General features: G+C 59.9%; 51 protein-coding genes and 2 tRNA genes (2 of these 53 only partly in view). 22 read left to right on the plus strand and 31 right to left on the minus strand.

Annotated features, from left to right (window positions below):
- From fliG to I6G90_RS09985, 7 genes are all read right to left on the minus strand, one after another.
- Positions 1–774: the 5' portion of a flagellar motor switch protein FliG gene (gene fliG / locus I6G90_RS09955; protein WP_005334749.1), read on the minus strand. 288 nt of this gene lie to the left of the window's left edge; the window shows 774 of its 1,062 coding nt (coding positions 1–774); its start codon is at positions 772–774; its stop codon lies beyond the left edge, outside the window.
- On the minus strand, positions 767–2,476 hold the full coding sequence (gene fliF / locus I6G90_RS09960) for a flagellar basal-body MS-ring/collar protein FliF (RefSeq protein ID WP_162518139.1): 1,710 nt from the start codon (positions 2,474–2,476) through the stop codon (positions 767–769). The genes fliG and fliF overlap by 8 nt, the downstream gene beginning before the upstream one ends.
- A 46-nt stretch (positions 2,477–2,522) precedes the next feature.
- A complete protein-coding gene (fliE, locus tag I6G90_RS09965) occupies positions 2,523–2,840 on the minus strand; it encodes a flagellar hook-basal body complex protein FliE (protein WP_033135920.1) in 318 nt (105 codons plus the stop codon).
- 125 nt (positions 2,841–2,965) lie between these two features.
- Complete coding sequence (locus tag I6G90_RS09970; RefSeq protein ID WP_197931086.1) at positions 2,966–3,355, minus strand: hypothetical protein; 390 nt, start codon at positions 3,353–3,355, stop codon at positions 2,966–2,968.
- A gap of 149 nt (positions 3,356–3,504) precedes the next feature.
- Positions 3,505–4,281: a beta cell expansion factor BefA gene (gene befA, locus I6G90_RS09975; protein ID WP_058052834.1), complete on the minus strand. Its 777-nt coding sequence runs from the start codon at positions 4,279–4,281 to the stop codon at positions 3,505–3,507.
- 249 nt (positions 4,282–4,530) lie between these two features.
- Positions 4,531–5,970 (minus strand): pyruvate kinase, encoded by a 1,440-nt coding sequence (gene pyk, locus I6G90_RS09980; protein ID WP_042658698.1) that lies wholly within the window; start codon positions 5,968–5,970, stop codon positions 4,531–4,533.
- A gap of 163 nt (positions 5,971–6,133) precedes the next feature.
- Positions 6,134–6,988, minus strand: coding sequence for a MurR/RpiR family transcriptional regulator (locus I6G90_RS09985; RefSeq protein WP_167335576.1), 855 nt, complete (start codon positions 6,986–6,988; stop codon positions 6,134–6,136).
- A 350-nt stretch (positions 6,989–7,338) separates the two neighbouring features.
- Between I6G90_RS09985 and glk the strand changes: the two genes are divergently transcribed.
- The gene (gene glk, locus I6G90_RS09990) at positions 7,339–8,307 is read left to right on the plus strand and encodes a glucokinase (RefSeq protein WP_197931087.1); all 969 of its coding nucleotides are present in this window, start codon (positions 7,339–7,341) and stop codon (positions 8,305–8,307) included.
- A gap of 205 nt (positions 8,308–8,512) precedes the next feature.
- Here the strand turns inward: glk and I6G90_RS09995 are convergent, their stop codons facing one another.
- A complete protein-coding gene (locus I6G90_RS09995; RefSeq protein WP_042060561.1) occupies positions 8,513–9,013 on the minus strand; it encodes an SRPBCC family protein in 501 nt (166 codons plus the stop codon).
- A 161-nt stretch (positions 9,014–9,174) separates the two neighbouring features.
- Here I6G90_RS09995 and I6G90_RS10000 point away from each other — a divergent pair, with 161 nt between their 5' ends.
- Positions 9,175–9,594, plus strand: coding sequence for a GNAT family N-acetyltransferase (locus tag I6G90_RS10000; RefSeq protein ID WP_075112016.1), 420 nt, complete (start codon positions 9,175–9,177; stop codon positions 9,592–9,594).
- Positions 9,595–9,598: 4 nt separating this feature from the next.
- Here I6G90_RS10000 and I6G90_RS10005 read toward each other — a convergent pair whose 3' ends face one another.
- The 6 genes from I6G90_RS10005 to I6G90_RS10030 all read right to left on the minus strand — a co-directional run bounded on the left by I6G90_RS10005 (position 9,599) and on the right by I6G90_RS10030 (position 17,525).
- Positions 9,599–10,102, minus strand: coding sequence for a hypothetical protein (locus tag I6G90_RS10005; protein ID WP_197931088.1), 504 nt, complete (start codon positions 10,100–10,102; stop codon positions 9,599–9,601).
- 10 nt (positions 10,103–10,112) lie between these two features.
- A complete protein-coding gene (locus I6G90_RS10010; protein ID WP_232254443.1) occupies positions 10,113–10,805 on the minus strand; it encodes a winged helix-turn-helix domain-containing protein in 693 nt (230 codons plus the stop codon).
- A 467-nt stretch (positions 10,806–11,272) separates the two neighbouring features.
- A complete protein-coding gene (locus I6G90_RS10015; protein ID WP_197931090.1) occupies positions 11,273–12,799 on the minus strand; it encodes a methyl-accepting chemotaxis protein in 1,527 nt (508 codons plus the stop codon).
- A 65-nt stretch (positions 12,800–12,864) separates the two neighbouring features.
- Complete coding sequence (locus I6G90_RS10020) at positions 12,865–13,596, minus strand: substrate-binding periplasmic protein (RefSeq protein ID WP_042060596.1); 732 nt, start codon at positions 13,594–13,596, stop codon at positions 12,865–12,867.
- Positions 13,597–14,152: 556 nt separating this feature from the next.
- Positions 14,153–15,391, minus strand: coding sequence for a uracil-xanthine permease family protein (locus I6G90_RS10025; protein WP_042060573.1), 1,239 nt, complete (start codon positions 15,389–15,391; stop codon positions 14,153–14,155).
- Between the two features lie 418 nt (positions 15,392–15,809).
- Positions 15,810–17,525, minus strand: coding sequence for an NAD-dependent malic enzyme (locus I6G90_RS10030; protein ID WP_042060575.1), 1,716 nt, complete (start codon positions 17,523–17,525; stop codon positions 15,810–15,812).
- Between the two features lie 275 nt (positions 17,526–17,800).
- Here I6G90_RS10030 and I6G90_RS10035 point away from each other — a divergent pair, with 275 nt between their 5' ends.
- Positions 17,801–18,565, plus strand: coding sequence for a substrate-binding periplasmic protein (locus I6G90_RS10035; protein ID WP_197931091.1), 765 nt, complete (start codon positions 17,801–17,803; stop codon positions 18,563–18,565).
- Positions 18,566–18,652: 87 nt separating this feature from the next.
- Here the strand turns inward: I6G90_RS10035 and I6G90_RS10040 are convergent, their stop codons facing one another.
- On the minus strand, positions 18,653–19,063 hold the full coding sequence (locus I6G90_RS10040) for a hypothetical protein (protein ID WP_058052829.1): 411 nt from the start codon (positions 19,061–19,063) through the stop codon (positions 18,653–18,655).
- A 202-nt stretch (positions 19,064–19,265) separates the two neighbouring features.
- Here I6G90_RS10040 and I6G90_RS10045 point away from each other — a divergent pair, with 202 nt between their 5' ends.
- Positions 19,266–20,396 carry a hybrid sensor histidine kinase/response regulator gene (locus I6G90_RS10045; RefSeq protein ID WP_197931093.1) on the plus strand — a complete coding sequence of 377 codons (1,131 nt, stop codon included), beginning with the start codon at positions 19,266–19,268 and terminating at the stop codon, positions 20,394–20,396.
- 78 nt (positions 20,397–20,474) lie between these two features.
- Here I6G90_RS10045 and I6G90_RS10050 read toward each other — a convergent pair whose 3' ends face one another.
- From I6G90_RS10050 to I6G90_RS10085, 8 genes are all read right to left on the minus strand, one after another.
- Positions 20,475–21,446, minus strand: a complete 972-nt coding sequence (locus tag I6G90_RS10050) for a formate dehydrogenase subunit gamma (protein ID WP_197931095.1) — start codon at positions 21,444–21,446, stop codon at positions 20,475–20,477.
- Entirely contained in the window at positions 21,443–22,066 is a 624-nt protein-coding gene (gene fdh3B / locus I6G90_RS10055; protein ID WP_042020245.1) for a formate dehydrogenase FDH3 subunit beta, read from the minus strand. Before fdh3B ends, I6G90_RS10050 begins: the two co-directional genes overlap by 4 nt.
- A 4-nt stretch (positions 22,067–22,070) precedes the next feature.
- Positions 22,071–24,947 carry a formate dehydrogenase subunit alpha gene (locus I6G90_RS10060; protein ID WP_197931097.1) on the minus strand — a complete coding sequence of 959 codons (2,877 nt, stop codon included), beginning with the start codon at positions 24,945–24,947 and terminating at the stop codon, positions 22,071–22,073.
- Between the two features lie 23 nt (positions 24,948–24,970).
- Positions 24,971–25,174: a transcriptional initiation protein Tat gene (locus tag I6G90_RS10065; RefSeq protein WP_021229865.1), complete on the minus strand. Its 204-nt coding sequence runs from the start codon at positions 25,172–25,174 to the stop codon at positions 24,971–24,973.
- A 133-nt stretch (positions 25,175–25,307) separates the two neighbouring features.
- Positions 25,308–25,925 (minus strand): TorD/DmsD family molecular chaperone, encoded by a 618-nt coding sequence (locus I6G90_RS10070; RefSeq protein WP_197931099.1) that lies wholly within the window; start codon positions 25,923–25,925, stop codon positions 25,308–25,310.
- 9 nt (positions 25,926–25,934) lie between these two features.
- Complete coding sequence (locus I6G90_RS10075) at positions 25,935–27,656, minus strand: 4Fe-4S dicluster domain-containing protein (RefSeq protein ID WP_408628325.1); 1,722 nt, start codon at positions 27,654–27,656, stop codon at positions 25,935–25,937.
- A gap of 121 nt (positions 27,657–27,777) precedes the next feature.
- Positions 27,778–28,371 carry a DUF3306 domain-containing protein gene (locus I6G90_RS10080; protein ID WP_197931103.1) on the minus strand — a complete coding sequence of 198 codons (594 nt, stop codon included), beginning with the start codon at positions 28,369–28,371 and terminating at the stop codon, positions 27,778–27,780.
- Positions 28,364–28,918, minus strand: coding sequence for a DUF3305 domain-containing protein (locus I6G90_RS10085; RefSeq protein WP_197931105.1), 555 nt, complete (start codon positions 28,916–28,918; stop codon positions 28,364–28,366). Before I6G90_RS10085 ends, I6G90_RS10080 begins: the two co-directional genes overlap by 8 nt.
- 248 nt (positions 28,919–29,166) lie before the next feature.
- Between I6G90_RS10085 and I6G90_RS10090 the strand changes: the two genes are divergently transcribed.
- From I6G90_RS10090 to I6G90_RS10100, 3 genes are all read left to right on the plus strand, one after another.
- Positions 29,167–30,219, plus strand: a complete 1,053-nt coding sequence (locus tag I6G90_RS10090; protein WP_197931107.1) for a RelA/SpoT domain-containing protein — start codon at positions 29,167–29,169, stop codon at positions 30,217–30,219.
- Between the two features lie 385 nt (positions 30,220–30,604).
- Positions 30,605–31,462 (plus strand): formate dehydrogenase accessory sulfurtransferase FdhD, encoded by an 858-nt coding sequence (locus I6G90_RS10095; protein ID WP_197931109.1) that lies wholly within the window; start codon positions 30,605–30,607, stop codon positions 31,460–31,462.
- 89 nt (positions 31,463–31,551) lie between these two features.
- Positions 31,552–32,418, plus strand: a complete 867-nt coding sequence (locus tag I6G90_RS10100) for a helix-turn-helix transcriptional regulator (RefSeq protein WP_013723539.1) — start codon at positions 31,552–31,554, stop codon at positions 32,416–32,418.
- 79 nt (positions 32,419–32,497) lie between these two features.
- On the opposite strand, the gene I6G90_RS10105 is transcribed toward I6G90_RS10100, so the two are convergent.
- Positions 32,498–34,576, minus strand: coding sequence for a sensor histidine kinase (locus I6G90_RS10105; RefSeq protein WP_197931111.1), 2,079 nt, complete (start codon positions 34,574–34,576; stop codon positions 32,498–32,500).
- 25 nt (positions 34,577–34,601) lie between these two features.
- Positions 34,602–35,957, minus strand: coding sequence for a sigma-54-dependent transcriptional regulator (locus I6G90_RS10110; RefSeq protein WP_058052819.1), 1,356 nt, complete (start codon positions 35,955–35,957; stop codon positions 34,602–34,604).
- A gap of 252 nt (positions 35,958–36,209) precedes the next feature.
- On the opposite strand from I6G90_RS10110, the gene I6G90_RS10115 reads away from it, so the two are divergent.
- From I6G90_RS10115 to I6G90_RS10140, 6 genes are all read left to right on the plus strand, one after another.
- The gene (locus I6G90_RS10115; RefSeq protein ID WP_197931113.1) at positions 36,210–37,052 is read left to right on the plus strand and encodes a substrate-binding domain-containing protein; all 843 of its coding nucleotides are present in this window, start codon (positions 36,210–36,212) and stop codon (positions 37,050–37,052) included.
- 64 nt (positions 37,053–37,116) lie between these two features.
- The gene (locus I6G90_RS10120) at positions 37,117–37,818 is read left to right on the plus strand and encodes an ABC transporter permease (protein ID WP_005347674.1); all 702 of its coding nucleotides are present in this window, start codon (positions 37,117–37,119) and stop codon (positions 37,816–37,818) included.
- Between the two features lie 34 nt (positions 37,819–37,852).
- Positions 37,853–38,548 carry an energy-coupling factor ABC transporter ATP-binding protein gene (locus I6G90_RS10125; RefSeq protein WP_042658678.1) on the plus strand — a complete coding sequence of 232 codons (696 nt, stop codon included), beginning with the start codon at positions 37,853–37,855 and terminating at the stop codon, positions 38,546–38,548.
- Positions 38,520–39,164 (plus strand): molybdenum cofactor guanylyltransferase MobA, encoded by a 645-nt coding sequence (mobA, locus tag I6G90_RS10130; RefSeq protein WP_139408418.1) that lies wholly within the window; start codon positions 38,520–38,522, stop codon positions 39,162–39,164. Before I6G90_RS10125 ends, mobA begins: the two co-directional genes overlap by 29 nt.
- Entirely contained in the window at positions 39,161–40,906 is a 1,746-nt protein-coding gene (locus tag I6G90_RS10135; RefSeq protein ID WP_139408416.1) for a bifunctional molybdopterin-guanine dinucleotide biosynthesis adaptor protein MobB/molybdopterin molybdotransferase MoeA, read from the plus strand. The genes mobA and I6G90_RS10135 overlap by 4 nt, the downstream gene beginning before the upstream one ends.
- Before the next feature lie 61 nt (positions 40,907–40,967).
- Positions 40,968–42,026, plus strand: a complete 1,059-nt coding sequence (locus I6G90_RS10140) for an FUSC family protein (protein WP_058052814.1) — start codon at positions 40,968–40,970, stop codon at positions 42,024–42,026.
- Positions 42,027–42,085: 59 nt separating this feature from the next.
- On the opposite strand, the gene I6G90_RS10145 is transcribed toward I6G90_RS10140, so the two are convergent.
- From I6G90_RS10145 to I6G90_RS10160, 4 genes are all read right to left on the minus strand, one after another.
- Complete coding sequence (locus tag I6G90_RS10145; RefSeq protein WP_042061387.1) at positions 42,086–42,640, minus strand: DUF3332 domain-containing protein; 555 nt, start codon at positions 42,638–42,640, stop codon at positions 42,086–42,088.
- 161 nt (positions 42,641–42,801) lie between these two features.
- Complete coding sequence (locus tag I6G90_RS21400; protein ID WP_197931115.1) at positions 42,802–44,097, minus strand: methyl-accepting chemotaxis protein; 1,296 nt, start codon at positions 44,095–44,097, stop codon at positions 42,802–42,804.
- 178 nt (positions 44,098–44,275) lie between these two features.
- A complete protein-coding gene (locus I6G90_RS10155; RefSeq protein ID WP_058052812.1) occupies positions 44,276–44,758 on the minus strand; it encodes a GNAT family N-acetyltransferase in 483 nt (160 codons plus the stop codon).
- A gap of 207 nt (positions 44,759–44,965) precedes the next feature.
- Positions 44,966–45,166, minus strand: a complete 201-nt coding sequence (locus I6G90_RS10160; protein WP_005334863.1) for a YbfA family protein — start codon at positions 45,164–45,166, stop codon at positions 44,966–44,968.
- A gap of 212 nt (positions 45,167–45,378) precedes the next feature.
- Between I6G90_RS10160 and I6G90_RS10165 the strand changes: the two genes are divergently transcribed.
- The gene (locus I6G90_RS10165; RefSeq protein ID WP_042658673.1) at positions 45,379–45,672 is read left to right on the plus strand and encodes a hypothetical protein; all 294 of its coding nucleotides are present in this window, start codon (positions 45,379–45,381) and stop codon (positions 45,670–45,672) included.
- A gap of 50 nt (positions 45,673–45,722) precedes the next feature.
- On the opposite strand, the gene I6G90_RS10170 is transcribed toward I6G90_RS10165, so the two are convergent.
- Together I6G90_RS10170 and I6G90_RS10175 are read right to left on the minus strand one after the other, a co-directional pair.
- Positions 45,723–45,796, minus strand: a tRNA-Cys gene (locus I6G90_RS10170).
- 57 nt (positions 45,797–45,853) lie between these two features.
- A tRNA-Gly gene (locus I6G90_RS10175) sits at positions 45,854–45,929 on the minus strand.
- A 249-nt stretch (positions 45,930–46,178) separates the two neighbouring features.
- Between I6G90_RS10175 and I6G90_RS10180 the strand changes: the two genes are divergently transcribed.
- From I6G90_RS10180 to I6G90_RS10215, 8 genes are all read left to right on the plus strand, one after another.
- The gene (locus tag I6G90_RS10180; RefSeq protein ID WP_197931117.1) at positions 46,179–49,616 is read left to right on the plus strand and encodes an ATP-binding protein; all 3,438 of its coding nucleotides are present in this window, start codon (positions 46,179–46,181) and stop codon (positions 49,614–49,616) included.
- Between the two features lie 416 nt (positions 49,617–50,032).
- Positions 50,033–51,718, plus strand: coding sequence for an ABC transporter substrate-binding protein (locus tag I6G90_RS10185; protein WP_042061376.1), 1,686 nt, complete (start codon positions 50,033–50,035; stop codon positions 51,716–51,718).
- A 118-nt stretch (positions 51,719–51,836) separates the two neighbouring features.
- The gene (locus I6G90_RS10190; protein ID WP_033135896.1) at positions 51,837–52,820 is read left to right on the plus strand and encodes an ABC transporter permease; all 984 of its coding nucleotides are present in this window, start codon (positions 51,837–51,839) and stop codon (positions 52,818–52,820) included.
- Position 52,821: 1 nt separating this feature from the next.
- Entirely contained in the window at positions 52,822–53,742 is a 921-nt protein-coding gene (locus I6G90_RS10195; RefSeq protein WP_058052810.1) for an ABC transporter permease, read from the plus strand.
- On the plus strand, positions 53,739–54,758 hold the full coding sequence (locus I6G90_RS10200) for an ABC transporter ATP-binding protein (RefSeq protein ID WP_042658671.1): 1,020 nt from the start codon (positions 53,739–53,741) through the stop codon (positions 54,756–54,758). Before I6G90_RS10195 ends, I6G90_RS10200 begins: the two co-directional genes overlap by 4 nt.
- Positions 54,759–54,769: 11 nt before the next feature.
- Positions 54,770–55,762, plus strand: a complete 993-nt coding sequence (locus I6G90_RS10205) for an ABC transporter ATP-binding protein (protein WP_042061369.1) — start codon at positions 54,770–54,772, stop codon at positions 55,760–55,762.
- A gap of 114 nt (positions 55,763–55,876) precedes the next feature.
- Positions 55,877–57,634, plus strand: a complete 1,758-nt coding sequence (locus I6G90_RS10210; RefSeq protein ID WP_197931119.1) for a glycoside hydrolase family 9 protein — start codon at positions 55,877–55,879, stop codon at positions 57,632–57,634.
- Positions 57,627–57,671: the 5' end (the start) of a BadF/BadG/BcrA/BcrD ATPase family protein gene (locus tag I6G90_RS10215; RefSeq protein ID WP_058052941.1), read on the plus strand. 828 nt of this gene lie beyond the right edge of the window; 45 of the gene's 873 nt are visible here — the first part of the coding sequence; the start codon lies at positions 57,627–57,629; the stop codon falls past the right edge of the window. The genes I6G90_RS10210 and I6G90_RS10215 overlap by 8 nt, the downstream gene beginning before the upstream one ends.

A 57,671-nucleotide genomic window follows, 5' to 3' on the forward strand; every position in this document is an offset into this window, starting at 1 on the left:
TTCGAACACGAACATCAAATCCTGGATTTGCTGGCTCATCTCTTCGTCCGACTCGCGGATAGAGTCCATCAGCTGGCCTTCGATGTTGGTATCCAGGTAGTTCATGATGTTGGCGGCTGCCTTCAGGCCGCCCATCTTGGCTGCCTGGGCACCGGCCGCACCGGCGAACTGTTTCTCCATGATGTCGTTCAACTCTTGCAGTGCCGCCGGTTGTACCTCTTCGAGGTTGGCGATACGCATCACCAGATCGAGGCGCACCTGCTCCGGGAACTGGCTCAGGATCTCGGCGGACTGCTCCGGCTCCAGATAGGAGAGCACTATGGTCTGGATCTGCGGGTGTTCGTTCTGGATGATGCTGGCCACCTGACGGGCATCCATCCACTTGAGGGAGTCGAGGCCGCGGGCACCGGAACCGAGAATGATCTGGTCCACCAGGTTGCTCGCCTTGTCCTCGCCAAGGGCCGCCACCAGCGCCTTGCGCACGAAGTCTTCGCTGCCGATACCGATGTTGGTGTATTTCTGGATATCGTCGATGAATTGACGGTGCACCGCCGCCACCCGATCGTGACTGAAGTCGGACATGGAGGCCATCGACATACCGAGCCGCTGCACCTGCTTGGGCTCGAGATGACGGAAGATCTGGGCGGCATCCTCTTCATTGAGGCTCAGCATCAGCACCGCAGCCATCTCCATCCCCGACATCTGGTCGAGGATCTGGCGCTGACTGTCGGTGATGTCATTGCCGGTAACCTGGCTCTTCTTTTCTTCAGGCATCTTTGTTCGTTACCCATTCTTTAATGACCTGAGCGGCCAGATCCGGCTCGTTCGCTACCAGCGCACGGACCGCCTTGAGCAAGTCTTCGTCACGGTGCAGATCAGGCAGCTTGAGCTGACCATCGCGTACACCGAATACCTGATCGTTCTCCACCTGGGCCGACAGCAGGCTCAACTCGTCGTCACCACCCAGTACGGTGTGGTTGTCAAAATCCAGTTCCCCTTCCGGTTTGGCATCCGGATAGAGCAGTCGCTTGAGCATGGGACGAACCACCGTCACGATCAAGACGATGATCACCAGTACCGAGGCGGCGATGCGCACCGCACGCCAGAACCAGGGCTGATCATAAATCGGCAAGTCGGCAACGGTTTCCAGCTCGGGACGATTGAACGGAATGGCGACCACCTCAAGGGTATCACCACGGGTCACATCAAAGCCAAGACCACCGCTCAGCAGACGACGCAGGGTATCGATCTCGGCCTGACTGCGCGCTTCGCGGGTCACGGCCCCGTCTGCACCGGGCACTGATTTATAGTCTACCGCGACCGAGACGGTCATGCGGCGAATCCCCCCCATCTGGCGACGGGTATGGCTGACGGTAGTATCCAGTTCAAAGTTGCGGGTCGCCTCTTTGCGGGAACGACCGGAAGAAGCCGCCCCAGCACCATCGCCACCGGTGGCCTGCTCGGGAATGTTGGACGCTGCTGGCGGCTGGTTGGAGAGGGCGCCGGGTACGCCACCGCTGCTGCCATTGGCACTGTTCTCTTCCATGGTCATTTCGGAGCGCACCGCCGGCAGGTCGGGGTTGTAAGTCTTGCGAGTCTGCTCCTGCTGGGAGAAGTCGAGGGAGAGATCCACTTCCGCCGTATAGTTGTCGGCACCCAGCACCGGGATCAGGATGGCGTCAATTTTTTGTTTGTACTCCAGCTCCTGCTTCTGCTGCATGGCAAACTCTTTGCGAGTCTGGGCAGAGACCGGGTCTTGCGAGCCGGAGTTGAGCAGGCGACCGTTCTGGTCGGTCACGGTCACCCGGGTCGGTTCGAGGCCATGAACGGCAGAGGCCACCATATCGACGATGGAGTCCACCTCCCCCTGCCCCAGCGCCGCCCCTTTCAGGTTGAGCACCACGGTGGCACTGGGTTTGCGTTCGTTGCGGGCGAAGACGTTGTCTTTGGGGATGGCCAGCAGCACCTGAGCCTTGGCCACATTCTGGAACTGCTCGATGGCGCTCGCCAGCTGGCGCTCGCGGCTCAACTTGAGGCGCTCGCCCTCCATCCGCTGGCTGACCCCGAAACTGGAATCTTTCAGCAGGATATCTTCACCATCGATGCTGGTATCGGCCGCATTGGCAAGACCGGCACGGGTCAGGGCCAGCTGGATAGTGGGGTAGCTTTCGGCATTGACCAGCACGCTCTTGCCATCCACCTCATAGGGGATCTTCTGCTGATCGAGGAAGTCGAGGGTCTTGACCAGCTCCTGGGTGGTGTAGGTGCCGAGGGGACGCATGTCCGGCTCCTTGCCCCACAGCAGGATAAACACCGCGATGGCCAGACAGATGGCAAGCCCCAGGATCAGGGTGATTTGTCGCAGTACATCGGTATTGGACAGGAATCCCAGCGCCGAACTCTTCTGCTCATTTTCATCGAGGGCGGCGGTGCCCTCATCGTTTATCAGCAGATCGCCGTTTTGGTCAGTAGCCACGATTTATGTCCTTATTGCTGACATGTTCATGATGTTCAGTAAGCACTTATACCGGCATGTTCATGATGGTCTTGTAGGCATCGACCATCTTGTTGCGCACCTGTACCGTGGCTTCAAAGGCGATGGAAGATTTTTGGCCGGCGATCATGACCTCGGCCAGATCAACCGACTTGTCGCCCATGTCGAAACGGGTGCGCAGATCATTAGCGGCGCCTTGCAGCTCGTTGACGTTGCCCAGCGCCTGTTGCAGCAGCTGACCAAAGTCGGATGTCACCGGGCGACCGGGCTGTGCCAGCGGCGTTGCGCCTGCTTCAATCTTGAGCGCCTGCATCTCTTGCATCAGGCTGCTTGCACTTATTTCCATTTTCCATCCCCAGACAATTCATTGACGCTGACTGGCTTAAAGCAATAAAAGTGCCAATCAGGAAAAATACTCTCAAGCCAGGGGAATGGGGTATTCGCAGAGCACTGATGAGGGGCCCGCATCACTCACGGACGCGGTACGCCATCCTCACCAAATAACAGCCTCAGATAGCTAAGATGCAGATCGTAATGTTCTCCGGCGGGTAGTTTGACCAGCACTTCATCGTGAAGATAACCCGCACGGCTCACTGCCCGTTCGGGCGAGATCAATCCCTCCGCCACCAGCCTGGCGACAATCGCCTGCGCCAGGGCCATCGTCGCCTCATCGGCCTGCCCCCAGCCAAAATGCCCCCGGTATTCCGATCCTGCCGGGCCGGGTTCGAGGGGAAAGACCTGCGCCCCCTTGACCCAAAAAACCATGGGGATGCCATCCTGCAGACGCAGATAGATACTCTGCTTGTCCCACTCTCGACTCGGGCTCATCTCCATCCCACCCGGTTCCGTTGCTTGTACCATGCCACTCTCCTTGTTCTGTTGATAAATCTTGCTGGCGCCCACGTAAAAGAGGGCCAGTGGCCCTCTTTTTACTGCAAGTTGCCGCGTTTAAACAGACAGCAACTCACTGTGAATAAAGAAAAACGTGCGATCGCTCAAAGCACGATCAATTACTGGGTCAGATCCTTGTCGATCCAGTATTTGGAGCCGGAGATATTGGCATCAAACAACAGGCCCTTTTCGCCAATCTGGTAGATCGCCATGCCGCCGTTGTATTTGGCGGTCAGCTCGGCACTCTCCTTGCCAGCCACCACCCCCACTTCGGAAGTAGCCTCCCACCCCTGAGCCACGAAGGCATCGAATCTGGCCTTGTCTTCGAACAGGATCACCTGCTGATAGAACTTGCCGCCGATCCCGGCAGCAAGTCCCGCGCCAAACATCTTCATATAGGTGTGCTTGCCGTTTTTGCGATTAACCGCCACCCCGGCGCCCTGATTGGTATGCAGCATCAGGGAAAACTTGCGCGAATCGAACACCGCATAGCCATAAGCCTTGTCAAACAGCAACTTGGCAGAGGGTTGCTCGTTGAACAGCCGCACCAGTGCGGTATCTGCCATGGTGTTGAGGGCCAGCCGGGCCTCTTGCGCCGTCTTGGGATTCAACATCTCGTCGAGCTTCTTGTCGGCGACCTTCAACCACTCCTTGCCGGTCGCGATGCTCTTGTCGGTCCAGACTCCGGCGGTGTTGAAAGCATCCTCACCCCAGGCGGAGATGGAGGCCCAACTCTTCTTGGAAAAATCGCTGACATCCTGCCACACCTCCTTGCCGGTCTCGCTCACCGCCGTCCCGAGATCGGAGGCGGCGGCCTTGAGCTTGGCCCAGTCGGCATAACAGGGTGAGAAGGCCAGACTCAGTGACAAGGCCAGCAACCAGTTGCGATTGTTCATCTTCTTGCTCCCATTCCGTGTAACCCGTTTAGCCGCCCTCTCACCCGGAGCTCGGGTGATGGCCAACATAAACAGGTTTGTCATTCATTTCGTGCGCGGATCATCTGCACATTATCGGGACGACGCGCCATTGAGGCAATCATTGAGTCCATCCTCACCTCACACTTGGCACACAAACCCGTGCGGCAACCATAAAAAAAGCTGCTCGCCAATGGCGAACAGCTTTGATGAGCGCACAGGCCGGAGCGCTTATTCGACCATCATCACCTTGCAGGTGTTGGTACTGCCCACGGTTTCCATCTTGTCACCGTGAGTCAGCAGCACCATGTCGCCGCTCTGCAGCAGGCCTTTGGCCTTGAGCACGTCCAGCGCGTCGCGACACACTTCGTAGACCGGCTTGGTCTCGTCACCGTCAAACATCACCGGGGTAACGCCACGGTAGAGGTTGGTCCAGGCCAGGGTCTTGTTGTGGGGAGACATGGCGAAGATCGGCAGACCGGAGCTGATACGGGACATCAGCAGCGGGGTGGTGCCGGATTCGGTCAGTGCCACGATCGCCTTGACCCCTTCCAGGTGGTTGGCAGCATACATGGTGGACATGGCCACCGCCTCTTCCACCGAGGTGAAGGTGTAGTTCATGCGATGGTTGGAGACGTTCAGGCTCGGGTGCTTCTCGGCACCGACACAGACGCTCGCCATGGAGGTCACGGTCTCGATGGGGAACTGACCGGCAGCGGTTTCGGCAGAGAGCATCACCGCATCGGTACCATCCAGCACCGCGTTGGCCACGTCCATCACTTCGGCACGGGTCGGCAGCGGGGCGTTGATCATCGACTCCATCATCTGGGTCGCGGTGATCACCACCCGGTTCAGACGACGGGAGTGACGGATCAGCTTCTTCTGTACGCCAACCAGCTCGGGGTCACCGATCTCGACACCGAGATCGCCACGGGCGACCATCACGGCATCGGAACCGAGGATGATGTCTTCCATCGCCTCATCGGTCGCGACGGTTTCGGCACGCTCGACCTTGGCCACGATCTTGGCGTTGGAGCCGGCTTCACGAGCCAGTTCACGGGCATAGCGCAGATCATCGCCACAGCGCGGGAAGGAGACCGCCAGGTAGTCGACGTTCATCAGGGCCGCGGTCTTGATGTCTTCCTTGTCTTTCTCGGTCAGGGCCGGTGCGGAGAGACCGCCCCCTTTCTTGTTGATGCCCTTGTTGTTGGAGAGCGGCCCGGCTACGGTCACCGTGGTGTGAATGCGGGTGCCTTCAACCTGCTCGACTTTCAGTTGCACACGGCCATCGTCCAGCAGCAGGATGTCGCCCGGTACCACATCGTTTGGCAGGCTCTTGTAGTCGATGCCGACCTGCTCCTGACAGCCTTCACCCTTGCCGAGTGCCGCGTCGAGAATGAACTTGTCACCGATGGCCAGATAGACTTTGCCATCCTTGAAAGTGGAAACACGGATTTTTGGGCCTTGCAGATCACCCATGATGGCGACGTGACGACCGAGCTTGGCAGCAATGTCACGCACCTGATTGGCGCGCAGGATATGGTCTTCAGCAGTGCCGTGAGAGAAGTTCATCCGCACCATGTCAGCCCCGGCGCGGATGATCCCTTCGAGGATCCCTTCGCGGTCGGTAGCCGGACCGAGTGTGGTTACAATCTTTGTACGTCTAGGCATGAAAGACTCCAATATGAAGTTGATATGACTTGAGATTCTGCCCCATCAAGCCCATGGCTCGATGCACCCGTTTGCAAACCATCTGGGTGGTTTTTGTTATTAAATTACAATACTACACCAAGGCGGGTGGCATAGACAGTCGGGGGCCGGAGCCCCCGACGGTTCAGGAAGAGTGCGGGGTTTCGAAGCGGGATTCGCGCAATCCCTCTTTCACTTTCTTCAGATTTTCGCGAAATTTCATCCCCCGGCGCAGGGTAAAACCGGTCGCCAGTACATCCACCAGCGCCAGCTGGGCGATGCGGGATGCCATCGGCATATAGACATCGGTATCTTCCGGCACATCCATGGAGAGCACCAGATTGCACTCGCGGGCCAGCGGGGAATCCTTGGCCGTCATGCCGATCACGGTGGCATCGTTCTCGCGGGCCAGCGCGGCGATTTCGACCAGCGCCTTGGTACGGCCGGTGTGGGAGATCAGCACTACCACATCCCCTTCACTGCTGTTGATGCAGCTCATGCGCATCATGACGATGTCCTCAAAACTCACCACCGGAATATTGAAGCGGAAGAATTTGTTCTGGGCATCGCGCGCCACGGCGGAGGAGGCACCAAGGCCGAAGAAGCTGATCTTCTTGGACTGGGTCAGGATATCGACGCAACGATTGATGGCGGAGATATCCAGACTGTTTTTGGCGGCATCCAGACAGGCCATGGTGGATTCGAAGATCTTGGCGGTGTATGTATCCGGCCCGTCTTCCGCTTCCACATGGCGATTTACGTAAGGGGTGCCGTTGGCCAGGCTCTGGGCCAGATGAAGTTTGAAATCGGGAAAGCCCTTGGTATCGAGACGGCGGCAAAAGCGGTTGACGGTCGGTTCACTGACGTCGGCCATCTTGGCCAGGGCGGCGATGCTGGAGTGGATAGCGGTCTGGGGAGACGCCAGGATCACCTCGGCAACCTTGCGTTCTGATTTACTGAAACTTTCCAAGTTGTTCGTAATTTTATCAAGGGTATTCATCATCACCACCAGGCGTTTTTGTAATTTAGCTTCAGTGTCTTTGCACTCAATCTACGGCTAAGCAGGTTTCCAATCAAGCTAAGGACTATACAAGACAAGCGGTTATGGCAACTAACGCCTGCCATACAAAGTATGACTCATCTCTAATTATTTCGTACTTTTCGTTACAAAACGTCACCTTGCCGTGAAAGCGCTTACAAATGTTGCAAAGCAACAACACTGTGAGCAGGCGCACGTTTGTATCGATCCGGCGAGTGAGCGGGGCCCGGCTCGGATAGAATGGGCCGTCATAATCCAACAATAATCTCGGGACACCACGGTCGTCCCCATCCTGTAACGAAGGAGTTGTTATGCAGCATACCCATGCGCTGGTCGGCGATGTCGGCGGTACCAATGCGCGTCTGGCCCTGTGTGAGCTGGCCACCGGTACTATCTCTCAGGCAAAGACCTACTCAGGTCTGGCCCATCCCAGCCTTGAAGCCGTGGTACGCCTCTATCTGGACGAACACAAGGTAGCGGTGGGTGAAGCCTGCATCGCCATCGCCTGCCCCATCAACGGTGACTGGGTCGCCATGACCAACCACAGCTGGGAGTTCTCCATCAGCGAGATGCAGAGCAATCTCGGGCTGGCTAGCTTGCAGGTGATCAACGACTTCACCGCCGTCTCGATGGCGGTGCCGGTACTGGCTGAATCGGATCGCATCCAGCTGGGCGGCGCGGCGCCGGTGGCTGGCAAACCCATCGCCATCTATGGCGCGGGCACCGGCCTTGGGGTCGCGCATCTGGTCAAGGCGGGCGAGCAGTGGCTGAGTCTGCCGGGTGAAGGGGGTCATGTGGATTTTGCCGCCAACAGCGAAGAAGAAGATGCGGTGCTGCAGGTGATGCGTGGCGAACTGGGTCATGTCTCGGCCGAGCGTTTCCTCTCCGGCCCGGGTCTGGTCAATCTCTATCGCGGGCTGGTGAAATCCGATGGTCGTGAGCCCGAGCCATTCGCCCCCAAAGACATCACCGAGCGCGCACTGGCCGGGGAGTGTCTCGATTGCCGTCGCACCTTGAGCCTGTTCTGCGTGCTGATGGGTCGCTTTGCTGGCAATCTGGCCCTCAATATGGGTACCTACGGTGGCATCTATATCGCTGGCGGCATAGTGCCACGCTTTCAGGAGTTCTTTACCGGTTCCGGTTTCCGGGTCGCCTTTGAAGACAAGGGGCGCTTCAAGTCCTACCTCAAGGAGATCCCGGTGTTCCTGATCACCCACGAAGGGCCGGGGCTGCTCGGCGCGGGCGCTTACTTGCGCCAGTCGATGGGGATCAGCATCTGATTGAAGAGGGGCATGAGGCGGGATCATCCATGGTTCAGCCTCGATTCAGTGTGAATGGCATAAAGTAGCTGCACGTAACCAAGAGGGTTGTGCTTCACAAGGAGTGGAAAGCGACTCTCATCCGCTGGATACGTTTGTCACCTGACAAGCCTGAACTGTTTCAACCGGCCTTTTGGCCGGTTTTTTTTATGTCTGATATCCGGGATTACTGAGCCAGCGCCTTCAACTGCGCCTTGTCGGGCGGATTGTTCCAGTCGATAGGGCCGTGGGTAAAACGGTACTGCAGCCGTGGCAGGCTGGTCTCCAGCCACTCTTCCCGAAAATAGGCATAACCCTGATCCCAATCCGGATCATTGGCCCAACCGCTCTGTAGGAAGTAGAGCCGAGTACCCTGCCCTTCCGGCACAAAACGCAGGCACACCTGGGTTTTCTGCTGGCGGATATGGGGTAGACTAGGTGGGAAATTCCAGCTGAAACTGAGCAGGTCATAGGGCATGACGGCCATGACCCGGCATCCTTCGCTGCCACGCTCACCCAAGGGAGCATCAGGCCTGAAGTAGATCTCGAAAGGGCCATTCGGTTCGGCCACCATCAAACACTCGGGAGCCAGAAAACTGCGCAGACCGCTCTCGGTGGTCCAGGCGTGCCAGACATCGTCTATGTGCGCCGGAACAAAAATGTTGCCTTCAATCTGTTTATTGTCCATAAATCAGCGATCCTCAAGCCATCCATACATGGGACTCCGGCAGTATAGCCCCATGGCAAATACAATGGACAGAGCTTAATCACACCCTTGTCATTTGCATCAGATTAAGCTGCCGCCATGCGGTTGCCTCAACGAACAGTGACTTGACCCGGGAGGTCATCATGATCCGGCTCATGGAAGAACAAGACATTCCCCAACTGGCCCGGCTGTTTTTAAAGAGCCGCCGCCACACCTTTCACTGGGTCGATCCTGCCCGCTTCCGGCTCGAGGATTTCGAGGAACAGACCCAAGGTGAACAGGTGTGGGTAGCCGAACAGGGGGGCAATATCTGCGGCTTTATCGCCATCTGGCAGCCCGACCACTTCGTCCATCACCTCTATGTATCAAGCGACTGGCACGGTCAGGGGATCGGGCGCGCCCTGCTTGAGCGGGGCCTCGCTGATTCGCCGCGCGGCTCGCTCAAGGTGGCGACACGCAACACGGCGGCATTAGCCTTCTACCATCGACTGGGCTGGCAAAACAGCGACGAGACCGGCCACTGCGAGGTCACCGGCCCCTGGTGCAAACTGCTCAGAAACTAGCGAGTCACTCCGCGCCTGCGCTTTGCGGCTGAACAGGCACCAGCGGTGCCGGGGGGAAGAACCAGCGGTAGAGATCGAACCAGCCATCTCGCTGGGCAATCACGACCTCGTGCACCGGGTCGCGCTGGAAGATCGCCACCTTGTTTTCGGTCAGCGGCACCCAGGCGTAATTGACCAGCGCATATTGCGACTGGATCAGGTTGTACTCGTTGAGATAGGAGTCATCGTTACCCGACTCATGCAACTGGGTGCGACTGTCGATGAGGTAAACAAGCTGGTTGAAGAAGGTCAGTTGAAAACCGGTCACCCGCCACTTCTCCCGGGTTGCCTCCTCCTCTTCGATCACGGTGATTTTTCCCCAGCGACACACCCCGTGATAGTTGACCCCGTTGGCCGACATCTTCAGCTCGTAATGACAGCCCAGACTGTTGATAAACATCCCGACCACAAACAGCAGCACAACAAGCAGTGGCAACAGCAGCAAGGTATTTTTCAGCGTTCGTTTCATCAGAGATCCCTTACAGCGTTTTTTCGAGCTCTTTATAGGAAAGCACGCGGACCTTGTGGCCGGAGACCAGCACCAGCGATGCCGGTTTGACTGGTGGCACGTCACTCCTGGCCTCCATCTGGCAAACAACACCGGTAGGCGAGTCGGCACACTGCACATGGAGCCACTCGAAATGGAGATAACTGGCGACAAACAGCACCAGCACAGCCAGTACCAGATTGACGTAAACCAGACTCCTGGCCAGCATCGGCCGCCCGATACTGCCGAGGCAGGCGAGTTTGACACGCTCAGCGAAAGAACGGGGCGCGGCAGAAACAGGCTCTCTGATAGCCTCATTCTCAAGCCGTGGTGATGTCGACGATGACGGCTCAGCCACAGCGGGCGTGGGTTCGCTCACCGGCTCGGGCAAGGGCTCACTCTCTGTGGGCAGCGGCTTGCCGTAATCGCACTTCATCTTGCAGTTCAGATGAAGGGAGTAGCCTTTTTTCGGGGTGCTTCTGATATCCAGCGTCTGAGGCGATGACGCAAAGTGGCGGCGAATATTGGCGATGGCCACGTTCAGGGAGTTGGGGCTGATGGGGCGACCCAGCCAGCCGATATCGAGCAGCAGATCCTTGTCGCACACCTCGTCCTGATGATCGAGCAGATAGCTGAAAATAAGGCTCTCGGCCGATGACAAGCGCATCACTCTGGCGCTTTGCACGTTGTCCTTGTCGGCACAAAAGATCAGCTCTCGCCTTTTGACATCAAAGACATAATCACCGAAGTGATAGGCCGATATGTTATTGCCTGGCGCAGCCCCCGTCATACCAACCACCTGTTATTTGCATTCATCATGAAGAAGATGGGATTCCACGCCCAATGAGGCCAGATGGCGACTCAGGATGTAGTGTAATGGCGCGAAATTTTAATGGGTCGGGATCAGCGGCACAATAGATGCAGTCAGGCATAAGCGGGAAAAATGAAAATATGCGTCCAGCACTGTCGGAGTGCGTATCGACCAGAGCATGGTGCTGAGCGTTTCACGTATCGTGGCCATGCCAATCGCAACAACCGCGGTGTGAGCATGGTTAACAGCACCACGACCGGACAGGGGGCCCTGTCCCTCACAATATCTCGCCGCACCGCACTGTAAAGCACCGGCATCATCGGCGGGGCGGAGTTGACTGACTAGACCCGAAACTGCTTGAGCAGGGTGTCGAGCTGGGCTGACAACTGGCGCAGATCGCTGCTGGCTTCGGCAACCTGTGCCACTCTGGCCGCGCTCTCGCTGTTGAGCGTCGCAATGCGGTTGACGCTGTGACTGACAGCCTCCGCCACCGAGTGCTGCTCCTCCGATGCCTGGGCGATATACATATTCATCTCGCGGATCAGGCTGACCTGATTTTTTATCTTCTCCACCGAAGCCTGCACATCTGCCGCCTCGGCACCGGCCCGGGAGGCCTTCTCCTGGCTCTGTTGCATCCCGGCCCCGACATTCTGGGTCGCTTGCTGCAACCGCTTGATACTGGCGCTGATCTCTTCCGTTGACTGGCGGGTACGGCCCGACAGGGTGCGCACTTCATCCGCCACCACCGCAAATCCGCGCCCCTGATCGCCCGCGCGGGCCGCCTCGATGGCGGCATTGAGGGCAAGTAAATTGGTCTGTTCGGCAATGCCGTTGATCACTTCTATGATGGTGCCGATGCTGCTGCTCTCGGTCGATAGGGTACGCATCAGCGTAGCGACCCGCTCCACCTCCCCCACCAGCTGATGAATCGCCTCATTGGCATGGCCCGCCAGATGGTAACCCTGCTCCACATAGTGATTGGCCTCATCGGTGGCGCCGGAGGTTTTCACCGCGTTGCCAGCCACCTCCTGCACCGCCTGACTCATTTCGGTAATGGCGGTGGCGACCTGATCCAGCTCGGACTGCTGGGCGTCACTGCCAATACGGGTATCTGCCGAGAGCGTGTCGCAGCGTTCGGCATTTTGCAGCACTCCGGCGGACAGCTCATTAATCTCCGCCACCATATCCTGCAGCTTGGCAATAAAGTGGTTGATGTTGGTGGCCAGCGTCCCCATCTCATCCTGACGGTTGATCTTGAGTCGCCGGGTCAGATCCCCCTCTCCTCTGGCCAAGTCAAACACCGCCTGATTCATCTGATGAAGTGGTCTCAGCACATTGCGGTGAATCAGCACCATCAGCAGTGCGATGATGCAGAGATCGAGCACCAGGATCTGCCAGACGGTGGTAAGCAACTGCTGGCGCAAGTGGGCCTGAATGGCGGCATCACTGGTTTGCACCAGCAATCGGGCCACGGTGTTTTTCTGGCCGCTGTCGTCATAGACCAGATCATATCCCCCATAGGCAGCGGTATCGGCAGGCATGGCCGTCACGGGGATAATGGCGCCTGCCGTGTCACGGGCAAACCCGGCCACCAGCTTCTCCTTGTTGACCACCAGTAAAGCGCTGAGGATGTCGGCCGCCAGCTCGGACTTGAGTGACGCCTCGATGAAGGTCGATTCATAATTCCACAGCGGGCCGGGCAGGGAGAGCTGCAGCCGGCCGATGGCCTGTTCGACCAGCGCACTCTGTTTGCTATAGCTCTCCGCTCTGGCGGCGTTGTAGTTGTAGGCACCAAACAACACCAGCAGCAGACTCACCGACAGGGAGGTCAACACGGCAATCCTGAACGTCAGACTTTTCCAATCCATGGCTTCCTCCCGGTTTTTACGGCAGCCGGCGCAGTGCCCTTGCATGGCACTTGCTATTGGTACTGTTACTGATACTTGGCGTTGATCTTGTCGATGGTGCCATCCGCCTTCATGGCGGCCAGGATCTCGTTGAGCCTGGTGATGAGCTCATCGGGCGTATCCTTGTTAAACGCCAAGCTCATCTGGGTTTCCTTGAACACGAAGACCTGCTTGGGACTGGCGACTTTCTCCTTGTTGGCCAGATAGGGGGCCAGATACTGGCCGGTAGCCCAGAGATCGATGCGGCCTGCCTCCAGTTTCTTCACGTTGGCGGTGTCATTGGCCGCCAGCTGCAACTTGGTGAATCCCTGCGCCTTGAGATACTCGGCCGCCGCATCGCCGTTATACCCCCCCACCGAATACTGCTTGGCATCGTCCAGCGAAGAGACGGTGATATTGGCGGTCGAACTGGAGAAGAAGACCCAGTTGTTATTGACCAGTGGCCCGACCCACTTGAACAGCGCCTCCCGCTCCGGGGTGCGGGTCGTGGAGTAGAGGGCGGTATTGGGGGTGCCGAGGGTATCTTCGTACGCCCGCTTCCACGGCATCAGGGTCAGCTTGTATTCAACCCCGGCACGCTTGAACAGCTCTTCGACCACCTCGGTCGACAGCCCGACAATCTTGCCCCCCTCCCCCTGCATGTTGAAAGGCGGGTAATCCTCGGTCATCACGTTCAATGGCGCCGCCTGAACCGCGCTCATCGCCATCATGGAAGAGACTGAAAAAATTGCACTTTTCCACAGCAGTTGATAGTTCATTGCAACCTCGCTTTGCTTGCCATTCATCCCTGAACATCCGCCGTTACCGATGGCGGTGCACGTCTGACCCGCCAGGGTCATGCCGGCTTTCACGGCTCGCCGCCCACCCATGTGCAGCAGCAAACAGATCCGGATTTGGCCAGCGCGCGATAAAACACCACTGGCGAGATAGGCTCACAACACATCGAGGTGGAAAACATGCCAGAGCAGCATGAGAGAAGCGTGTGGACAGGGGCGGAGAAAAACCGGTGCCGTGCAACAGCGCCGTGGCAGAGAAGGGGCGCATCGTTCCATGACAGGGGTTTGGGAGAGAAATGATTGAAAACGCCAACATCCATTTTCCCATACAGCTCAAGGAGACCTCAGAGCCAAACCTGTCCTTTAGCTAAGGTCACGAAAAGAGATACGTCAAATGAGAGAGCTAACCTCCTCATCTGCTTCCAGATTACCTTCCTGATGGGCTCAGCCGAGCCGAAAACAGGTGCAAGAGACCCGAAAAACAGAAGGCCACCGCGAGGTGGCCTTCTCCAAATCAACGATGAATGTCTGGCGATACTCAATCCTTGGCAGCGTCCATCACACCCTCTTCGGAGTGTGCCGGCAGGATCAGATTGAGCAGGATGGCGGCAACGGAGGCCAGACCAACACCGGCCAGCGCGAAGTCACCAATCTTCATCTCCAGCGCTCCGACACCGACGGTCAGGGTCACGGCGACGATGGCGATATTGCGTGACAGCCCCAGATCCACCTTGGATTCCACCAGCGTCTTGAGACCGATGGCAGCGATGGATCCGAACAGCAGCAGCATGATACCGCCCATCACCGGCATCGGGATGGAGGTGAGCAGCGCATTGAACTTGCCGAAGAAGGCCAGAATGATGGCAAATACGGCTGCCCAGGTCATGGTGACCGGATTGAAGTTGCGGGTGATCATCACGGCACCGGTCACTTCGGCATAGGTGGTCACGGGTGGGCCACCGATGAAACCGGCGAAGCAGACACCGATGCCGTCACCGGCCAGCGTACGATGCAAACCCGGATTCTTGGTGTAATCCTGCCCGGTTACCCCACCGATGGCCAGCACACCACCGATATGCTCGATACAGGGGGCAATCGCTACCGGCAGCATAAACAGGGCAGCGGCCCAGTTGATCTCCGGCGTTTCGAAGTGAGGCAGCGCCAGCCAGGGGGTATTGATCAGGCCGTCGAAGTTCACCTGGCCCATCAGCACGGCAGAGACATAACCGGCAATCACACCGCACAGGATGGGGATCAGCTTGATCCAGCCCTTGCAGAACACCGCGGCAATCAGGGTCACCGCCAGCGAGATACCGGCCAGCGTCAGCGCAGTTCCCGCAGGCACCACCTGCTCACCACCGGCACGGCCCATCGCCATGTTGCAGGCAACCTGTGCCACGGATAGGCCGATCACCATGATCACCGGGCCAATCACCACGGGCGGCAGCAATTTGTGCACAAAGCCCATGCCCCGCACGCGAATCAGTGCGGCCAGGATGAAGTACATGAAACCGGCGGCAAACAGGCCAAACATGGTGGACGGCAATCCCCAGGTCTGGGTGGCGTAGATGATAGGGGCGATGAAGGCAAAACTGGAACCGAGGAAAATCGGGACCTGGCGGCGGGTGCAGAGCTGGAACAACAGGGTGCCCACACCGGCGCCAAGCAGGGCCATGGAGGGGTTCAATCCGGTGAGCAGGGGCACCAGAACCATGGCACCGAAGGCGACAAACAGGATTTGCAGCCCGGCGACACTTTGCTTGACTAAGGAAAACATGGATGTCCTTAATTTTTTGATAACTGATGGGGATATTTATCACTTTTCAGTTATCACAAGACTTTTTCAAGGCACAAAATGAACACAAACGCGTCACTTGTTACCTTTTACTGCTTGGGGAGGGCATGAAACTGGCTTTTTAGGCGGGATTCGTTGCTACAAGCATCGAGTATGCGATTTTACGCATTATTGTGGCGAACGCCAATCGTTTTTCTGCCCGGTTTATTGAGATTGAATTCAACAGGGTGATGTTTTGTACGCCAAGTGGAGAAAACCACGGGAACTTGACCCCGATGCTGACAAGCTCACTATCTGGCTACCCGCTCTGGCAACCAAAACCGGAACACAGCGGTAAAAAAGGGGGATGGCCATGCCATCCCCCTTTACTATCAATATGTTAGTAAAAACCGTACGTGACCTATACCCGACGATAGGGCAGGTAAACCGGCTCCCACATGTGGTGGAGGATATGCTGCTGCAGATCCTGCCCGATCAGCGAATGGGAGGGATCCCGGCGCACGATATCTTTCAGCACCGCGGTCGCCACATGCACCGAAATGCTGCGCAGTTCGCGAATACGCGGATAGACAGAGCCCTGTGCCAAATCCTCCTCGCTCACGCACTCGGCCAGCGCAAAGGCGGCGGTGGTGAAGATATCCGGGGTGATCTCGCGGATCTGGCTAACAATCGCCGCCAGCCCCACACCGGGGAAGATAAAGACGTTGTTGCCCTGACCGATACGGTAATCCTTGCCCTCAAAAGCGACATCCTTGAACGGGCTGCCGGTGGCGACGATAGCCTTGCCGTTGCTCCAGCGGTAGATATCCTCCGGCAGCGCTTCACAGTTGGCGGTCGGGTTGGAGAGCGGGAACACCATGGGCCGCTCGCAGTGCTTTTGCAGCAACTGGATATGCTCTTCCTTGAAGGCACCACCCGAGCCGCTGGTCCCCAGCAGCACAGTGATGGGCACGTGGCGCAGCACATCGGCCAGATTGGCCTTGCCCGCCACCTCGGTATCCCAGCCCGCCAGCAGCAGACCCGGCTTGGCATAGCGGCGTTTGTATTCATCGAGCCCTTCGCGGTTGTCACACACCAGCCCCTGGGTATCCAGGATATAGATGCGATCGCGGGCCGCCTGCGGATCCATCCCCTCGCGGATCATCCCCGCGCAGATCTGATCCGCCACGCCAACCCCGCCAGCACCGGCGCCATAGACCAGATAGTTCTGCTGACCGAGGGTTTCCCCCTTGACCTTGACCGCGCCGATGATACCGGCCAGCACCACGGCCCCTGTGCCCTGAATGTCATCGTTGAACGACGGCAGCGCCTGCTGGTAGCGGGCCAGATTGTTGAAGGCGTTGGATTTGCTGAAGTCTTCCCACTGCAGCACGGCATTGGGGAAGTGACGCTTGACCCCCTGCACGAACTTGTCGATGAAATCTTCATATTCCTTGCCACGAATGCGCTTGTGCGGGCGGCCCAGATACATGGGGTCATCGAGCAGTTTCTGGTTGTCGGTGCCCACATCCAGCGCGATGGGCATGCAGCAGGCGGGATGGATCCCGGCTCCCAGGGTATAGAGCGCCAGCTTGCCGATGGGGATCCCCATGCCGCCGACCCCCTGGTCGCCGATCCCCAGAATGCCCTGGCTGTCGGTGACAACGATAATGCGGATCGATTTGGCATCGAAGTGGCGGGCCTGGATCCCCATGTCATCCACGTTGTCGGGAGTGATGTAGAGACCACGCGGCTTCTGGAAGCGGTGGCTGAACTCCTGACACGCCTTGCCGACGGTCGGGGTATAGATGTAGGGAGTCATCTCCTCCACATGGCGCGACAACAGAGCGTAGAAGAGGGTTTCGTTGCGATCCTGCAGCGCCCGCAGGTTCTGGTACTTCTCGATGTCGCTGCAGGCGCTCTTGAACCCTTCATAAACCCGTTCGAGCTGGGCTTCAAAGGTTTGCACCTGAGGGGGCAACAGGCCGTCGAGATCGAAATCGGCCCGCTCCTGTTCGGTGAAGGCAGTGCCCTTGTTGAGGTATCGATTGTTGAGCAGATCGGTGCCGGTCAGTGCAACGGGGCGAAAAGCCTGTCCCTGAGCATCTTTCCACAGCAGATATTGTCCGGTAGCCATAGTCATTCTCTTTGATTTACGTGAAATTGCCGTTCGGCAGGAGAGTAAGACTCATAATGAAATCAATCATATGACGTTTAATCGATCGGTTTTGTGAGCTTGGGCATACCCTGCGGCCAAAATAGGTGCCCGGCGCTCTCGGCGAGACAAATATCCACGGCAAGGAATGAGACTCATGTTAGCATTGCGGACAACCCAACCCCCTTAACCGCATTCCAGCCGGGAGTGACCCTGATGCCCTCGACTCAGCCAGCCTGCGCCCCCTTCTTGTTGCCATGCGCCTGATCCCGCTGCTTGCTCTGTGGTTGTGTCTGACCTGCCAGTCGGCTCTCGCCGCACCGGTGCGGGTGCTCAACATCATCGTCGGCGAGTGGCCCCCCTTTGTCGCGGAGCAGTCGAAACAGCACGGGCCGGTGGCCCACCTCATCCGCGATCTGTTCAAGGAGGCGGGCTATGAGGTGAAGTTCCACTTCGCCCCCTGGGGTCGGGTCTATTCGCTGGCGGCCAACAGCCAGCTCTACGACGCCACCGCGGTCTGGATGTACAAGCCGGAGCGGGAACAGGATTTTCTGTTCAGCGAGGCGGTGTTGCAGGAGCAGTTTGTCTTCTTCTCCCTCAAAGCACGGAAATTGCAGGCCGAGCGCCTTGAGCAGATCATCGGCATGCGGTTGGGGGGCGATATCGCCTACAGCTACGGGCCCGAGCTGGACAAGATGGTGGCCGACGGCAAGGTAACCCAACAGAAAGTCACCGACGTGAAACAGAATTTCGGCAAGCTGCTGCGCGATCGGATCGACCTCTATCCGCAAGAGCTGCGGGTCGGTCTGGCTGAGCTACAAAGCCAGCTCGATCCCGCCAGCGCGGCACTCATCACCCACAGTCAGACCCCTTTTCTGCGCAACGACAGCTTCGTGATGTTCCCGCGCAAGATGCCGGATTCGGCCAAACTGCGGGATCAGTTCAATCAGCAGTTGCAGCAGGCCATCGCCAGCGGGCGTTATCAGCGCTACTTCGAGCGACTGGCCCGGGGTGAATATTGACCTTGGCGAGGCAAAAACAGAGGGGATAAAACAACGGTGGCGGCCCTTTGTGGCCGCCACCGTCGTGATGCTTGTCAGCTGCTGGCATTAGCCGCTGATGCCCACCTCCAGCTTGAACGGCGTCTTGGCCTTGCTGCTCTCGGCCGCCCCCATCTGGTAGACCCGAATGGTATAAGTGCCCTTGGCAGGCAGGGTTGCCTCAAAGTTGTTCCCTTCGGTGGAGCCGATAAAGATCGCCTCCCCCGTGCTGCCTGGCGGCAGAATATTGAAGTAGGGCTTGCCGGTCAGGATCACCACCATGCTCTGGCCCTTGTTGGCCGTCAGCTTGTAATCGAGGGTCTGGCTGCCCTGAATGGTGCCGTTGATGGTCGCCCCTGACTCCCCCTTCTTGAACTGCACCTGCTGGGTCTTGATCCCGTCAGCCGCCTGCACTGACCAGGCCGAGAGCCCACCCAGCAACCCGATCGACCACACCGCTGCCAATAACGCTTTGTTCATCGTCAAACGCCCCTCAGTTGAAACCATGCCCGTTTACCGTTGCACGCTTACTATTGCACATGTTTCGTACACCGCTGGCGCACAAAACCCGTTTGAATCACTTATCTCCCGTATTTGTAACCCGATAAGGGGACGACCCACTATGCTGAAGATTAGGCCCATAGCAACGGAACTGCACTGCGGTATGCCAAACAGCAACACCATGAGCAACATACTGATCGTCGATGACATGGCCTCCAACCGCTACATCCTGCGCAGCCTGCTCGAAGAGGCCGGTTATCAGGTACGCGAAGCGACAGATGGCCAGCAGGCCGTGGATGCCGCAGCGCAGGCCACACCCGATCTGATCCTGATGGACATCAATATGCCGGTGATGGATGGCTACGAAGCGTGTCGGCGGATCCAGCAACAACAGGGACAATGGACACTGCCCATCATCTTTATCAGTTCAAACAGCGAGGTCAGCGCACTTGAACAAGCCTTTCAGGCTGGTGGCTGCGACTATGTCTCCAAACCGTTTCATCAGCTCGAAGTGCTGGCCCGGGTGCAAAACCAGCTGCGCCTCAAGGAGCTGGGGCGCCAGCAAGCCAGAGTGCAGCTCTACCAAAGCCTGTTTCAGCTCACCGCCGGGATTGCCCATGAGATCAATACCCCGCTGGGGGTCGGCATTACCGCCTCAAGCCTGATCCAGGGGGCTGGCGACCTGCTGGCCAACGCGGTGAAAAGCGGCGTGCTGGGTCAACGCCTGCTCCATCAGCAGCTTACCGATATCAAGGAGGGCACCGAGCTGGTTGAATCCAGCCTGCGCCGGGTTGCACTGCTGATTACCCGTTTCAAGGAGCTTACCCGGGATCAGACCGAACTGGATGCCAATACCTTTTCGGTGCAGGAGAGTGTGCAGAAGCTGCTGCTGGCCTTCTCCCCCGAACTGCAGATTGCCAAGGTCAGTTACCATCTGGACGGCAACAAGGTCATCCTGACCGCCCCCGAATCGCTGTTTCTGGATCTGATCCAGGAGTTGATCAAAAACAGTCTGGATCACGCCTTTCAGGGCATCGGGGAACACAGTTTCACCATCCATATCGGGCAGCATGAGGGCTCACTGCTGCTCACCTACAAAGATTCCGGCCCCGGCATGCCCGCCGACAAGCTGCCACGGCTGTTTGAACCCTTCTTTACTACGATGCGTGGCAATGCCAACCACTGCGGGCTCAGCGCCTGCCGCATCCACAATCTGGTAGAGAACAACTTGCGCGGTTCGGTCAACGTCACCAGCCCGCCGGGCGAGGGATTGCACTACGAGATCCACCTGCCACTCAAGCCGGTGACCTGAGCCGGCATGCAGAGAGGATTGAACAATAAACAGGGGCGCATCAGCGCCCCTTCTCTTTACGTTTTCCGTGCCCGACGGTCAGCTTGATTTGCCAGTTTTGGGCTCATCGAGGGTGTGTTTTACCTCTTCATACCAGAGGTCGTGGTGCTCCTTGGCCCAGGTCTCGTCCACCTCGCCGGTCACCATCCCCTCCAGCGCCCCTTCCAGCTGGAACAGGCCCATGTAGATATGGAAGATAAAGCCGCAGATGAGGATCAGCGCCCCGACAATATGGATAAAGCTGGCCCACTCCATCTGGCGGCGCAGCTGGCCGAAGATGGGGAAGTCCAGAAACAACCCGGTCGCCACCACGATGCCGCCAAACCAGATCAGCAGCCAGAAGATCGCCTTCTCGCCGCCGTTGGAGAAGCCCGCCGAGGGGTGACTGCCCTTGTGGGGGCCCAGCATGCCGCCCGCCTTCATAAACCACTGCACATCCACCATGTTGACGATGTTATGGCGGAACCACTTGATGAGTACCCCCATCAGGCAAAGGAAGAAGAGCGGCCCCACGTAGTTGTGGAACACCTTGGCAAACCAGATCCAGTTCTCCCACACCCCGAGGCTCACCACCGGCTTGATGAAATGCTTGCCATAGATGATGGCCAGCCCCGACCCGGAGAGGGTCAGGAACATGGCCGCCGTGGTCCAGTGCAGTGCCCGGTCCAGCCTGCTCCAGCGTTTGAGCTTGCGCCCGGTGCGCGGCTTGGAGAGCTTGGTCTGCCCCACGACCAGGTACATCAGGCCACACATAGCCAAGGAGCCGAAAATAGCGATGGCACCGAGCGGCGACACCCACTTGGTCTTCACCTCGAACCAGAGCTGACCCGGCACCGAGATCAGCACCCCATGCTCAGGCGAGCGGGAGGTGGTCACCCCCTCCTGCCCATCCTTCACCACCCGCCAGTAGTCAGCGCCAGCAAAGCCGACCGCCTCTTTCTCGGCATCGGCGAAACTTGCGGTACTCACCAGCAGCAGGGCAGCAAACAGGGCCATTAGCCAGGTTTTCATGCCGCCCCTCCCTTGCCCGCCTTGCTGGCATCATGGAACAGCTCATCGCCATTGCCCCAGGCCGCATCCTTGGCGCCGCGATAGGCAACCCGCTCGCGGAAGATGTCGGAGATCACCTGCGCATCCCCTGCCAGCAGTGCCTTGGTGGAGCAGAGCTCGGCACACATCGGCAGCTTGCCCTCGGCGATGCGGTTGGCACCGTACTTCTGGCGCTCCGCCTCGCTGTGATCCTCTTCCGGGCCACCGGCGCAAAAGGTGCACTTGTCCATCTTGCCCCGATCGCCAAAGGCAGCGGTTTTCGGGAACTGGGGGGCACCGAACGGGCAGGCAAACAGGCAGTAGCCACAACCGATGCAGAGATCCTTGTTGTGCAGCACTATGCCGTCGTCGGTGTGATAGAAGCAGTCGGCCGGGCAGACCGCCATGCAGGGGGCGTCGGTGCAGTGCATGCAGGCGACCGAGATGGAGGTCTCCCCCGGCAGGCCGTCGTTGAGGGTCACCACCCGGCGACGCTGGATGCCCCACTCGAGGGCATCGTCGTTCTCGTTCTTGCACGCCGTCACACAGCCGTTGCACTCGATGCAGCGCTTGGTGTCACACATGAATTTCATTCTGGCCATGGGATCAGGCTCCTACTTTGCGAAAACGGCACAGGGTGACCTTGGTCTCCTGCATCTGGGTGACCGGGTCATAACCATAGGTGGTGACTATGTTGACCGACTCCCCCAGCACATAGGGGTCAGACCCTTCCGGATATTTGGATCGCAGATCCTTGCCCTCGAAGTGGCCGCCGAAGTGGAACGGCATAAAGGCGAGCCCCGGCTTGACCCGCGGGGTCACCAACGCCTTCACCTTGACGCGGCCCCCTTCCGGCCCCTCGACCCACACATCCTGACCGTCGCGCACGCCGACGTCGTTAGCATCCACCGGGTTCATCTCGACGAACATCTCCTGCTGCAATTCAGCCAGCCAGGGGTTGGAGCGGGTCTCGTCGCCGCCCCCCTCGTACTCCACCAGACGGCCGGAGGTGAGGATGATGGGGAACTCCTTGCTGACGTCCTTCTCCTGCACCGAGGCGTACTGGGTCGGCAGGCGCCACAGGCTCTTCGAATCAGGCCAGGTGGCGTAGTCGGCCAGCAGATCCCGGCGCGGGGTGTAGAGCGGCTCGCGGTGCTTGGGCACCTGATCCGGGAAGGTCCACACCACGCAGCGCGCCTTGGCGTTGCCGTAGGGGACGAAGCCGTGCTTGATGGCGACCCGCTGGATGCCGCCGGAGAGGTCGGTCTTCCAGTTCTTGCCCTCGGCCTCCTTCTTCTCGGCCTCGGTCAGCTCATCCCACCAGCCAAGCTGTTTCATCAGGTCGGCAGTGATCTCGGGATAGCCATCCTCCACTTCGCTCCCTTTCGGCCAGGAGTCTTCGGCGAGCAGCGAGACGCCCTGATACTCGATGCCGAAACGGGCACGGAAACCACCGCCCCCTTCCGAGACCGGAATGCTGGTGTCGTAGAGGATGTGGCTGCCGGGGTGTTTCATCTCCGGAGTGCCCCAGCAGGGCCACGGCAGACCGTACACTTCGCCGCTGACCGGGCCGCCCTCGGCCTTGAGGTTGGTCTTGTGGAAGGTGTGCCAGTTCTGCTGGTGCGCCTTGAGCCGCTCCGGGCTCTGGCCGGTGTAGCCCACGCTCCACATGCCGCGGTTGTATTCGCGGGTGATGTCTTCCAAAAGCGGCTGGTTGTTCTCCACCTTGATGTGCTTGAACAGCTGATCGGCAAAGCCGAGCTTCTTGCTCAGCAGATACATGATCTCGTGGTCAACCTTGGATTCGAACAGGGGTTCTATCACCTTGTCGCGCCACTGCATGGAGCGGTTGGTGGCGGTGACGGAACCATAGGTCTCGAACTGGGTGGTGGCCGGCAGCAGGTAAACGCCGTCGGTGCGATCGTTCATCACCGAGGCGACGGTGGGATACGGGTCGACAATCACCATCATGTCGAGCTTTTGCATCGCCTTCTTCATCTCCGGGCCGCGGGTCTGGGAGTTGACCGCATGGCCCCAGTAGAACATGGCGCGGATGTTGGAGCCCTGCTCGATGAGATCGGCGTTCTCCAGCACCCCGTCCACCCAACGGGAGACCGGAATGCCGTTGTTGTTCATCGGCAGCTTGCCGTTGTAAGCCTTGTTGTCAAAACGGGCCTTGATCCACTCGTAATCCACATCCCACACCCGGGCCCAGTGCTTCCAGGAGCCCTCTTCCAGCCCGTAGTAGCCGGGCAGAGAGTCTGAGGTGACGCCAAAGTCGGTGGCGCCCTGTACGTTGTCGTGACCACGGAAGATGTTGGTGCCCGCCCCGCTCTTGCCCACGTTGCCGAGGGCCAGTTCGAGGATGCAGTAAGCTCGGGTGTTGTTGTTGCCGGTGGTGTGCTGGGTACCGCCCATGCACCAGACCACGCAGCCGGGGCGGTTGTCGGCCAGCAGCTTGGCGGCATCGTGCACTTGTTGTTCGTTAAGGCCGGTCACCCGCTCCACTTCGGACGGAGTCCAGCGCGCCACCTCTTTTTGCACCTCGTCCATGCCGTAGACGCGGGTGCGGATGAACTCCTTGTCTTCCCAGCCGTTCTTGAAGATGTGCCAGAGCATGCCCCAGATAAAGGCGACGTCGGTACCCGGGCGCAGGGAGAGGTACATGTCCGCCTTGGCGGCGGTGCGGGTACGACGCGGGTCAACCACCAGGATCTTGCAGCCGTTGCGCTCTTTCGCCAGCAGGATGTGCTGCATGGCGACCGGGTGGGCCTCCGCCGGGTTGGAGCCGATAAACATGATCGACTTGCTGTTGTGCATGTCGTTCAGGCTGTTGGTCATGGCGCCGTAGCCCCAGGTGTTGGCTACACCCGCGACCGTGGTGGAGTGGCAGATCCGCGCCTGGTGATCCACGTTGTTGGTGCCCCACAGGGACGCCATCTTGCGAAACAGGTAGGCCTGCTCGTTGGAGTGCTTGGCGGAGCCGAGCCAGTAGACGCTGTCGGGGCCGGACTCCTTGCGCAGGCGCAGCACCTCGTTGCCCACCTCTTCGATGGCCTGATCCCAGCTGATGCGCTGCCACTTGCCGCCCACCAGCTTCATCGGGTACTTGAGGCGACGCTCGCCGTGGCCGTGCTCGCGCAGGGCAGCGCCCTTGGCGCAGTGACCGCCAAGGTTGAAGGGGTGATCAAACGCTGGCTCCTGACCGGTCCAGACGCCGTTCTGCACCTCGGCATAGACGCCGCAACCCACCGAACAGTGGGAGCAGATGGTGCGCTTCACCTCGACCGGCACCTCGGCCGCCACGGTTTTGGCCTCGGCCCGCTGCATCATGGCTGGCGCCAGCCAACCGGCGGCCACGGCGCCACCGGCTACCAGACCCGAGTTGACCATAAAGGCGCGGCGGGTCAGCCCCTGACCGCGAATGGCCTCATTGCCCTGCTCGCCCGCCTGGGGCTGCTCGGCACGTTTTGTCAGTTTCATGAGTTCTCCTTCACTGATCCGGCTCAGTCAGTGCCGCGCAGGGTGCGATAAAAGTCGTGAACATGGGGGGTCTCCCGATAGCCCTTGTCAGGCTCGGTGTCGTGGGTCAGCACCTCTTTGCCCACCACCCGACCGGTGGCACCAGCCAATACGCCTATGGTGGCGACCACGCCAACTCCCTTGATCAGATTGCGGCGGGACGGGTCTTTCAGCTTTTCATCGCTCATTCTTGTGACCTCTGTTTTTGTCATTTCCGGCGCCTGCGCGCCAGCTTCGCGTCCAATGGGATATCTCGTCTGTTCGTTTTGTTATGCGCAGCTCTTGTTATGCACAGATCTTGTTGTGCACAGACAGGGGCGTTCAGCCCTTCACCACGCAGGCGCCAAACGGCAGGCGCAATTCGTTTTCCAGCTTGAAGAAATCTTCGGCAAGGGCCCCGACCGCCCGGTAGAAGCTGCCCCCTTTCGCCTGTTGCTGATCGCGGCAGCAGGCCAGTACCCAGGGGGCAAGATGGCGCTCATAGAAGCGGTTGCGCTCCGGGTGTTGCTCGGCAATCAGTACCGCCATCACCTCACAGAGGGCGGCGAGATGATCTTCCGGCTCGCACACTCCGCTCTGGCGCTCGAAACCGAGGGACTGCAGATCGGCACGCAACACCGCCAGCGGCAGCTCCATCAATGAGCCGGTGAGATACCAGGAGGCAAACGGCACTATCTCCCCGCGCCCCAGCCCGATAAAGAGATCCTGATACTCCTCGGCAAGCTCGTTTTCGTGGTGGCTGCTGGCCGCCAGCTGCACCAGCCCCAGCCCTCTGGCAAAGGGGCCCGGCATAGCCTGCAACCCTTGCAGCCAGGCGAGCTGTTCACCACGGGGGGCGGCGCGCCAGAGGCTCGCCAGCAGGGCGTAGAGATCGGCGCTGCTCTGTTCCAGTTCGGTCATGGTCAGTTCGCCAGCCTTTTCGTTATGTTGTTCACTCATCACTGGCCCTCATACCTTGAGCTGGGAGACGGGATCCGCCGCCAGCGCCGCAAACACATCCTTGACCCGACAGTCCTCGCACATCAGCAGCCGCTGGGCGGCCTCGTTCTGGAAGTGGGAGTGACCGGCCAGTTTTTGCTGGATGCGGCGGATCATCGAGGCGGGCGCGAACGGCTTGCTGCAGCGAATACAGCAGGCGGCCTCTTCGGCCTTGAGGCTCTGCACGGCGCGGCGCGCCTCGGGCACCGGTTGCAGGCGGGGCGTGAGCACGATGGCCTGCTCGGGGCACGCCTTTTCGCACATGCCGCACTGGATGCAATCCTGCTCGATAAAGTTGAGTCCCGGCGCATGACCCACCGCATGCAGGGCACGGCTCGGGCAGACCGCCACGCAACCCATGCAGAGGGTGCAGTCCGCTTCTTTCAGTTCCACGCTGCCGTATGGAGCGCCGTGGGGCACCGCCAGCGGCTCGCGGCTCCCCTCGTTGGCCTGCCAGAGCGCATCGAAGGCGGCAAACAGGTTCTCCCGTTTGTCCCCTTTGAGCGGCTTCTCCAGCAGGGCAAGGGCTGGCTGGCCGGAAACAGGCTCACCAGCATCCGGGTTAAACAGGGCGATGCGATCGACAGCAAGACCGGCGCCCGCCAGCAGCACGGCGGCGCTCGCCAGCTCCCGCTCAACCAGCGCACGCACGCTTGCGGGAGCATCATCGCCCAGCGCAATGCGTACCGCGCTGGCGCCATAGGCGAGGGCAGTAAACCAGCTCTCGATGCCTAAACTCGCACTCTCCTCCACCCAGACTGGCAGCCAGTTAGCAGGCAGGCGGGTGAGTTCGGCTTCCACCCATTCGCGCTCGCTTTCACCGGCGATCAGCAGCTGCGGCGCGTCGCCGCCCGCCTCGCGGTAGTGCTTGAGCAAGCGCAGCAGGTAGTCGCCGCTGGTGTTGGCATCGGGCTGGTGATAGGCAATCGCCCCGGTCGGACAGGCAGAGGCGCAGCTGCCGAAGCCCTGACAGAGATGGGGATCGATCTGGATGCGGCCATTGATGGGCTTGAGGGCATCGGTCGGGCAGACATCGAGACAGCGGCTGCAACCGGGCACGCCGCGGGCGGTAAAGGCGCAGGCCTCGGGGTCGAGGCGAAAATAGCGCGGCTTGTCGAAGATACCGGTCAGCGCACCGAGTTCGGCAAGCCGTTCGGCCAGCCCTTGGTCATCAAAGAGATGCAGATAACCGACCGGCGGGCGCTCCAGCGCAAAGAGCGGGGCGCGGCCCAGATCGGCCACCAGATCGAAGCGCGGTTCGCCATTTGCAGCGGCCTGCTGAGTAAAACAGAGCGCCGCCAGATTTACCCGCTCCCCCTGCCCATTGAGGCCGGTAAGCTGGAACTGCCCCAGATACCCTGTCAGGCTCGACTCGCGCAAGGTCAGGGCCGCGAGGGATGCGGTGGCATCGAAAATGGCTTCGAGATCGGCCGCCTCGGCATCAAAAACGGATTCGGTCACCAGCAGGGTAGGCTTTACCCCGGCAGGCAACAGGCTGGCAGCGCGGCGAATGCGATCTTCCGGGCCGACCAGCAGCAGGCGCCCCTGACTCCGGTAAGAGACAGTGGCCGGGATCAGGTTGTCGGTCTTGACCGTATGCTGCAGCGCATAGGCGCGAGCGCGCGCGTTATGCTCGGCCGCCCCCGCCTCGCGGGCTAGATTTGGGGCCAGATTTGGGCTCAGATTTGGCAATGTTTGTTCAGTGCTCACATACGCTCCTGTGCGCACCACCTCATGGGATGGGCGCTTGTTGGTAAGCCGAGAGAGCAAGAGGCGAGCCAACTCCCCCGGAAAAAAAGTGACTGACAGGGAGTCAGGATCCTGAGGGTTCCATTCCCCCACCTTTGGTTAGGACATTTTGTCCACCAGAGGAAACCAAAATGTCCCGATCGTCGATGTGGGTTTGAGAATGGTTATCAGCCAGCTCGTCGGCGGCAGGTTCGCTGGCAACCGCCACCGGTTCAGCGGATCCGCTGGCCGGATTGGCCGATTCGCTCTCCGGGGCGATCACCTGATCCACCAGCCAGTTGCGCAGCCCGGCGGTCAGGGCCGCAGGCAGCAATTCGGGCTGGCTGAAATCCTGGGTGTAGTCGTCGAGCCCATCCGGTTTATGGCTGCGAAACATGGCCCGCAGCGCCTCCCTGTCGGGGAGTTTGGCCTTGCCCGGCTGGGCTGTTGTTAGCGGCGGTTCGCCACTCTCGGCCCCCTCAACGGCAAGGGGTTCACAGCTCCCCTTGTCAGTGCTGACTACGTGGCTATCCAGCGCAATATCTGGATTTTCAGCTTCACCACTGCCTTCGATGGGGGCGGCAACTGCCTCGGGGATAACCTCTTCCCTAGGCAGCAATGCCTGATGCTTGCGCGCCTCACTCTTGCGAGACGACCAGCGCTTCAGGAACTCACTCATGGGCGCGATTTCCGCTGTCACTGCCACGCTCGCGGCCATCGGCGCCAGTGGCCTTGACGGCGCCACAGCTGGCTTGATCTACCGTATCGACACCGAGCTGATCCTGCGCCCGCCCCTTGCCCTTTTTGCCCTTGCGACGGGCCTCCAGCAGCTCGCCGTGACGGCCGATAAAGGCCTCCACCCAGGCTTGCAGCGCCTCGGGTAGCGGGCAGGAGAGCACCGGCCGCTCGCCATCCATATAGGCGGCGGCCACGGTCTGGCTCAGGGTGAGGCCATCGGCCACAAAGCCACTGTCCACGCGGCTTCCGGTGACAAAGAGGCGGGGCGAGCCGGAGCTCAGGTTGAAGCGATAATCCCCCCGCTCGTCGCGAAACAGGGTCAGGGGCAAGGCGCCGGCAGCCTCGGGCTCGGCGGGATGGAGCGCCGCGATCTCGAAACGGCGGCTCTGCCAGCGGCCAACCTGGCTGTCGATGGCCTTTAACTCCAGTTGCAGCCAGCGCTGCGGGGGCAAGGTATTGGTTGTCTCTTGCACTGTCACGGCTCCCATCAGAAGGTCTCTGCCGGGCCGCCCTCCCCCGTGATCCACCCCGTTCGGGGCAGATCAGAGCAGAACATTCAGGGCGGCCACGGCCATCAATGGGATAAGACATAGCAAGAGTGGGGCCAAAGCAACTCAAGAGGGGGGATTAGAAATTGAGCGACTGTCCACATTCTAACGAAATATTCACTCGACCCCAATTAATCAATTACTGTAAACTTAATAATGATAACTTAATCACTTTTAAATGGATGAAAATGGAAAACATACAAAATATAAATGACTTAACTCAAGATTCCTTTTGTCAAAGGAATAAAATATCAAGCAGTGACTTCGAAAAAGCAAATATTTGTTGGGATGACTTAATGGCAATAGGATTAGACCATCAGCGTCTGTTTGATGCCAGAAAAGAATCAGCAGAGTTTTTTGCTAAGGTCATTCAAGGCTGCAATAAAGTTCATTCTGTCAGATGGAGAGTTAAAGACCCTCAGCACTTGATGGAGAAAATAGTTAGAAAAAGAAATCCAGATTCTAATAGCTACAATGAAAGGTATACATCAATAAGTGTAAGCAACTATCATGAAATAATAACTGATTTAGTCGGAGTTAGAGCACTCCATTTATTTAAAGATGACTATTTGGATATTGACTCTTACTTAAGAGATAACTGGAGCCACATCGAGAAACCTATTTATTATCATAGAGAAGGAGATGTTCAAGATTCAGTTTCAGATATTTTCGACAAAAAACCACACCCTGCTGGATATCGCTCTATTCATTATATATTCACATCTCAGCCACTTAATAAAATATTACTTACTGAGGTGCAGGTGAGGACTATCTTTGAAGAGGGATGGAGTGAAATAGATCATGTCGTTAGATATCCAAACTTTTCCAACAATCAGCATATTTCTAATTTTCTTCAAATTTTCAATCGACTTTCTGGTAGTGCTGATGAAATGGGGTCTTTCGCTAAGCAACTGGCAAAAGAACTACAAGATAGGACAGAAATGCTTGAGAAATTACAAAGGGAATATGATGAAACAAAAGCTGAAAACAGTGTAAATGAAGATAAAATAAAAAGTTTATTCAGTCAATTAAAAGACTTAAGCGATGACAACGCAGATAAATCAGCGTTGATTTCAGAGCTCGAGCATGCTGTTGAAAAGAAAAATAGAATGGCGACCTTGATGGATAATGATGCATTTCTGTCAACTCTGAGTAGGAATATTCCTTTACACCTTAATGCAAATATTGCTTCTGCAGCTATGCTTGGTACTCTAAGTGAGAAGCAAAAAAAGGTTATTTAGGATGCTGCTTTATTCAGCAGCAAAATTGTTAACGATATAAAACCAGCCACATCCTCTATAGACAACTTGAGTCTGTCTTCGTCAAGAAATAACAATGACGAAGGCATAGCGGAAAATATAACTTCAAAGAAATCACCAGTAAAACAACGTAAAGACAACTAATAAAAAACAGCTCACATCATAAAGCCATGGTTATAATATATTATTTATACCATGGCATTATTCCTTAACTATCATCAAAAATAGTTTTTTAAAGGAAGCATAATTCCTTTATATTGTTTTTATAAAAACGGAATTCCTCATCTTTATATCAACAACATAATACTTGGAACAAAACTTGCTATATCCCTCCCCTTAGATCCCGGCAACCGGTCGCGAGGGGCCCATGACACCGACCTTTATCAAAAGCAATGCTGCAGCCCAGCTCACCATGGCCGTCGAGGTGATGGATGAACAGGGCACAATGAACACCCGCCAAATCGCCTGTGAGCGGCCACTGACGGTCTACCTCAACTGGAAGGAGATCGTCACCCTGATGACGCTGGGGGCCCGCCCCGAGGCGCTGGTGCTGGGTTATCTGAAAAATCAGGGCTTTATCGAGGATATTGCAGCCATAGAGTCGGTGATTGTCGACTGGGAGAGCGAGGCCGCCGCCGTGGTAAGCAGCCAGCAGGCCGCCGATCTCGACAAATCCTTGGAGAAGAAGACGGTCACCTCCGGCTGCGGTCAGGGCACCATGTATGGCAGCGTGATGAAGAAGCTCGAAGGGGTGGTCTTGGCAGCGCCCGAGCTTAAACAGAGCACCCTCTATGCCCTGCTCAAGGCGTTGTCGGCCCATAACGAAACCTACAAGATGGCGGGGGCTGTGCATGGCTGCGCCATCTGTCGCGGCAGCGAAATCCTCTCCTTTGTCGAGGACGTGGGGCGCCACAATGCGGTGGATACTCTGGCGGGCGAGCTCTGGATGCGCGGCGAGGCTGGCCACGACAAGATCTTCTACACCACCGGGCGGCTCACCTCGGAGATGGTGATCAAGGTGGCGCAGATGGGTATTCCGGTGCTGCTGTCACGCTCCGGCGTCACCCAGATGGGGCTGGATCTCGCCCGCCAGCTCGGCATCACCATGATTGCCCGCGCCAAGGGCCGCCACTTTGAGGTATTCAGCGGCCACGACCATATCGTGCTGGACGAGAAGCCGCCGGTGCTGGCGCCCGGTTCGGCTGGTCGCGGGATGCGGGATTAAGTCATGAACGAGTTTATGAGTGCCGAACAGATCGCGCTGTATCTCGACCACGCCAGCCAGAGGGTCAAACGCAAGCCATGAACGAATTTATGAATGTGAAGCAGGTGGCCGAGTACCTCGATCTCAACGAGAAGAAGGTCTACCAGCTTGCCAACGAGGCGCGCATCCCCGCCACCAAGGCAACCGGCAAGTGGCTGTTTCCCCGCTCCCTGCTCGATCGCTGGCTGCTTGGCAGCTGCCACGAGGGGGTGATGAACGACCGGCTGCTGCTGGCGGGCTCGGACGACGTATTGCTCCACTACGCCAGCAGCCGGCTGGCCCAGCAGCTCGGCACCCAGGCGCTGGTGGGCTACACCCCGTGCGGCACTAGGCAGGGGCTGGCGATGCTGGCGCGCGGCCATGTGGATCTCTGCGCCATCCACTGGGGGCAGGCCGAAGAGGCGCACCTGCGCCACCCGGCGCTGGTGCAGCAGTATCAGGGCCACCGACAATGGGTGATCGTTCATGGATTTAGGCGGGTACAGGGGCTGGTGCTGCGCCAAGGGCTGCAACCCAAGGAGGCGAAAGAGGCGCTCGACTGGCGCTGGGCTATGCGTCAGGAGGGTGCCGGCAGCCAGCGCGCCCTGCAGGAGTGGCTGCAAACCCAGGGGGAGTCGCTGACCCGGCTGGAGCGCACCCTCGAGGTCAACAGCGAGCGGGAACTGGCCGCCGCCATCAGCCGTGGCGATGCCGACGTCGGGCCCGGCGCCCAGAGTACAGCCACTGAGTTTGGCCTCGGCTTTATGCCACTGTCGCAGGAGTGTTTCGATCTGGTGATGCCGCAAGGGGTCTTCTTTCGCACCCTGCTGCAGCAGCTGATCGGCTGGTTGCAATCCCCCGAGGGGCGCGAGCTGGCGGCCCGCCTCGGCGGCTATGACCTGACCCAAAGCGGCAAGCTGGTGTGGAGCCCGCAGTAAATTAGCACCACCCGCCGACAAAACAGCCCGCCAACCATGTTGACGGGCTGTTTTTATAACGGGCCTTTTTATAACAAGATTAATCGCCTGTCTCACGCCCCTCGGCATTGAGCGCAATGCGCCACCCTTCCAGTTGCGCAGGCTCGCTGCCGCTGGGCAGCAGGGCGTGGCTGCGCAGCCGCACGGTAAAGCAGCTCCCCTGCCCCGGGGTGGAGTCCACCAAGAGCTCCCCACCCCAGCGGCTGATGATGCGGTGGCTCAGGGCCAGCCCCAGACCGGTGCCGGTGGCGCGGGTGGTGAAGAAGGGGTCGAAGATCTTGTCGATAATCGCCGCCTCGATGCCGCTGCCGTTGTCGATCACCCGCACCTCGGCCCCGCGCAGCTGACCCAGTTCATCGAACCAGTCGCGGCTCTCGACCCGGATCTCCCCCTGCTCCCCCAGCGCGTGGCTGGCATTGACCAAGAGGTTTATCAACACCTGCAACAGCTGCTGGCGATCCGCCTCGATGGGCTGCTGGGCCTTGAGATCGGCCACCAGCTCCACCTGCTGCTGGCGCAGGGCGGAGCGCACCAGGGTCAGGCTCTCCTCGATGATGGGATTGAGGTGCTGCCACACAGGCGCCGTCTCGTAGTCGCCGGGGCGGGAGTATTGCAGCAGGCTGCGGGTGATGGCGCGGATGCGCTCGATCTGGGCCAGCACCAGCGCCAGCTCCTCGCTGACCGGCTCGGCAGCATTCCCCAGTTCCAGCTTCATCAGCTCCACATTGCCGAGGATCACCGCCAGAGGATTGTTGATCTCGTGGGCCACCCCGGCAGAGAGCTCGCCAAGGGCCGCCAACTTCTCGCTGATCAGCAGCTGCTGGCGCGCCTCGGTCAGCATATGGATATGATCTTCCAGTTCGGCGGTCTTGAGCTTGAGGCTTTGGGTACGCTCGGCCACCTTCTGCTCCAGCTCGTCGGCGCTGCGGGCCATCTGCTGCTGGTGCGCTTCCTGCCGGTCCAGCATGGCATCGAACTGGCGACCGAGCTGGGCCAACTCGTGATCGGGGTCGAGGGCCAGCGGGCCGATGCGAGCCGATTGGCCCGCTTGCACCTGCCGCACCACCTTGTGCATCCGCTCGATGGGGGTGAAGAGATCCCGCGCGCCGCGATAGACCAGCAGGCCGGAGAGCAGCAACAGCAGCACTACGCCGGAGCCCAGCTCCACCAGATTGGTGAGGTAGGTGCGGATGATGGGCCACTCGAGAAAGCCCACATAGAGCATGCCGATCCGCTCGCCGTTGGCCCCCAGCAGTGGCTCGTAGCCCGACACATACCAGGCATCCTGCACGAAGGCACGATCGATCCACATCTCCCCCCGCCCCAGCACCTGCTCGCGTACCGGCGGCGAGACCCGGGTACCCACCGCTCGGCCAATCTGGCGACTGCTGCTGACCGGCACGTTGGTGCTCACCCGCAGATCGTCGAGAAACAGGGTGACGGTGCCAACGCTGCCATCCGGCAGGGTGTTTTTGGCAAACACCTGCCCCTTGAGCTCATCCACCAGCCGGGTGCTGCCGTTGACAAGCTCGCCCCCCTCCAGCACCGCCCAAAGCGACCCGTCGCGGCCCATCACAGGAGCCAGAGAGAGGCTGATCAGCCCCCGGTTTTCCACCGCTCTGGTGCCATCCCGCTGCCACAACACAGCCCGCTTCGCCAACTGCGGGGAGAGGGCGCGCATCTCCTGCTGCGACCAGACCACGAAGTGGCTGACGCTGCGTCCGGCCGTGAGGGCGGCGCGCTCCTGCGCCGTCAGCTGATCCAGCGCGGGGCCTTGGCGCAAGCGCAAAAAATCGAGGCCATAGTTGGCCGCCAGCGGCATCACCCAATCCTGCAACTGATCCGGCGATTCCCGCAGCCGCAGCTGAAAGGCCCAGGCATCGCGCAGATGCTCCAGATGCTCGGTCTGGCGCTGCTGCTGCACCGTGATGGCGTGGTGGGCCACCCCGAGATCGCTGCGCACCGTGGTGAGCAGGTTCTGCCAGCTGTAGGTGAGGGTCCAGTAGAGGGTGAGTGCGATCATGCCCGCCAGAGTGAGCATGATGGGCACCGAGGTGAGCAGCAGCAGGCGCCAGCGTACCTTGGTTCGCACGCAGCGGGGCAGCAGGGTCAGTTTCATCGGCATGCCATCCTGTTACAGCACTTCATTCGATGGCCCACTCCTTGAACTTGCGCTCCAGCGTCTTGCGCGCCACCCCCAGCACCCGGGAGGCAGCCGACTTGTTGCCATCATGGCTCGCCACCACTTGCAGGATGTGGGCTTTTTCCACCTCCGCCAGCGGCCACGCCAGCGGATACCCCTCCTCGCTCGTCCCCTGTTCGGCAGGCTTGCTGCTCTGCCAGTAATCCGCTGGCGGCTTGCCCAGCAGCAGGCAACGCTCGATCAGGTTGCGCAACTCCCGCACGTTGCCGGGCCAGGGGTAAGCCTGCATGGCCACCACATCCTCGTGGGTCCAGCTTAACGAGCCCATCCCCATCTCGGCGGTGAGCTGGCGGGTGAAGTGGTGTACCAGCGCGGGGATGTCGTCGATCCGTTCGCGCAGCGGCGCCACCGGCAGCGCCACCACGTTGAGGCGATAGAAGAGATCTTCACGAAAGCGGCCCGCGTCTACCTCGGCCTTGAGGTTGCGGTTGGTGGCGGCGACGATGCGCACATCCACCGCCAGTTCGCGCTCGGCACCGACCGGGCGGATGGCCTTCTGCTCCAGCGCCCGCAGCAGGGACGATTGCATGGCCAGCGGCATCTCGCCGATCTCGTCGAGAAACAGGGTGCCCTGATGGGCGACCCGGAACAGGCCGTCACGTCCCTTGCGGGCGCCGGTAAAGGCTCCCTGCACATGGCCAAACAGCTCGCTTTCCAGCAGCTCGGGGGCGATGGCGGCGCAGTTGAGCGGCACAAAGGCCCCCATCCGGCCGGAGAGTTGATGCAGGGCACGAGCCACCAGCTCCTTGCCGGTGCCGGACTCCCCCTCCACCAACACGGCGGCGTTGGAGGGGGCAACCCGGGCAATGAGGGTCTTGAGCTCGCGGGTTTTGGCGCTGTCGCCAATCAGGGTGGGCGGGAACAGCTTGCTCACCTCCCGGCGCAGCAGCAGGTTCTCCCGCTCCATCTGGCGGCGCTCGATGACTCTGTCCACCGCCTGTACCATCTGATCGAGATTGAAGGGCTTGAGGATAAAGTCGCTGGCGCCGAGGCGCAGCGCCTTGAGGGCGGTCTCCATATCGCCAAAACCGGTCATGAAGATGATATCGCTGCGCCGGGTGGCGGGGTCGATGGCCTCGTGCCACTCGATGCCGGATCGCCCCGGCAACCGGATGTCGGCGATGATCAGGTCGAAGTGAAGGCGGCAGCGCAGGGCTTCCGCCTCCTCCACGCTGGCGGCAGTCTCAATCTGGGCGAAGCGCTTGGCCAGCGCCTTGGCCAGAAAACTGCGCATGCCGGGCTCATCGTCAACGATGAGCAGGGAGAGGGCAGACCAGCGGCTGGCAGGTGCAGTCATGAAAAAAGTACCTCGGATGCACGTAAGGTCGGAGAATGTCCCGATAACCGGAACCTTAGTGGGACATTTTGTCCTTACCGTATCAAAAGCACCAACACCAATTATTAAAAGCGATAACAAGCTCACCTAATTGATTTTAATAAGCTTCTGTTTTTAAACGGCAAACCGTGAATGCAGCGACAAAGGAACAGTTTGGCACCTTGCTTGCTTACTCTTGCCCTCCTCTCATCGTTCATGAAAAGTTGCATCAAGATGACGATTAAAACCAACCTCAAACGTTTCGCCCTCTCCCTTGCGGCCAGCCTGCTGATCGCCGGGGCCGCCCACGCCGAAGCGGATACTAATGCCACAAAAGCGCCGATCCGCCTCGCCACCACCACCAGCACCGAGCAGTCCGGTCTGCTGGGCTGGCTGCTGCCCCAGTTCACCAAGGAGACCGGTTATCCGGTGCAGGTGATGGCGGCCGGTACCGGCCAGAGCCTGAAGATGGGCGAGAATGGCGACGCGGATCTGGTGATGACCCACGCCCCCTCTGCCGAGAAGAAGTTTGTCGAGGCGGGCTTTGGCATCGAGCCGGTACATCTGATGTACAACGACTTTGTTATCGTCGGCCCGGCCAAAGATCCGGCGGGTCTGGCCAAGTTGCACGACGCGGCCAAAGCGCTGCAAACCATCAAGGATAAAGGCCAGACCTTTATCTCCCGAGGTGACGAATCCGGTACCCACATCAAGGAGAAGACCCTGTGGCAAGCTGCTGACGTCAAACCCGAGTTTGCCGGTTACAAATCCATCGGCCAGGGGATGGGCCCGACCCTGACCATGGCCTCGGAGCTCGGTGCCTACACCCTGACCGACCGCGGCACCTGGCTCGCCTACCAGAGCAAGCTGGATCTCGCCGTGCTGCTGGAGGGTGACAAGCGCCTGTTCAACCCCTATCAGGTGATCTTGGTCAACCCCAAGCGCTACCCGGATCTCAACACCGAAGGGGCACGCACCCTGAAAAACTGGCTGGTCTCCGACCATGGCCAGAAGCTGATCGGCGACTTCAAGGTAGCCGGTCAGGCGCTGTTTGTGGCGGATGCCAACGGGAAATAATGGCAACGCTGACTCCTGCAATGACCTTGATGGCCCTCCCCCGCTTCGCTGAGGGAGGCGCCTGATGCCGACGCTGCTCGACACGACGTTAGCGGCCCTCGCCCTGCTGTTCAGTGGTGACACCGAACTGTGGCAGGTGGTGGGGGTCTCCTTCTCCGTCTCCTGCATCGCCCTGCTGCTGGTGCTGCTACCCGCCTTGCTGCTGGGCTTTGCGCTGGCCTATCTGCCGCTGCCCGGCCGCTGGCTCTGGCTCTCCTGCATCAATACCCTGCAATCGGTGCCGACCGTGGTGATTGGCCTGCTGCTCTATATGCTGCTGTCGCGGGCCGGCCCCTTTGGCGACTGGAAGCTGCTCTTTACCCAGCAGGCGATGGTGGTGGGGCAGATGCTGATCGCCTTTCCGGTGATCGCCACCATGGCCCACGCGGCGTTTGTCCAGAGTGACCGCCGTGCCTGGGAGACCGCCCTGACGCTGGGGGTCTCCTGGCCCAAGGCGCTGATCGGCCTGATGCACGAGTGCCGCTTTGGCCTGCTGGCCGCCATCATCGGCGCCTTCAGCCGCATCGTCACCGAGGTGGGCTGCTCCATGATGGTAGGGGGCAATATCCTGCACTTCACCCGCAATATCCCCACCGCCATCGCGCTGGAGACCCAGAAAGGGGCCTTCACCCAGGGGGTGGCGCTCGGCATAGTGCTGCTCACCCTCGCCCTGTTGCTCAACCTGCTGCTGACGGCCTGTCGTGGCCACAGCTATCTGAAGAACTGACCATGCCCCCACTGTGTATCAACAGGAGTACCCCATGGCCCTGACCGCCCAGCAACTCACCATGCGCTTTGGCGAGCGCCAGCTGTTCGAGATTGACCGGCTCGCCATCGCACCGGGGGATGCCATCTGGCTGCACGGCGCCAACGGGGTGGGCAAGACCACCCTGCTCAAGATCCTGGCCGGGCTGCTCGCCCCCACCCGTGGCCACACCAATCTGCCGGGGCGCTGGCAACAGCGGCTCAACCGGCTGCTCAAGCGGGATCTGGGGCCGGGCCGGGTCACCTATCTGCACCAGACCCCCTATCTGTTCGATCGCACGGTGCACGACAACGTAGCCTGGGCGCTGGATAAACAGCTCGGCAGCGAGATCCGGGTGTTCGAGGCGCTGCGCCGGGTCGAGCTGGAGGGGCTGGCACGGGAGCACATCAGCATTTTGTCCGGTGGCGAACGGCAACGACTGGCGATGGCCCGTGCCTGGGCGCTGCAACCGGCCTTTCTGCTGATGGATGAACCCACCGCCAATCTGGACACACATTCGGTTGCCCTGATGGCCGCATTGGCGCAAGATCTGCGGGAACATGGCAGCGGCCTGGTTGTCATCAGCCACCAGAGCAACGCATTGACCGACCTGTGCGAGCGGCAATGGACCCTCGCCCGTGGCCAGCTGCAAGAGACGACCCCTTTAAAAATCATCGAGCGACATGACTTCAAGAAGCGAATCTCCCTCTAGGCTTTTTCCCGTATCGGCCGTGATCCTGGCAGGAGGCCGCGCCACCCGTATGGGAGGTGAAGACAAGGGATGGGTAGCACTGGCGGGACGCCCTCTTATCGACCACGTTTTGGCGCGCCTGCGCCCCCAGGTGGATGAGGTGCTGATCAACGCCAACCGCAGTCAGGCCCGCTATCAGGCGCTGGCCCCGGTCATCAGCGATGACAACAACGACTACCTCGGCCCGCTGGCTGGCATGCAGGCCGGCCTTGCCGCCGCCCGTCACGACTGGGTTCTGTTCGTTCCCTGCGATGGCCCCGCCCTGCCGCTGGATCTGATGAGCCGCTTTCGCGCCGCCCTGACCCCGGATACCGAGCTGGTAGTGGCCCACGACGGCGACTGGCTGCAACCCGTGGTGGCCCTGCTGCACAAATCCCTGCTCCCCTCTCTCACCGCCGCGCTGGCAGAGGGTGAGCGCAAAATCGATATCTGGTTTGCCCGCCACAATATGGCGGTGGTGAGCTTTGCCGATCAGCCGGATGCCTTTATCAATCTCAACAGCCCTGCCGAGCTGGCCGCCTACGAGGCCCGTCTGCTTGCCCCGGCTATCGACCCCCAACAAGGAGTCACTTCATGACCCCGGCCCCCACTCTTCCCCTGCTCGGCTTCGCCGCCTGGAGCGGCACCGGCAAGACCACCTTGCTGGAGCAGTTGATCCCCCTGCTGGTGGATCGCGGCCTGCGTATCGGGGTGCTCAAGCACGCCCACCACGACTTTGATATCGACCAGCCGGGCAAGGACAGCTATCGCCTGCGCAAGGCGGGTGCCCAGCAGATGATGGTGGCCTCCCGCCGCCGCCACGCTCGCATTATTGAAACAGAGTTGGCCGAAGCTGACTTTCGCCAGCTGCTGGCAAGCTTCGATCAGACAGAGCTCGATCTGCTGCTGGTAGAGGGGTTCAAACACGAACACTTCCCGAAAATCGAGCTGCACCGCGCCGAGATTGGCAAGCCGCTGCTCTTTCCGGACGATGGCGACATCATCGCGCTGGCCTGCGATGAGCCGGTAGAGACAAGCCTGCCCCGCCTCGATATCAACGATCTGGCGGCCATTGCCGACTTCGTCTGCCGCTGGCTTGACGGCTGCCAGCGCAAGGAGCCGGAGGCGGGCAAGGGCTTTCTCTCGGTCGAGGCGGCCCGCAACGCCATTCTGGCGGCCCTCACCCCGAGCAACGCCTGCATCGATAAACCGCTGGCCCAGTGCCACGGCGCCGTGCTGGCCACCGATCTGATCAGCCCCATCAATGTGCCGCCCCACGCCAACTCGGCGATGGATGGCATTGGCCTTCGCAGCGACGATCTCGCCGCCGGTCGCTGGCAACTGGTGGGTGAAGTGCTGGCGGGCCAGCAGCGCCATGAACCGGTGCTGGCCGGTCAGGCGGTGCAGATCATGACCGGCGCCCCGCTGCCGCCCGGGATCGATACCGTGGTGATGAGGGAAGAGACGCTGATTGAAGGTGAGTGGGTCACCGTCACCGCCCCAGTCCGGGCGGGACAGAATGTGCGCCTCGCCGGCGAAGATCTCGCCAAGGGGGCGGTCGCCATTCCGGCAGGTACGTATCTTGGTGCCCCCCAGCTCGGGCTGGCTGCATCACTCGGTCAAGCCAGTCTCACTGTGCGCCCCCCGCTGAAAGTGGCGCTGTTCAGTACCGGTGACGAGGTGCAGGCACCGGGCGAGCAGCTCGCCCCCGGCCATATCTTCGACAGCAACCGCTTCACCCTGATGGCCCTGATCCGCGCCGCCGGTTGCGAGGTGATGGATCTTGGCATCATTCCCGATGACAAAACCATTCTGCGTCAGCAGCTGGAGCAGGCTGCCGCCAGCGCCGATCTGGTGCTGAGCTCGGGCGGGGTCTCGGTGGGCAATGCCGACTTTATCAAGCTGGTGCTGGCGGAGCTGGGCCAGATCGATTTCTGGCGCATCCAGATGCGGCCGGGCCGCCCGCTCGCCTTTGGCAAGCTGGGGCAGACCCCCTTCTTCGGCCTGCCGGGCAATCCGGTGGCGGCGATGATCTGCGTGCTGCAATTTGTCGAGCCCGCCATCGCCCGCTTGCAAGGCAAGCTGTGGCAACCGCTGCGCCTCTCGGCACTGGCAGAGGAGAAGATGAAGAGCCGCCCGGGGCGCACCGAGTTTCTGCGCGGCATTTTCCATCAGGACCGTAACGGCCAGTTGCGGGTGCGCACCACAGGGCCGCAGGGCTCGGGTATTCTGAGCTCCATGGCCGATGCCAACTGCCTGATCGAAATCGTGCCGGACCAACCCGGGATCGCCGTTGGCGAGCGGGTCTGGATCCACCCCCTGCAGGGACGACTGGCCTGAATCCCGACGGGGCGTCGGCCGGATGTAGGCGCCCCGTCAGCAACCTGATACGAGGCTCACTGTGCGTCTTGATGCCCCCCTCTCCCGACTCGATCTGCTGGTCTATGGCCGCTACCGGATCGTCCATGGCCTGCGCATTGCGCTCGCCTTTATGCTCACCTTTCTGCTGACCCGCGAGCTAAAACTGCCGGAGAGCACCTGGCCGCTGATCACCCTGGTGGTGGTGATGGGCCCCATCTCGTTTTGGGGCAATGTGCTCTCCCGCGCCCTGCAGCGGGTGGTGGGCACCATCTTCGGCGCCAGTTGCGGGGTGGTGGCGCTCTATCTCGAGATCTACTCCCTGCCGCTGACCCTGATCTGGTGCGGGTGCATCATGTTCCTGTGCGGCTATCTGGCCCTCGGCAAGCGCCCCTATGTGGGGCTGCTGATCGGCATCACCTTGGGGGTCACCATGGGGGCCATGCCGGGGGACATAGAGACGGCGCTGTGGCGCAGTGCCGACGTGATATTGGGCTCCCTGCTGGCGCTGCTCTTTTGCAGCATCTATCCACAGCGCGCCTACAGCCACTGGCGGCTGCAACTGCACCAGATCCTGCAGCAGTCGGGGCGGCTCTATCACACTCATCTCTCCCCCAATGTGCTGGAGCGCCCGCGCCTCAAGCACAATCTCTCCCAGCTGCTGGCCCAGACCGGCAAACTGCGGGCCCTGCTGGCACCGGCGGCCAAAGAGACGCGCCACAGTATCTCGCTGTTTGATGCGGTGCAGGTCACCATGCGCAACACCCTCTGCACTCTGGAGATGCTGGCCAACACCTACTGGAACGATCGGGAGAGCCACTTTCTGATGCAGAGCACCCGCGAACTGCACGCCTGCCATCAGGCCACCGAGGAGGCGATCAACCAGCTTGCCCTGATGATGCTAACCGGTGACGGGCGCGGCGCGGATGCCGCTATCGCCCGCCTGCACGAGGTAGCGACGCAGGTATCGCTGCCCCCCAACACCGAGGCGGCCATCAATGGCTACCTCTGGCTCAACGTCCAGCTGACCGAGCAGCTCACCCACCTGCGCCGCCTGCTGGGGCTGATCCTCACCCCGCCCCATCGCAAGCAGCCCGACTAGGCCCAATGCAAAACGCCCCGCAGTTGCGGGGCGTTGTTTGTCGGTATCAGCCGTGATGATCAGGCTGCGGCGCTGGCGTTCGCGCTCATCTGCTCCAGCTCTGACCGGGTCAGGGTAGAGACAAACTTGCCGTCGAAGTAGATATCCATCAGCTCGCCGCGCTTCTCGCCGCGCATCATGCTGCTGCGGCCATCCAGATAGTGCACTTCCATCTGGGCGGTACGCTCGTTCGGGTAGCTAATTTCCACCTCGCGCACCCCTTGTGGCAGCATGGCCAGCGGCACCTTCTTGAGGGCAGGATCCAGATGCTGGTTCACCTTGATCACCGGGTTGGCCTTCATGTCCACCACGGCCGGGGATTTGCCGGTAATGGGGTTTTTGCCAGACCAGAACTCGATGGTATTGAAGACGAACAGGTCAGCGGTCGCTGCCAGACCGTAGACTGGTGCAAGCAGCATAAAGACCCCGGCACGACCGTAGCGGTTATCCACCACGCTCAGGTTGCCCTTGGTGACCATGCCGGAAAGCCCCATCTGCCCCATACAGCCGCCCAGACCCATGCTCGCGACCATAACCAGCAGGGCCATTGCCCGCCCCTTCTGTTGTAATGCCATCTTGTTCTGTTCCTGCTCTGAAATGAATGAGGCGGCAAGCCTAATCAAGAGGTCAAACCAGAACAATTCACAATGGCGGGACGATACAGGAGGGGTTCAGATTGGGGCACTGACTGCTCAAAGATGAGTCAATGCCCCGGCATGGCAGAAAGTCCGGGGGCTCAGATCGCCAGATCCGAGACGGTGCTGGAGACGTTGTTGGCCTCCCGCCGGATCTCGCTCATCACCTCGTTCACCTCGCCCACCTGCTGTTTGCCCAGCTCGGCGCTGCTGGCGACGTCGGACATCTCGGAGGTGACCCTGGCGGTCAGCTCGCGGTTGTTCTGCACCACCTTGGCAATCTCGTCGGTAGAGAGGGAGGTGCGGGCCGCCAGCTGGCGAACCTCATCGGCCACCACCGCAAAGCCGCGCCCCTGATCCCCCGCCCGCGCCGCCTCGATGGCCGCGTTGAGGGCCAGCAGGTTGGTCTGATCGGCGATGCTGCTGATGGTGGAGACGATCGCCTCGATGTTGCGCGACTGCTCGTTCAGCAGGTTGATCAGGCCAATGCTGTGGGTGAGCTGGCTGGCAATCAGGCTGGAGGTGTCGACCACCGAGGCCAGCAGACCCGCGCCACGCTCGGCGCAGTTCAGGGTCTCCCGCGCCGCGCTGTGAGCCAGCATGGCCGCTTCGCGCACCGCATCGCTCTTGTTGATCCGCTCGGTGATGTCACTGGCGAACTTGATCACCTTAACCACCTTGCGATTCTCGTCGAGGATCGGGTTGTAGGTCGCCTCCAGCCACACCTTGCCGCCATGACTGTTCTGACGACAGAAGAGGCCGGACTTGTACTGGCCACGGCCCAGCTCCTCCCAGAAGTGGGGCTGTTCACGATAAAACTGATCATCGCAGAAGATACGGTGATGCTTGCCCTGCACCTGCGCCAGGGTATAGCCCATGGTATGGAGGAAGTTGCCATTGGCGGTGACAACCTCTCCGCCGGGGGTAAATTCAATCATCGCCATCGAGCGATCCAGCGCTGTCACCACAGCCTGCTGGCTGAGCAGTTGCAGATGGTGCTCGGTAATGTCGGCGGCAATCTTGATCACCTTGGTCACCACACCCCGCAACTTGACGGGAAAGTAGGTCGCCTCCAGCCAGATCGCCTCGCCCCGTTTGTTGAAGCGCTGGAACACCCCTGTACGGGAGCGCCCCTGTTTCAAATCGGCCCAAAACTGCTGATAGGCGCTGCTCTGGGCATACTGCGGGTCACAAAACATCCGGTGATGATGACCCACGACCTCGGGCGCACTGAAACCCACCACGTTGAGAAAGAGATCATTGGCGGCCAGCACAGTGCCATCCGGAGTAAAGGTAATGGTCGCCACGCTGCCGTGCACGGCGTCGAAAAATCCCTGCTGTGCCAGAAGTTGCTCCTGGCACTGCTGCAACTCGGCTTTCAGTTTGCTATTGAACATCGAAACGTATCCTCCAGACTGGCCCCCACCATGGCCAAACCACACAGTGGATCAATAAGATAATGGTGGCGAGCTCCATCAGCATAGTTGGCCGCGTCATCACGCTCCCATCTGACGCCATATTTATTGCGGTAAATCAAACGGACCGGCCGGGACTCACCAGAACGGGGTTGCCCCCTTATCCAGCCCCCGGTTGCCACTCCAGCGAGGCAGGATTGGTAACAAACCCGATCCGCTCATAGAGGGGGCGCCCCTCATCGCTGGCATGGAGCCACACCTTGCCGAGCTGACGCGCTCTGGCACAGGCGGTAATGGTGTCGAGCAGCGCCGTGGCGATCCCCTGCCGGCGCCATTGCGGCAGCGTATACATGTTGAGCAGATACCCCTCCATCCCCGCCAGATTGCCGGGATAGGGTGGCCGCACAAACAGCGCCAGCGTTCCCGCCGCCACGATCTGCTTGCCGCCCTGCTGCTTATCGGCCTCGGCCAGCCAGGATAAAGCCCCCTCTTCACTCATCGCACGGGTAAAGTAGTCAACCGTGGCCTGCCACAGGGCAGGATCTGCCTGCGGGCTCGCCAGCTCACCCACCTCGCAGAACAGCTGCATGCGCAGCGCCACCAGCGCGGGAATATCTACGGCTCGGGCCTGACGAATGATCATCGCATCTCCTTGCATCACAGAGCACATCGAGAGAGGGGGCCAAACGGAAGTGGGCCTGCTCGGCAAATCTGCACGACACAGGGACCACCGACGCCGACCATGTAACCGGAATGCGGATAATAGCAGAGCATATAGTTAACTATATGTTTTTAAACATATAAAAAAAGACAGCCGAAGCTGTCTTTTTCATCGAAATCAAATTGCGGATTAGTAGAAGATCCGCTCGCCACGCTCGCTCATTTTGAGCCAAACCGGTTTGGTGCTGGTTTTGTTCCAGATCCGGTGCAGATAGCTGTAGAAGCGGGCACGATCGCTGCGAAACAGCATCACGGGGAACGCCAGAATGCCCACCAGCAATACATAAATGCGACGAAGAATAATCTGAGTCAGGGAAAAGGGATGAAACATGATGTAACTCCTTACTGGTAAGACCACTGAGCAAAGATTACTCCACTCCATGTAGGATTACTACATCACTAACCCATTTTTTTATAAAAAAATGGCAAAAAACGGGAAATACTGAAAACGGGTTACGTCATTAACCAACAGTTAACAAACTTGCGAAAATCGTGCGCTTTGCCACAGTTATCAGGGGAAAAACATGCTGTAGGGAGATGCGCATGAAACTGTCTGAAGTGGCACTGCTGGTGCTGATGATTGCCCTGACACGGGCACAACTGGAGGAGTGGCAGTTGAACAGGGACGATGCCATCGTGCTGGCCGAACGGGGTGTACCCACCGTCAGCCTGTGGCAATGCGGCACCCTGAAACAACGGATGGCGGATCTCGGACACCAGAGCGCCGAGCTGCAATTTCAATATCGGGGGCAAAACATGGCGGATGTGAGCCACTATCTCGAGCGCGAGTGGAAACAGGCTGGCTGCGAACAGTTACTGGTGCAGCAAGGATACTGACCAAGCTTCACGGCTCGAAGAGTGATGATTCAGGGAAAACAGAGAGAATATGGAGGCACGTTCCGGAGTCGAACCGGACTAAACGGATTTGCAATCCGCTGCATAACCGCTTTGCTAACGCGCCATGCTGACAAGACTGATTGTCTTGAAAGTGAGTTCCATCGTTGGTGCGATGGAAAATTGGAGCGGGAAACGAGACTCGAACTCGCGACCCCGACCTTGGCAAGGTCGTGCTCTACCAACTGAGCTATTCCCGCGTTACTGCTTTCGTGCCAGTTGCCTGACAACGAGGCGCATTATACGTACCACGAGCGCCAGCACAACCCCTTTTTCGCAATTTAGACCCTGACGCAGACTGTTTGCTCAGGGTTTAGACGGCTTGCTGCAATTTTCTCCATCCCGCTGTGACCCACCAAGCGAATTTGGGATAAAGTCGTTGAAATGATTACGCTTTCGTTCGAGACTTGAGCGGCTTAATAACCGGATTCTCAATTGAAAATCACAAGATGAAATGGATCTTCAAGCTTCGTGGACTCAGGCCGCAGCTAATGCTGGCTTTTTTCATGTTGGGGATGGTGCCATTTTTGGTCATCACCCTCTTCTTCCTCTACAGCCACGGCAAGGATCTCACCACCCAGACCTCCAACCATCTGGTCTCCGTCCGTAATATCAAGAAGAGTCAGCTCGAGGATTACTTCAACAACCTCAAAGAGCAGATCATCAACTTCTCCCAGCAGGATTTCGCCGGCAACAGTATCGGCCGTTTCTATGGTTTTACCGGTGCCTTCGAGAAACTGGGCACCACGCCGCAGGAGGCCCGCAGCCGCGCCCAGGCCCGCTATCTGCCCGGCTCCTGGGATCAACTGCGTAAACCGGACAGTCAGGTGGAGATCGAACCCTCCATCACGGCGCTTATCCTCGCCGACGAGATGTATGGCCGGGTGCACCAGCGCTTTCATCGCGGCTATGCCGACATGGTGCGCAAGTCCAACTACAGCGACATCTTTCTGGTGGACCTCAACGGTGATGTGGTCTATTCGGTCACCAAGCACCCTAACTTTGCCACCAATCTGCTCTCCGGCCCCTACCAGGGCAGTGGCTTGGGCCAGACCTTCGCCAAGATCAAACGCCGCCTTGATGGCGGCCAGAAGCCGCAGCAGATCTTCGAATTCACCGATTTTGGCCGCAACGAGCTGACCGGGCAGGTGGTCGCCTACATGGCGGCCCCCGTGATGCAGTACGACTATGTGCGCGGGGTGGTGATTTTCGAGCTGCTGCCGGACAAGCTCAACCAGATCATGGCGGAGCGGGAGGGGCTGGGCGAGACCGGCGAAACCATCCTGATCGGCCCCGACAAGCGGATGCGCGCCGATGCCTGGCTGGCACCGGAGTTTAGCGTCGAGAACAGCTTCAGCCCCAATTTCCGGCCGCTGCAAACGCCCCTCATCACCAAGACGCTCTCCGGCGAGCAGGGGGTCGGGCTGTTCCACTCCTATCAGGATGACGAGGTGCTGGCCGCCTACACCCAGGTGAAGGTGTTCGACACCGAGTGGGCCTTTATCGCCGAGATCTCCACCCGGGAAGCCTATGCCCCGATCCGCCAGCTGGAGACCCTGGTGATTGTGCTGGGGGCGGGCTCGGTACTGCTGCTGATCCTCTTCTCCCGCTGGCTCTCCCACTCCATCACGGCACCGCTGCGATCGCTTACCGAAGCGGCCGAGCAGGTGGCCGACGGCGCGCTGGATCACCCCATCGCCATCGAGCGCACCGGCGATGATATCGACCGGCTGGCCGAGGCGTTTCGCCATATGCAACGCTCGGTGAAGGACAAAATCGAACTGATCGAGCAGCAGACCCAGGAGCTGCAACAGCAGGTCAAACTGACCCACAAGCAGAACCTCAGCCTGCAACAGGCGGACAAGCTCAAGGATGAACTGCTGGCCAACACCTCCCACGAGCTGCGCACCCCCATTCACGGCATCAAGGGGATGGCCGAATCCATGCTTGCCAGCCAGCAGGATTTGACCGAAGGGCAGCAAAAGCAGCTCGGCCTCATCATCAAGAGTGCCGACGGTCTGGCCCGTCTGGTGGACGATCTGCTCGACTACCACCAGATGCGCTACGGCCAGCTGGAGATCCACCCCCAGCCCGTCTCATCCAAAGGGGTTATCCGGCTGGTGCTGGATCTCTGCCAGCATCTGGTGCAGGCCAAACCCCTCACCCTGGTGGATATCAGCCCGGCCGAACTGCCGCCGGTGCTGGCCGACGAACAGCGGCTCGAACAGGTGCTCTACAACCTAGTGGGCAACGCCATCAAATACACGCCGCAGGGCAAGGTGGTGCTCAGTGCCATCGTCGAGCACAACTTCCTGCGCATCAAGGTCACGGATACCGGCATCGGCATCGCCCCCGACCATCTGGAACATATCTTCGAGCCGCTAGTGCAGATGAGCCCGGAGGTGAGCAAGCAAGGGGCGGGCCTTGGCCTCTCCATTACCCGCCAGCTGGTACACCTGATGGGGGGCGAGCTGTTTGTCGAGAGCGAGCCAAGCGTTGGCTCCACCTTCGCCTTTACCCTGCCCCTTGCCACCGGCAAAGCGGCCAATCTGACCCTCGACAGCCGCCAGATCGAGCATCAGCTGGTGCGCCAGCAACCGCTGATCCTGCCGGACTGGGAGAGCGACGATCTGCCCCCTCCCCCCGAGGATGCGCCGCTCATTCTGGTGGTCGATGACGAGCCCATCAATCTGCACATCCTGCGCCATCTGCTGCAGCCCTGCGGCTACCGCATCCTGCCCAGCAGCGACGGTCACGATGCGCTGGCCAAGCTGGCCGAGGAGCCGGTAGACCTCATCCTGCTGGACGTGATGATGCCGACCCTCTCCGGTTTTGACGTCTGCCGCCGCCTGCGCCAGCAGCACCCGAAAGAGATGTTGCCGGTGCTGCTGCTCACCGCCCTCAATCAGCCCAAGGATATCGAGGAGGGCTTCGGGGCCGGTGCCAACGACTATCTGGTCAAACCCTTCTGCAAGGAGGAACTGTTTGCCCGGGTCAAGGCACTGCTGGAGGCCAAGGCCGGACGCGCCTCGCTGGTGGAAAACCGGCTGCTGAAGCAGGAGATCGAACATCGCCTCACCCTGCAGGATCGGCTGCATCAGGATCAGCAGCGGCTGCTGGCCCTGCTCGGCGAAGGGGCCGACCCGATGATCTTCATCGACGAGCAAGGCACTGTGCTGTTTGCCTCGCGGGTGATGGCGCGCCTGCTGGGACAGGAGCCGGAAGCCATGGAGGGGCAGCCCCTCAATGAGTGGCTCGCCACCCCGCTGCAACAGCAGTGGCCCGACCTTGCCAGCGAGCGGGAACATAATCTGGAGTTTCTGGTGGCCGGGCAGAAGGACGTGCTCAACGCTCGTGCCCTGCCTATCGCCCTCGGAGGACAGGCCGCTTTCGCCCTCACCCTGAGTACCGAACTGCGTCAGGATGAGAACCGGGTGATGGCACTGGAGAACGCCCTCAAGAACCTCTCGCGGCAAGCCATCATCGAAGATGAACAGCTGCTGGGTGAGCTGAGCCGCCTGGGCGGCGAGTTCCGCTCGCTGGCCGATGACCTCATTCGCCAGCAGGATGACGAGCCGCTGCGCCGGGCGCTGGTAGAGACCATGCAGCTCACCCTAGATGCCTGGCAGCAGGGCACCGGCAAGGGCAAAATCGTGCTGGCGGAGAAGAGCAAGCTGTGGCGGGTCTATATGGACAGATCCAGCCCGCAGACCCGCACCCTCGACAAATATCTGAGTCTGGACAGCCTGCCCAAGTCGCCACGCTGGAAGACAGTAGTGGCCACTACCGAGTATGTGCTGGGCCACTGCCCGCTCAATGACCACCAGCGCCAACAGTTGCAGCACAGCGCCCAGACCCTGCGTCAACTCGCCAACCGCAAGCCGTGACCCGGCGCCCTAAACGGGCGCCGGATCACAATTGGCAATCTGGTTTCTTTTTGCGCAAAACAAAGCCCCGCACAACCCCGAAATCGAGAGCCGATCCAATTCACAATTTTGTCATATACGCCATTTTCACAGCCACTTTTTGCACGAAAACAAATAACGCAAACCAATGATTTTAAACAGATAAAAAAGCATTTTGACGAGATTGACGTGACGCCGTCAATTTTTACGAAAACGACGAAATCAATAGTTGTTGTTTTCCTGTTAATTCTGGTTTGCTAGGGACGTTGGAAAACAGAATGACAAAGGTTAGACACCTGACCAACACAGAGGGCCGATTTCATCAGCATGCGAAGTCGGTGCTCACACAAAACAAGGCGACCCCTCGGGAATGCCAAAAAAATAAGAAAGGAAAACATATGCTTGCCAAAGTATCCAAAATCTCTACTGCTGTAATGCTGGGCACCATGATGCTCGCCGGCGCCGCCGGCAACGCCATGGCTGCAGAAAACAAAACCGTGCTGACCATGGTCGCACAACAGGAAACCGCGTGGGTCAAGAACTTCAACCCCTTCCTGCAAGCGGGCCTGCTGCACACCACCCGTCACTTCATCTATGAACCGCTGGTGATCTTCAACGATATGCAAGGGGGCAAACCCGTCTATCGTCTGGCCACCAACTATGCGTTCAGCGATGACCTGAAATCCGTCACCTTCGATCTGCGTGACGGCGTGAAGTGGTCTGACGGCGAAGCCTTTGATGCCGATGACATCATCTTCTCCTTCAATCTGGTCAAGGCCAACAAGGCGCTGGATGAGCGCTCAATCTGGACCCAGATCAAGAGCGTCGAGAAGCTGGCCCCCAACAAGGTCAAATTCGACCTGACCGAGGTCAACACCAACGTGGTGAATGATCTGGTGCTGGTACCTATCGTGCCGGAGCACCAGTGGAAATCGGTGAAAGATCCGGTTGCCTTCACCAACGACAAGCCGGTCGGTACTGGCCCCTTCACCGAAGTGGACAACTTCTCCGCCCAGCTCTACACCCAGTGTCGCAACCCGCACTACTGGGATAACGCCAACCTCGCCATCGACTGTCTGCGCATGCCGCAGATGGCCACCAACGACCAGGTGCTGGCTGCTGTCATGAAGGGCGACATCGACTGGTTCGGCTCCTTCGTACCGGACATCGAGCGCCTCTACGTCGGCAACGATCCGAAGAACAACAAATACTGGTTCCCGGCCTCCGGTACCGTGGCGTTCAACGTCAACTTCCAGACCAAGAACCCGGGCAACCACGAAGCCTTCAACGACATCAACTTCCGTCGCGCCTTCTCCATGGCGATGGATCGCCAGTCCATGGTGGATATCGCGGGCTACGGCTACCCCACCGTCAACGAGTACCCGTCAGGTCTGGGTAAAGCCTTTGACTCCTGGAACAACCCGGAAGTGGACAAGAAGTACGGCAAGTACAACAAGTTCGATCTGGAAGGGGCCAAGGCACTGCTGAAAGAGGCAGGCTACAAGGATTGTGACGGCGACAAGTTCCTCGACACCCCGAGCTGCAAAAAGATCGAGTTCAAGGTACTGGTGCCGAACGGCTGGACCGACTGGGTCAACACAGTACAGATTGGTGTAGAAGGGCTGCAGGCGCTGGGCCTGAACGCCAAGACCGCTACCCCGGAAGCGACCGTCTGGACCGAGAACCTCATCACTGGCGACTTTGATGTGGCGCTGCAGGGCTACTTTGCCGGTGCCAACCCGCACAAGTACTTCGAGACCGCGTTCCACTCCCGCAACATGGGGGACCGTGGCAACCGCTTCGCCGCGCCGCGTTACAAGGACCCCGAGCTCGACAAGCTGATCGATGACTTCACCCAGACCGCCGATGCGGCCAAGCAGAAGGAGATCATGTTCGCCATCCAGGATCGTGTTGGTGCCAACCAGACCATCATTCCGGTCTTCAACAACCCGACCTGGTATGAGTACAGCACCAAGCGCTTCAACGGCTGGTTCAGTGCGGATAACCCGGTAGCCAAACCTCAGCTCCACCCGGACACCCCTGAGCGTCTGCTGCACGTGTTGTCCCTCAAGCCAAACAGCTAAACAATCCCGGCCCCCTGCGGGGGGCCATCTTCCCCGTTAATCCCCTTCTTGCCCGGCTCTGCCGGGGTTGGGGTAGCTATACCCGACGCGGGGCAGGCTTGCAGTAAAAGGTACCATCATGGGATTCATACTGAGACGCTTTTCCTTCTACCTGGTTGCCTTTCTGGTAGCCGCCACCATCAACTTCCTGTTACCTCGTGCCATGCCTGGCGACCCCGTATCTGTTATGTTTGCCCGTGCTGGCGCCATGATGGAACCCGCCGCCCTGGAAGCGCTCAAAGCCACCTTCGGTTTTGTTGACGGCCCCATCGGCACCCAATTTCTCACCTATGTGAAGAGTGTCTTCACCTGGGATCTCGGCACCTCGGTGCGCTTCTACCCGCAGCAGGTCTCTGACGTGCTGGGCCGTGCCATCGGCTGGACCCTGTTTCTGGTCGGCACCTCCACCATCCTGAGCTTCTCCATCGGTTCCATCGTCGGCATCTTCGCCGCCTGGTATCGCGGCGGCCGGATGGACAGCATTCTCTCCCCGCTCACCCTGGTGATGCAGGCCATTCCGCCAGTGGTGGTCTCCCTGCTCGCCCTGTTCCTGTTCGGGGTCAGCCTGGAGTGGCTGCCCATCGGCTACGCCTACAGCCCGGAAATTCCGGCAGACTGGGGCTGGGAGCACATCAAGAGCATCATGACCCACGCCATCATGCCGGTGCTGACCCTGGCCATCGTGCAGGTGGGGGGCTTTCTCATCACCATGCGCAACAACATGATCAACCTGCTCGGTGAGGATTACATCACCATGGCCAAGGCCAAGGGGCTCTCCAGCAACCGGGTGATCTTCAACTACGGCGCCCGCAACGCCATTCTGCCCAGCGTCACAGCCCTCTCCATGGCGCTCGGTTTCGTCATCGGTGGCTCCCTCATCACCGAGGTGATCTTCAACTATCCCGGCCTGGGCCTGACCCTCTATCAGGGCATTCTGGCGCGCGACTACCCGCTCATTCAGGGGCAGCTGCTCATCATGACCATCACCATGCTCAGCTTCAACTTCCTGGCCGACGTGCTCTACGTCTTCCTGGATCCCCGTCTGCGTACAGGAGGCAAATAAGATGCAAATGCCCACCATCCTCAAAATATTACTGGGCAACCGCAAAGCCGCCTGCGGCCTCGCCATCGTGGTTGCCTTCGTACTGATGGCCATCTTTGCCCCCATTCTGGCCAGTAACGAGCCGACCAAACGGGTGGCTCGCCCGCACCAGCCGCCCAGCACCGAGTTCGTGATGGGGTCCACCCGCATGGGCCACGACATCTGGTCCCAGTTCACCAATGGCGCCCGCATCTCGCTGCTGGTCGGCTTCAGTGCCGGGCTGCTGGTCTGCACCCTGGCCGTTGCCATCGGCATCACCGCCGGTTATTTCGGCGGTCTGATTGATGAGTGCCTCACCTTCCTGATGAACGTGGTGCTGGTGATCCCCAACCTCCCCTTGCTACTGGTGTTGGCGAGCTTTATCGGGGAGGCGTCACCGACGGTGATTGCCGTGATAATAGGGTTGACCTCGTGGGCCTATGGCGCGCGGGTCATCCGCGCCCAGACCCTGGCGCTGCGCGAAAAAGAGTTCGTCATCGCCGCCGAAGTGCTGGGCGAGCCGGCCTGGCGCATCATTCTGGTGGAGATCCTGCCCAACCTCATCTCCATCATCGGGGTGAGCTTCATCGGCTCCATCATCTACGCCATCGTCACCGAAGCGACCCTGGAGTTCCTCGGTCTTGGCGACCCGACCGTAGTGAGCTGGGGCATCATGCTCTACAACGCCCAGACCTCCAGTGCCATCCTGATCGGCGCTTGGTGGGAAGTGCTGGCCCCCTGCTTCGCCATCGCCACCCTGGGTGCCGGTCTGGCCCTGCTCAACTTCGCCATCGACGAGATCGCCAACCCGCAGCTGCGCTCCCACAAAGGGCTCAACCGCTGGAAGAAACTGGCCACACCGGTCGCCACACCGCTCTCTGCCGCACAGGAGAAGACAGCATGAACAAGCATCCCCTGCTGTCAGTACGCAATCTTTGCGTCGACTACATCACCGAAAATGGCGACGTGCGCGCCGTCAACTCGGTCAGCTTCGATATCAGACAGGGTGAGGTGTTCGGCCTCGCCGGCGAGTCGGGCTGCGGCAAGTCCACCGTCGCCTTCTCGGTGGCCCGGCTGCACAAGCCGCCCGCCTACATCAGCGGTGGCGAGATCCTGTTCAAGGGGGAGAACATCCTCCACTACAACGAGGAGCGGCTGCGCTCCTACCGCTGGCAACAGGTGTCGGTGGTGTTCCAGTCCGCCATGAATGCCCTGAACCCGGTGCTGCGGATGGAAGAGCAGTTCTGCGACGTGCTGCTGGCCCACAACCCCGGCATGACCCGTTACGAGGCTATTAAGCGCGCCCAGGAGCTGCTCACCATCGTCGATATCCACCCGAGTCGGCTCAAGGACTACCCGCACCAGTTCTCCGGCGGCATGCGCCAGCGGCTGGTGATCGCCATCGCCATGGCGCTCAACCCCGAGCTCTTGATCATGGATGAGCCAACCACGGCGCTCGATGTGGTGGTGCAGCGGGAGATCCTGCAAAAGGTCTATGCCCTAAAAGAGAAGTTCAACTTCTCCATTCTGTTCATCACCCACGATCTGTCGCTGATGGTGGAGTTCTGCGATCGCATCGGCATCATGTATGCCGGCGAACTGATAGAAGTCGCCCCCTCCAAGGCGATCCTGACCGCGCCGCTGCACCCCTATACCAAGGGACTCGGCAACTCCTTCCCGCCCCTGCACGGGCCAAAAACCGTGCTGGAGGGTATCCCGGGCACCCCGCTCAACCTGCTGGAGGTGCCGGTCGGCTGCCGCTTTCAGGCCCGTTGTGGCAAGGTGCACGATCGCTGCCGTCAGGAGTACACCAAGTTGGCCGAGATCCGCCCCGGGCAACAGACCGCCTGCCACCTCTATGAAGAGCAGGGGCGGCAACAAGATTCCGTGATCTATCTGGACAAGGCCGCTGGCTGTTAAGGATGTCTGTCATGCAAATCGCCAAAACCGATGCACCCATCATCGAAGTCCAGCACCTCTACAAGGACTTCCCCATCAACTCCAATGCCATCAAGAGTGGCAAGATGCGGGCGCTGTCCGACATCACCTTCAACCTGCACCGGGGCCGCGCCCTGGCGGTGGTCGGTGAGTCGGGCTCCGGCAAGAGCACCATCGCCAAGATCATCGCCAAGATGTACAAGCTCAGTGCCGGGCGTATTCTCTATCGCGGCCACGATCTGGAGGAGTTCAACAAGGGCACCGCCCTGCTGGACTATCGCCAGAGCGTGCAGATGGTGTGGCAAGATCCGTTCGGTTCATTGAACCCGACCCACACCATCTATCACCACATCGCCCGCCCCCTGCTGCTGCACAGCAAGGTGATCGACAAGAAAGATCTGCCCGACATGGTTCATGCCCTGCTGGAGAAGGTCGGTCTGACCCCGGCCAAGGCGACTGCGGCCAAATATCCGCACCAGCTCTCCGGCGGCCAGCGCCAGCGGGTCAACATCGCCCGCAATCTGGCGGTGGAGGCGGAAGTGGTGCTGGCGGACGAACCCACCTCCATGCTCGACGTCTCCATTCGCATCGGCATCCTCAACCTGATGGAGCAGATGAAGAACGAGCTGGGGGTCTCCATGCTCTACATCACCCACGACATCGCCACCGCCCGCTATGTGGCGGAAGATCTGGCGGTGATGTATGTGGGGCACATGGTGGAGTGGGGCGAGGTGGACGAGATCCTGCACCACCCGCAGCACCCCTACACCCAGCTGCTCATCTCGGCGGTGCCCGACCCCGAGAAGAGCATCCACGCCGAGCTGGAGGGTGGCCGCAAGGGGGAGATCCCGCTCTGGACGCCGGAGTCCTGCGGTTGCCCGTTTGCCGGGCGCTGCAATCAGGCGATGCCCCGCTGCAAGGAAGCGCTGCCTGCCATCACCAAGCTTGCCGACAACCACTTCGTGCGCTGCTACCTCTACGAGTGAGGGTGAGCCTTAGACCGGCCGGACAGCCCTGTCCGGCCATGCCTCGATACGGGGCGGCCACAGCCCCGTGATGTGCCTCACCGTCCGTCGGTGAACCACAGGAGTAAGAAGTTGATGGAACTCTTGATCAATCAGGTGGGCTACGAGTGCGACGGCCACAAGGTCGCCCTGCTGCAAACCACCCCCGCCCATGATCTCGGCGGCTATGTCAGGCTGCAACGCCTCGACGATGGCCAGATCCTGTTTGAAACCCCGCTGCAACCGGCCGGCAGCGTCTCCGGCTGGCAGGGCCGCACTTACCTAAGCGCCGACTTCTCTGCCGTCAAGGAGCCCGGCCATTACCGGCTGGAGGCGATCACGGCCCCCATCGGCGCAGCCGCCACAGAACAGCGCATTGTCCGTTCGACCCGTTTCGCCATCGGCCAGGATCTGCTGGCCAATCGTTGCCTCTCTGACGTTATTCACTACTTCAAGGGGCAGCGCGCCAGCGGCACCTTCGATCGGGCCGACCGCAGCGCACGTCTGTTTGGCACCGACCTGCGCCGGGACGTGCACGGCGGCTGGTTCGATGCCAGCGGCGACATGAGCAAGTACCTGAGCCACCTCTCCTACGCCAACTACCTCAATCCCCAGCAAACCCCCATGGTGGTGTGGGCCCTGCTCAAGTGCCGGGAACTGCTGGCCCCGCGCTGCGATATCGACGGGGTGAACCTCTGCAAGCGTCTCAATGACGAGGCGCTGCACGGCGCCGATTTCCTCTGCCGGATGCAGGATGCGTCGGGTTTCTTCTACATGACCCTGTTCGACAAGTGGAGCAAGGATCCCGCCCAGCGCGAGCTGTGTGCCTATGCCACCCAGCAGGGGCTCAAATCCGCCAACTGGCAGGCTGGTTTTCGCCAAGGGGGCGGCATGGCCATCGCCGCGCTGGCCCGCGCCGCCCGCGAGAGTGTCAGCGGCGACTTCGATGCCAGCCGCTACGCCGAGGCGGCCAAACGTGGCTACCTGCACCTGCGTGAGCACAACCTTGCCTATCTGGACGACGGGGTCGAAAACATCATTGACGACTACTGCGCCCTGCTGGCGGCGGTGGAGCTGACCCGCACCTTCGGCTCCGAGTGGCTGAATGAGGCAAGAGCCCGCGCCAGCAAGCTCTGTGCACGCCAGCGCATTCATCCGGAGCTGGGTCACTACTGGTCGGCCAACGAGGATGGCTCGCGCCCCTACTACCATGCCGCCGAGGCGGGTCTGCCGGTGCTGGCGCTGCTGGAATATTTAGACGTGGAGCCGGATCAGGAGCACCAGGCCCGGGTACAAACCGTGGTGGAGCAGGCGCTGGCCGCCGAGCTGGCGCTCTGCGCCCGCGCGGGCAACCCCTTCTCCCTCGCCCGCCAATATGTGAAAGGGGTGGATGAAGCGCCGCGCGTCAGCTTCTTTATGCCCCACAACAACGAGTCCGGTTACTGGTGGCAGGGGGAGAACGCCCGCCTCGCATCGCTGGCGGCCATGGCCTTTGCTGGCGCCCGCCACTTCCCCCGCCAGAGCCAACCGCTGATCACTTACGGCCAGCGCCAGCTCGACTGGATCCTCGGGCAAAACCCGTTCAACGCCTGCATGCTGGCGGGTCACGGCATCAACAACCCCGCCTATACCGCCGGGTATCCCAATGCGCAGGGGGGGATCTGCAACGGCATCACCGCCGGGTTCGATGACGAAAACGACGTGGCCTTTATTCCGGAGGAGTACAAGGATCGGCTGGATCAGAACTGGCGCTGGGGCGAGCAGTGGATCCCCCACGCTGCCTGGTTTGCCCTGGCTATCAGCTGGCAGAGCGCCCTGAGTGATCGAAATGAGCAGGGAGGTCGCCATGATTGAGTTCTGGGTCGGGGTCGATGGCGGGGGTACCCACACC

The organism is Aeromonas allosaccharophila (assembly GCF_016026615.1).
In the GTDB taxonomy this organism is placed as follows: Bacteria; Pseudomonadota; Gammaproteobacteria; order Enterobacterales; family Aeromonadaceae; genus Aeromonas; species Aeromonas allosaccharophila.

Excerpts from the sequence above, each read along its gene's own strand:
- I6G90_RS10090 (WP_197931107.1), top strand. The coding sequence starts at position 29,167 with ATGGAAAACATACAAAATATAAATGACTTAACTCAAGATTCCTTTTGT.
- I6G90_RS10035 (WP_197931091.1), top strand. The coding sequence starts at position 17,801 with ATGCGCCTGATCCCGCTGCTTGCTCTGTGGTTGTGTCTGACCTGCCAG.
- I6G90_RS10070 (WP_197931099.1), bottom strand. The coding sequence starts at position 25,925 with ATGAGTGAACAACATAACGAAAAGGCTGGCGAACTGACCATGACCGAA.
- I6G90_RS10080 (WP_197931103.1), bottom strand. The coding sequence starts at position 28,371 with ATGAGTGAGTTCCTGAAGCGCTGGTCGTCTCGCAAGAGTGAGGCGCGC.
- fliE (WP_033135920.1), bottom strand. The coding sequence starts at position 2,840 with ATGGAAATAAGTGCAAGCAGCCTGATGCAAGAGATGCAGGCGCTCAAG.
- I6G90_RS10180 (WP_197931117.1), top strand. The coding sequence starts at position 46,179 with ATGAAATGGATCTTCAAGCTTCGTGGACTCAGGCCGCAGCTAATGCTG.
- I6G90_RS10020 (WP_042060596.1), bottom strand. The coding sequence starts at position 13,596 with ATGAACTATCAACTGCTGTGGAAAAGTGCAATTTTTTCAGTCTCTTCC.
- I6G90_RS10125 (WP_042658678.1), top strand. The coding sequence starts at position 37,853 with ATGGCCCTGACCGCCCAGCAACTCACCATGCGCTTTGGCGAGCGCCAG.
- I6G90_RS21400 (WP_197931115.1), bottom strand. The coding sequence starts at position 44,097 with ATGTTCAATAGCAAACTGAAAGCCGAGTTGCAGCAGTGCCAGGAGCAA.
- glk (WP_197931087.1), top strand. The coding sequence starts at position 7,339 with ATGCAGCATACCCATGCGCTGGTCGGCGATGTCGGCGGTACCAATGCG.
- I6G90_RS09995 (WP_042060561.1), bottom strand. The coding sequence starts at position 9,013 with ATGGACAATAAACAGATTGAAGGCAACATTTTTGTTCCGGCGCACATA.
- I6G90_RS10190 (WP_033135896.1), top strand. The coding sequence starts at position 51,837 with ATGGGATTCATACTGAGACGCTTTTCCTTCTACCTGGTTGCCTTTCTG.
- I6G90_RS10060 (WP_197931097.1), bottom strand. The coding sequence starts at position 24,947 with ATGAAACTGACAAAACGTGCCGAGCAGCCCCAGGCGGGCGAGCAGGGC.
- I6G90_RS10030 (WP_042060575.1), bottom strand. The coding sequence starts at position 17,525 with ATGGCTACCGGACAATATCTGCTGTGGAAAGATGCTCAGGGACAGGCT.
- I6G90_RS10095 (WP_197931109.1), top strand. The coding sequence starts at position 30,605 with ATGACACCGACCTTTATCAAAAGCAATGCTGCAGCCCAGCTCACCATG.
- I6G90_RS10045 (WP_197931093.1), top strand. The coding sequence starts at position 19,266 with ATGAGCAACATACTGATCGTCGATGACATGGCCTCCAACCGCTACATC.
- I6G90_RS10165 (WP_042658673.1), top strand. The coding sequence starts at position 45,379 with ATGAAACTGTCTGAAGTGGCACTGCTGGTGCTGATGATTGCCCTGACA.
- pyk (WP_042658698.1), bottom strand. The coding sequence starts at position 5,970 with ATGCCTAGACGTACAAAGATTGTAACCACACTCGGTCCGGCTACCGAC.
- I6G90_RS10115 (WP_197931113.1), top strand. The coding sequence starts at position 36,210 with ATGACGATTAAAACCAACCTCAAACGTTTCGCCCTCTCCCTTGCGGCC.
- befA (WP_058052834.1), bottom strand. The coding sequence starts at position 4,281 with ATGAACAATCGCAACTGGTTGCTGGCCTTGTCACTGAGTCTGGCCTTC.
- I6G90_RS10185 (WP_042061376.1), top strand. The coding sequence starts at position 50,033 with ATGCTTGCCAAAGTATCCAAAATCTCTACTGCTGTAATGCTGGGCACC.
- I6G90_RS10105 (WP_197931111.1), bottom strand. The coding sequence starts at position 34,576 with ATGAAACTGACCCTGCTGCCCCGCTGCGTGCGAACCAAGGTACGCTGG.
- I6G90_RS09985 (WP_167335576.1), bottom strand. The coding sequence starts at position 6,988 with ATGAATACCCTTGATAAAATTACGAACAACTTGGAAAGTTTCAGTAAA.
- I6G90_RS10205 (WP_042061369.1), top strand. The coding sequence starts at position 54,770 with ATGCAAATCGCCAAAACCGATGCACCCATCATCGAAGTCCAGCACCTC.
- I6G90_RS10200 (WP_042658671.1), top strand. The coding sequence starts at position 53,739 with ATGAACAAGCATCCCCTGCTGTCAGTACGCAATCTTTGCGTCGACTAC.
- I6G90_RS10005 (WP_197931088.1), bottom strand. The coding sequence starts at position 10,102 with ATGAAACGAACGCTGAAAAATACCTTGCTGCTGTTGCCACTGCTTGTT.
- I6G90_RS10155 (WP_058052812.1), bottom strand. The coding sequence starts at position 44,758 with ATGATCATTCGTCAGGCCCGAGCCGTAGATATTCCCGCGCTGGTGGCG.
- I6G90_RS10120 (WP_005347674.1), top strand. The coding sequence starts at position 37,117 with ATGCCGACGCTGCTCGACACGACGTTAGCGGCCCTCGCCCTGCTGTTC.
- I6G90_RS10015 (WP_197931090.1), bottom strand. The coding sequence starts at position 12,799 with ATGGATTGGAAAAGTCTGACGTTCAGGATTGCCGTGTTGACCTCCCTG.
- I6G90_RS10050 (WP_197931095.1), bottom strand. The coding sequence starts at position 21,446 with ATGAAAACCTGGCTAATGGCCCTGTTTGCTGCCCTGCTGCTGGTGAGT.
- I6G90_RS10210 (WP_197931119.1), top strand. The coding sequence starts at position 55,877 with ATGGAACTCTTGATCAATCAGGTGGGCTACGAGTGCGACGGCCACAAG.
- fdh3B (WP_042020245.1), bottom strand. The coding sequence starts at position 22,066 with ATGGCCAGAATGAAATTCATGTGTGACACCAAGCGCTGCATCGAGTGC.
- I6G90_RS09970 (WP_197931086.1), bottom strand. The coding sequence starts at position 3,355 with ATGGTACAAGCAACGGAACCGGGTGGGATGGAGATGAGCCCGAGTCGA.
- I6G90_RS10025 (WP_042060573.1), bottom strand. The coding sequence starts at position 15,391 with ATGTTTTCCTTAGTCAAGCAAAGTGTCGCCGGGCTGCAAATCCTGTTT.
- I6G90_RS10040 (WP_058052829.1), bottom strand. The coding sequence starts at position 19,063 with ATGAACAAAGCGTTATTGGCAGCGGTGTGGTCGATCGGGTTGCTGGGT.
- I6G90_RS10100 (WP_013723539.1), top strand. The coding sequence starts at position 31,552 with ATGAATGTGAAGCAGGTGGCCGAGTACCTCGATCTCAACGAGAAGAAG.
- mobA (WP_139408418.1), top strand. The coding sequence starts at position 38,520 with ATGACTTCAAGAAGCGAATCTCCCTCTAGGCTTTTTCCCGTATCGGCC.
- I6G90_RS10065 (WP_021229865.1), bottom strand. The coding sequence starts at position 25,174 with ATGAGCGATGAAAAGCTGAAAGACCCGTCCCGCCGCAATCTGATCAAG.
- I6G90_RS10160 (WP_005334863.1), bottom strand. The coding sequence starts at position 45,166 with ATGTTTCATCCCTTTTCCCTGACTCAGATTATTCTTCGTCGCATTTAT.
- I6G90_RS10110 (WP_058052819.1), bottom strand. The coding sequence starts at position 35,957 with ATGACTGCACCTGCCAGCCGCTGGTCTGCCCTCTCCCTGCTCATCGTT.
- I6G90_RS10195 (WP_058052810.1), top strand. The coding sequence starts at position 52,822 with ATGCAAATGCCCACCATCCTCAAAATATTACTGGGCAACCGCAAAGCC.
- I6G90_RS10085 (WP_197931105.1), bottom strand. The coding sequence starts at position 28,918 with ATGGGAGCCGTGACAGTGCAAGAGACAACCAATACCTTGCCCCCGCAG.
- I6G90_RS10135 (WP_139408416.1), top strand. The coding sequence starts at position 39,161 with ATGACCCCGGCCCCCACTCTTCCCCTGCTCGGCTTCGCCGCCTGGAGC.
- I6G90_RS10145 (WP_042061387.1), bottom strand. The coding sequence starts at position 42,640 with ATGGCATTACAACAGAAGGGGCGGGCAATGGCCCTGCTGGTTATGGTC.
- I6G90_RS10000 (WP_075112016.1), top strand. The coding sequence starts at position 9,175 with ATGATCCGGCTCATGGAAGAACAAGACATTCCCCAACTGGCCCGGCTG.